51 protein-coding genes and 4 tRNA genes (1 of these 55 only partly in view) are annotated in these 55,836 nt (G+C 68.9%); 18 read left to right on the forward strand and 37 right to left on the reverse strand.

The features are described from left to right. Positions 1 to 133: 133 nt before the first annotated feature. From ACRDNQ_RS13000 to ACRDNQ_RS13010, 3 genes are all read right to left on the reverse strand, one after another. Positions 134 to 1,276 (reverse strand): deoxyguanosinetriphosphate triphosphohydrolase, encoded by a 1,143-nt coding sequence (locus ACRDNQ_RS13000; protein ID WP_431829125.1) that lies wholly within the window; start codon positions 1,274 to 1,276, stop codon positions 134 to 136. Positions 1,277 to 1,375: 99 nt separating this feature from the next. After that, positions 1,376 to 2,647, reverse strand: a complete 1,272-nt coding sequence (locus ACRDNQ_RS13005) for an MFS transporter (RefSeq protein ID WP_431829126.1) — start codon at positions 2,645 to 2,647, stop codon at positions 1,376 to 1,378. 65 nt (positions 2,648 to 2,712) lie between these two features. Then, positions 2,713 to 4,356: an alpha-glucosidase gene (locus ACRDNQ_RS13010; protein ID WP_431829127.1), complete on the reverse strand. Its 1,644-nt coding sequence runs from the start codon at positions 4,354 to 4,356 to the stop codon at positions 2,713 to 2,715. Positions 4,357 to 4,498: 142 nt separating this feature from the next. Here ACRDNQ_RS13010 and ACRDNQ_RS13015 point away from each other — a divergent pair, with 142 nt between their 5' ends. Further along, a complete protein-coding gene (locus ACRDNQ_RS13015) occupies positions 4,499 to 4,831 on the forward strand; it encodes a HesB/IscA family protein (protein ID WP_431829128.1) in 333 nt (110 codons plus the stop codon). A 4-nt stretch (positions 4,832 to 4,835) separates the two neighbouring features. On the opposite strand, the gene ACRDNQ_RS13020 is transcribed toward ACRDNQ_RS13015, so the two are convergent. Beyond that, positions 4,836 to 5,441: a CDP-alcohol phosphatidyltransferase family protein gene (locus ACRDNQ_RS13020; protein WP_431829788.1), complete on the reverse strand. Its 606-nt coding sequence runs from the start codon at positions 5,439 to 5,441 to the stop codon at positions 4,836 to 4,838. A 156-nt stretch (positions 5,442 to 5,597) separates the two neighbouring features. Here ACRDNQ_RS13020 and xth point away from each other — a divergent pair, with 156 nt between their 5' ends. Both xth and ACRDNQ_RS13030 read left to right on the forward strand, forming a co-directional pair. Next, positions 5,598 to 6,377 (forward strand): exodeoxyribonuclease III, encoded by a 780-nt coding sequence (xth, locus tag ACRDNQ_RS13025; RefSeq protein ID WP_431829129.1) that lies wholly within the window; start codon positions 5,598 to 5,600, stop codon positions 6,375 to 6,377. A gap of 245 nt (positions 6,378 to 6,622) precedes the next feature. Then, the gene (locus ACRDNQ_RS13030; RefSeq protein ID WP_431829130.1) at positions 6,623 to 6,796 is read left to right on the forward strand and encodes a hypothetical protein; all 174 of its coding nucleotides are present in this window, start codon (positions 6,623 to 6,625) and stop codon (positions 6,794 to 6,796) included. A 54-nt stretch (positions 6,797 to 6,850) separates the two neighbouring features. Here the strand turns inward: ACRDNQ_RS13030 and uvrA are convergent, their stop codons facing one another. Both uvrA and ACRDNQ_RS13040 read right to left on the reverse strand, forming a co-directional pair. Further along, positions 6,851 to 9,733, reverse strand: a complete 2,883-nt coding sequence (gene uvrA, locus ACRDNQ_RS13035; RefSeq protein WP_431829131.1) for an excinuclease ABC subunit UvrA — start codon at positions 9,731 to 9,733, stop codon at positions 6,851 to 6,853. Between the two features lie 89 nt (positions 9,734 to 9,822). Next, complete coding sequence (locus ACRDNQ_RS13040) at positions 9,823 to 11,001, reverse strand: MFS transporter (protein WP_431829132.1); 1,179 nt, start codon at positions 10,999 to 11,001, stop codon at positions 9,823 to 9,825. Between the two features lie 107 nt (positions 11,002 to 11,108). On the opposite strand from ACRDNQ_RS13040, the gene ACRDNQ_RS13045 reads away from it, so the two are divergent. Both ACRDNQ_RS13045 and ACRDNQ_RS13050 read left to right on the forward strand, forming a co-directional pair. Beyond that, complete coding sequence (locus ACRDNQ_RS13045) at positions 11,109 to 11,489, forward strand: DUF6152 family protein (protein ID WP_431829133.1); 381 nt, start codon at positions 11,109 to 11,111, stop codon at positions 11,487 to 11,489. Next, positions 11,486 to 11,914: a hypothetical protein gene (locus tag ACRDNQ_RS13050; protein WP_431829134.1), complete on the forward strand. Its 429-nt coding sequence runs from the start codon at positions 11,486 to 11,488 to the stop codon at positions 11,912 to 11,914. Before ACRDNQ_RS13045 ends, ACRDNQ_RS13050 begins: the two co-directional genes overlap by 4 nt. Before the next feature lie 4 nt (positions 11,915 to 11,918). Here the strand turns inward: ACRDNQ_RS13050 and lpdA are convergent, their stop codons facing one another. The 12 genes from lpdA to ACRDNQ_RS13110 form a co-directional block, all read right to left on the reverse strand. Beyond that, positions 11,919 to 13,316 carry a dihydrolipoyl dehydrogenase gene (gene lpdA / locus ACRDNQ_RS13055; RefSeq protein WP_431829135.1) on the reverse strand — a complete coding sequence of 466 codons (1,398 nt, stop codon included), beginning with the start codon at positions 13,314 to 13,316 and terminating at the stop codon, positions 11,919 to 11,921. 165 nt (positions 13,317 to 13,481) lie between these two features. Beyond that, a complete protein-coding gene (locus ACRDNQ_RS13060) occupies positions 13,482 to 14,147 on the reverse strand; it encodes a CvpA family protein (protein ID WP_431829136.1) in 666 nt (221 codons plus the stop codon). Between the two features lie 18 nt (positions 14,148 to 14,165). Then, positions 14,166 to 15,530 (reverse strand): DNA repair protein RadA, encoded by a 1,365-nt coding sequence (gene radA, locus ACRDNQ_RS13065; RefSeq protein ID WP_431829137.1) that lies wholly within the window; start codon positions 15,528 to 15,530, stop codon positions 14,166 to 14,168. A 43-nt stretch (positions 15,531 to 15,573) separates the two neighbouring features. Further along, positions 15,574 to 16,020, reverse strand: coding sequence for a paraquat-inducible protein A (locus tag ACRDNQ_RS13070; protein WP_431829138.1), 447 nt, complete (start codon positions 16,018 to 16,020; stop codon positions 15,574 to 15,576). Then, positions 15,984 to 16,574 carry a hypothetical protein gene (locus tag ACRDNQ_RS13075; protein ID WP_431829139.1) on the reverse strand — a complete coding sequence of 197 codons (591 nt, stop codon included), beginning with the start codon at positions 16,572 to 16,574 and terminating at the stop codon, positions 15,984 to 15,986. The genes ACRDNQ_RS13070 and ACRDNQ_RS13075 overlap by 37 nt, the downstream gene beginning before the upstream one ends. A gap of 96 nt (positions 16,575 to 16,670) precedes the next feature. After that, complete coding sequence (locus ACRDNQ_RS13080; RefSeq protein WP_431829140.1) at positions 16,671 to 17,417, reverse strand: ABC transporter ATP-binding protein; 747 nt, start codon at positions 17,415 to 17,417, stop codon at positions 16,671 to 16,673. After that, positions 17,414 to 18,187 carry an MlaE family ABC transporter permease gene (locus ACRDNQ_RS13085; RefSeq protein ID WP_431829141.1) on the reverse strand — a complete coding sequence of 258 codons (774 nt, stop codon included), beginning with the start codon at positions 18,185 to 18,187 and terminating at the stop codon, positions 17,414 to 17,416. The genes ACRDNQ_RS13080 and ACRDNQ_RS13085 overlap by 4 nt, the downstream gene beginning before the upstream one ends. Continuing rightward, a complete protein-coding gene (alr, locus tag ACRDNQ_RS13090) occupies positions 18,184 to 19,236 on the reverse strand; it encodes an alanine racemase (RefSeq protein ID WP_431829142.1) in 1,053 nt (350 codons plus the stop codon). Before alr ends, ACRDNQ_RS13085 begins: the two co-directional genes overlap by 4 nt. Before the next feature lie 73 nt (positions 19,237 to 19,309). Next, complete coding sequence (locus ACRDNQ_RS13095) at positions 19,310 to 19,891, reverse strand: DUF924 family protein (RefSeq protein WP_431829143.1); 582 nt, start codon at positions 19,889 to 19,891, stop codon at positions 19,310 to 19,312. Between the two features lie 66 nt (positions 19,892 to 19,957). After that, positions 19,958 to 21,259, reverse strand: a complete 1,302-nt coding sequence (locus ACRDNQ_RS13100; RefSeq protein WP_431829144.1) for an MFS transporter — start codon at positions 21,257 to 21,259, stop codon at positions 19,958 to 19,960. An 84-nt stretch (positions 21,260 to 21,343) separates the two neighbouring features. After that, positions 21,344 to 22,402, reverse strand: coding sequence for a tRNA preQ1(34) S-adenosylmethionine ribosyltransferase-isomerase QueA (queA, locus tag ACRDNQ_RS13105; RefSeq protein WP_431829145.1), 1,059 nt, complete (start codon positions 22,400 to 22,402; stop codon positions 21,344 to 21,346). Between the two features lie 5 nt (positions 22,403 to 22,407). Continuing rightward, positions 22,408 to 25,707 (reverse strand): AsmA-like C-terminal region-containing protein, encoded by a 3,300-nt coding sequence (locus ACRDNQ_RS13110; protein ID WP_431829146.1) that lies wholly within the window; start codon positions 25,705 to 25,707, stop codon positions 22,408 to 22,410. Between the two features lie 92 nt (positions 25,708 to 25,799). Here ACRDNQ_RS13110 and bcp point away from each other — a divergent pair, with 92 nt between their 5' ends. The 4 genes from bcp (at position 25,800) to ACRDNQ_RS13130 (ending at position 29,143) form a co-directional block, all read left to right on the forward strand. Beyond that, positions 25,800 to 26,261: a thioredoxin-dependent thiol peroxidase gene (gene bcp, locus ACRDNQ_RS13115; RefSeq protein WP_431829147.1), complete on the forward strand. Its 462-nt coding sequence runs from the start codon at positions 25,800 to 25,802 to the stop codon at positions 26,259 to 26,261. Positions 26,262 to 26,265: 4 nt separating this feature from the next. Next, complete coding sequence (locus ACRDNQ_RS13120; protein ID WP_431829148.1) at positions 26,266 to 27,090, forward strand: ferritin-like domain-containing protein; 825 nt, start codon at positions 26,266 to 26,268, stop codon at positions 27,088 to 27,090. 210 nt (positions 27,091 to 27,300) lie between these two features. Next, positions 27,301 to 28,623: a DUF5930 domain-containing protein gene (locus ACRDNQ_RS13125; RefSeq protein WP_431829149.1), complete on the forward strand. Its 1,323-nt coding sequence runs from the start codon at positions 27,301 to 27,303 to the stop codon at positions 28,621 to 28,623. After that, on the forward strand, positions 28,613 to 29,143 hold the full coding sequence (locus ACRDNQ_RS13130; RefSeq protein WP_431829150.1) for a bactofilin family protein: 531 nt from the start codon (positions 28,613 to 28,615) through the stop codon (positions 29,141 to 29,143). The genes ACRDNQ_RS13125 and ACRDNQ_RS13130 overlap by 11 nt, the downstream gene beginning before the upstream one ends. A gap of 84 nt (positions 29,144 to 29,227) precedes the next feature. Here the strand turns inward: ACRDNQ_RS13130 and ACRDNQ_RS13135 are convergent, their stop codons facing one another. From ACRDNQ_RS13135 to ACRDNQ_RS13155, 5 genes are all read right to left on the reverse strand, one after another. Continuing rightward, positions 29,228 to 30,004 carry a DUF2189 domain-containing protein gene (locus ACRDNQ_RS13135; RefSeq protein WP_431829151.1) on the reverse strand — a complete coding sequence of 259 codons (777 nt, stop codon included), beginning with the start codon at positions 30,002 to 30,004 and terminating at the stop codon, positions 29,228 to 29,230. A 65-nt stretch (positions 30,005 to 30,069) separates the two neighbouring features. Next, positions 30,070 to 31,197, reverse strand: a complete 1,128-nt coding sequence (gene prfB / locus ACRDNQ_RS13140; RefSeq protein WP_431829152.1) for a peptide chain release factor 2 — start codon at positions 31,195 to 31,197, stop codon at positions 30,070 to 30,072. 65 nt (positions 31,198 to 31,262) lie between these two features. Further along, positions 31,263 to 33,770, reverse strand: a complete 2,508-nt coding sequence (locus tag ACRDNQ_RS13145) for a penicillin-binding protein 1A (protein WP_431829153.1) — start codon at positions 33,768 to 33,770, stop codon at positions 31,263 to 31,265. 140 nt (positions 33,771 to 33,910) lie between these two features. Continuing rightward, on the reverse strand, positions 33,911 to 35,155 hold the full coding sequence (locus tag ACRDNQ_RS13150; protein WP_431829154.1) for an N-acetylmuramoyl-L-alanine amidase: 1,245 nt from the start codon (positions 35,153 to 35,155) through the stop codon (positions 33,911 to 33,913). 61 nt (positions 35,156 to 35,216) lie between these two features. Then, a complete protein-coding gene (locus ACRDNQ_RS13155) occupies positions 35,217 to 36,359 on the reverse strand; it encodes a pyridoxal phosphate-dependent aminotransferase (protein ID WP_431829155.1) in 1,143 nt (380 codons plus the stop codon). A 156-nt stretch (positions 36,360 to 36,515) separates the two neighbouring features. Here ACRDNQ_RS13155 and ACRDNQ_RS13160 point away from each other — a divergent pair, with 156 nt between their 5' ends. Then, entirely contained in the window at positions 36,516 to 37,271 is a 756-nt protein-coding gene (locus tag ACRDNQ_RS13160; RefSeq protein WP_431829156.1) for a DsbA family protein, read from the forward strand. Then, positions 37,258 to 38,007, forward strand: coding sequence for a thioredoxin domain-containing protein (locus tag ACRDNQ_RS13165; protein ID WP_431829157.1), 750 nt, complete (start codon positions 37,258 to 37,260; stop codon positions 38,005 to 38,007). Before ACRDNQ_RS13160 ends, ACRDNQ_RS13165 begins: the two co-directional genes overlap by 14 nt. Before the next feature lie 7 nt (positions 38,008 to 38,014). Here ACRDNQ_RS13165 and ispG read toward each other — a convergent pair whose 3' ends face one another. The 11 genes from ispG to ACRDNQ_RS13220 form a co-directional block, all read right to left on the reverse strand. Next, positions 38,015 to 39,148 (reverse strand): flavodoxin-dependent (E)-4-hydroxy-3-methylbut-2-enyl-diphosphate synthase, encoded by a 1,134-nt coding sequence (gene ispG / locus ACRDNQ_RS13170; protein ID WP_431829158.1) that lies wholly within the window; start codon positions 39,146 to 39,148, stop codon positions 38,015 to 38,017. Between the two features lie 105 nt (positions 39,149 to 39,253). Further along, entirely contained in the window at positions 39,254 to 40,501 is a 1,248-nt protein-coding gene (locus ACRDNQ_RS13175) for a helix-turn-helix domain-containing protein (protein WP_431829159.1), read from the reverse strand. 114 nt (positions 40,502 to 40,615) lie between these two features. Then, positions 40,616 to 41,839 carry a 5-aminolevulinate synthase gene (gene hemA / locus ACRDNQ_RS13180; RefSeq protein WP_431829160.1) on the reverse strand — a complete coding sequence of 408 codons (1,224 nt, stop codon included), beginning with the start codon at positions 41,837 to 41,839 and terminating at the stop codon, positions 40,616 to 40,618. Between the two features lie 85 nt (positions 41,840 to 41,924). Further along, positions 41,925 to 42,521 carry a 5-aminolevulic acid synthase gene (locus tag ACRDNQ_RS13185; protein ID WP_431829161.1) on the reverse strand — a complete coding sequence of 199 codons (597 nt, stop codon included), beginning with the start codon at positions 42,519 to 42,521 and terminating at the stop codon, positions 41,925 to 41,927. Between the two features lie 164 nt (positions 42,522 to 42,685). Then, entirely contained in the window at positions 42,686 to 43,570 is an 885-nt protein-coding gene (locus ACRDNQ_RS13190; RefSeq protein WP_431829162.1) for an alpha/beta fold hydrolase, read from the reverse strand. A 49-nt stretch (positions 43,571 to 43,619) separates the two neighbouring features. After that, positions 43,620 to 43,696, reverse strand: a tRNA-Asp gene (locus ACRDNQ_RS13195). Between the two features lie 32 nt (positions 43,697 to 43,728). Next, a tRNA-Asp gene (locus ACRDNQ_RS13200) sits at positions 43,729 to 43,805 on the reverse strand. 145 nt (positions 43,806 to 43,950) lie between these two features. Next, positions 43,951 to 44,889 carry a pirin family protein gene (locus tag ACRDNQ_RS13205; RefSeq protein WP_431829163.1) on the reverse strand — a complete coding sequence of 313 codons (939 nt, stop codon included), beginning with the start codon at positions 44,887 to 44,889 and terminating at the stop codon, positions 43,951 to 43,953. A gap of 343 nt (positions 44,890 to 45,232) precedes the next feature. Next, positions 45,233 to 46,036 carry a helix-turn-helix transcriptional regulator gene (locus ACRDNQ_RS13210; protein WP_431829164.1) on the reverse strand — a complete coding sequence of 268 codons (804 nt, stop codon included), beginning with the start codon at positions 46,034 to 46,036 and terminating at the stop codon, positions 45,233 to 45,235. A gap of 123 nt (positions 46,037 to 46,159) precedes the next feature. After that, positions 46,160 to 46,235 (reverse strand) — tRNA-Val (locus ACRDNQ_RS13215). Between the two features lie 218 nt (positions 46,236 to 46,453). Beyond that, positions 46,454 to 46,528, reverse strand: a tRNA-Val gene (locus ACRDNQ_RS13220). A gap of 324 nt (positions 46,529 to 46,852) precedes the next feature. Between ACRDNQ_RS13220 and ACRDNQ_RS13225 the strand changes: the two genes are divergently transcribed. Beyond that, positions 46,853 to 47,089 (forward strand): hypothetical protein, encoded by a 237-nt coding sequence (locus ACRDNQ_RS13225; protein ID WP_431829165.1) that lies wholly within the window; start codon positions 46,853 to 46,855, stop codon positions 47,087 to 47,089. Between the two features lie 83 nt (positions 47,090 to 47,172). Here the strand turns inward: ACRDNQ_RS13225 and lon are convergent, their stop codons facing one another. The 3 genes from lon to tgt form a co-directional block, all read right to left on the reverse strand. Then, entirely contained in the window at positions 47,173 to 49,593 is a 2,421-nt protein-coding gene (gene lon / locus ACRDNQ_RS13230; protein ID WP_431829166.1) for an endopeptidase La, read from the reverse strand. A 213-nt stretch (positions 49,594 to 49,806) separates the two neighbouring features. Then, positions 49,807 to 51,006 (reverse strand): exopolysaccharide biosynthesis GT4 family glycosyltransferase EpsE, encoded by a 1,200-nt coding sequence (gene epsE, locus ACRDNQ_RS13235; protein WP_431829167.1) that lies wholly within the window; start codon positions 51,004 to 51,006, stop codon positions 49,807 to 49,809. Between the two features lie 94 nt (positions 51,007 to 51,100). Next, a complete protein-coding gene (tgt, locus tag ACRDNQ_RS13240; protein WP_431829168.1) occupies positions 51,101 to 52,231 on the reverse strand; it encodes a tRNA guanosine(34) transglycosylase Tgt in 1,131 nt (376 codons plus the stop codon). Between the two features lie 128 nt (positions 52,232 to 52,359). Between tgt and ACRDNQ_RS13245 the strand changes: the two genes are divergently transcribed. The 6 genes from ACRDNQ_RS13245 to ACRDNQ_RS13270 form a co-directional block, all read left to right on the forward strand. Next, a complete protein-coding gene (locus ACRDNQ_RS13245; protein WP_431829169.1) occupies positions 52,360 to 52,725 on the forward strand; it encodes an SUF system Fe-S cluster assembly protein in 366 nt (121 codons plus the stop codon). Between the two features lie 205 nt (positions 52,726 to 52,930). Continuing rightward, a complete protein-coding gene (locus ACRDNQ_RS13250; RefSeq protein ID WP_431829170.1) occupies positions 52,931 to 53,344 on the forward strand; it encodes a hypothetical protein in 414 nt (137 codons plus the stop codon). Positions 53,345 to 53,370: 26 nt separating this feature from the next. After that, positions 53,371 to 53,907, forward strand: coding sequence for a sugar O-acetyltransferase (locus tag ACRDNQ_RS13255; RefSeq protein ID WP_431829789.1), 537 nt, complete (start codon positions 53,371 to 53,373; stop codon positions 53,905 to 53,907). Positions 53,908 to 54,013: 106 nt separating this feature from the next. Then, positions 54,014 to 54,391: a HesB/IscA family protein gene (locus ACRDNQ_RS13260; protein ID WP_431829171.1), complete on the forward strand. Its 378-nt coding sequence runs from the start codon at positions 54,014 to 54,016 to the stop codon at positions 54,389 to 54,391. Positions 54,392 to 54,454: 63 nt separating this feature from the next. Further along, positions 54,455 to 55,207 (forward strand): triose-phosphate isomerase, encoded by a 753-nt coding sequence (tpiA, locus tag ACRDNQ_RS13265; RefSeq protein WP_431829172.1) that lies wholly within the window; start codon positions 54,455 to 54,457, stop codon positions 55,205 to 55,207. 1 nt (position 55,208) lies between these two features. Beyond that, on the forward strand, positions 55,209 to 55,836 hold the 5' end (the start) of the coding sequence (locus tag ACRDNQ_RS13270; protein WP_431829790.1) for an ABC transporter permease. 1,055 nt of this gene lie beyond the right edge of the window; the window shows 628 of its 1,683 coding nt (coding positions 1-628); its start codon is at positions 55,209 to 55,211; its stop codon lies beyond the right edge, outside the window.

Consider the following 55,836-nt stretch of genomic DNA (forward strand, 5'->3'; position numbering starts at 1 on the left):
AGAGGTTAAGAAACACCCCTTTTGCGGCCCCGGGGTTCAGCATACCCCCCCTCGCCGTCAACGGGGAAGTGGGGTCCCTCCCCCCCCACCCCCGGAGTATTTGCCAAGAGAAGAAGCGCCGGAGGCGGGCCCATCAGGCGCCGCCGATCCAGCGGTCGTGGCACTGAAGCGCGAAGCGGTCGGTCATCCCGGCGATGTAGTCCGCCACGATCCGGGCAAGCGCGGTTTCGTCGGCCGCGTCCTCGACGTCCTTGCGCCATTGCTTCGGAAGACGATCGGGATGGGCCATGAGGAAGGGAAAGAGCGCGTCGATGACCGCCGTCACCTCGGCCCGCATGGCAACGACGCTGGGGGCGCGGTACATGCGGTCGAAGAGGAAGGCGCGCGTCACCTTCAGATCGTCGAAGAGCGGTTGCGAGAAGCGGATCACCGCACGGCCCGCGTGGCGCACGTCGGTGGCACTTTGCGGGTCGATCTCGGCCAGGCGGGTGCGCGCCACGGCGATCACGTCCTCGACCAGCACCCCGAAGAAGCGCCGCAGCGCCTCGTGCCGGCGGCGGTAGTAGTTCAGGCCGGGATAGCGGCGGTCGACCTCGGCGAAGCAGTCGCGCAGGATCGGCAATTCGGCCAGTTCGTCGGTCGAGAAAAGCTCGGCCCTGAGTCCGTCGTGCAGGTCGTGGTGGTTGTAGGCCACGTCGTCCGAGATCGCGGCCACCTGCGCCTCGGCGCTGGCGTAGGTCGCAAGCTCGAGGTCGTGGCGCGCGTTGTAGTCGGCCAACGCGTAGGGCAGCGCCCCGGTGACGGGGCCGTTGTGCTTGGCCAGCCCCTCGAGCGTTTCCCAGGTCAGGTTCAGCCCGTCGAACTCGGCGTAGTGCCGTTCGAGCGAGGTGACGATGCGGATCGCCTGCGCGTTGTGGTCAAAGCCGCCATAGGGCGCCATGAGCCGTTCCAGCGCATCCTCGCCCGTGTGGCCAAAGGGCGTATGGCCAAGGTCGTGGGCCAGCGCCACGGCCTCGGTCAGTTCGGTGTCGAGGCCTAGCGCCCCGGCGATGGTGCGGGCGACCTGCGCCACCTCGATCGAGTGGGTCAGCCGGGTGCGGAAATAGTCGCCCTCGTGTTCGATGAAGACCTGCGTCTTGTGCTTCAGGCGCCTAAAGGCCGAGGAATGGATGATCCGGTCGCGGTCGCGCTGAAAGCAGGTGCGGAACGTGCTTTCCTCTTCGGGGTAAAGCCGCCCGCGGCTTGTCGCGGGGTCCGATGCATAGGGCGCGCGCATGGCCTGACTTCCCCCTGTCCGTTTCAAATGCCGTCCGAAGTCCTGTCCCGGGATCTTCTATAGGGGGATTCCCCGCGGACCGCAGGGGGGAAAGCGCCTTCAACCGCCGCTCTTGCCGCGACCGGCCCTTGCCCTGCCGCCGGGGCCGCCGGGGCCGCCGGGTCCGCGCCGCCAAAGGCCGCGGGCCAGCAGACCCAGCGCGGTCGCGGCCGCCAGACCGGCCCCCGCGAGGAAGGTCGCCTCGGGACCGATCCCGTCCCAGAGCGCGCCGGCGATGGTGCTGGCCAGAAGCAGCGCCACACCGGTGACAAGGTTGAACAGGCCAAAGGCCGTGCCGCGCAGTTCGGCCGGCGCGGCGTCGGCGACGAGCGTGGCGAGAATGCCCTGCGTCAGGCCCATGTGCAGCCCCCAGAGCGCCACGCCCGCGAACACCGCCGCAAGGCCCGGGGCGAAGGCCAGCACGAGATCGGCCGCGATCAGCACGGCCAGCCCCACGATCAGCACCGAGGTCCGGTCGGCGCGATCCGACAGCGCGCCCGCGGGATAGGCCGACAGCGCGTAGGCAAGGTTCATCACCACAAGGATCGCCGGCACCAGTGCGGCGGTCAGGCCAAGGCTGTCGGCGCGCAGGATCAGGAAGGCCTCGCTGAAGCGCGCCAGCGTGAAGAGGAAGGCCAGCACCACCGTGAGCCAGTAGGCCGCCGGCAGAAGCGCAAGTTCCCGCCGCGCCAGCGGATTGGCGACGCGGCGCAGATCGGCCGGGCGGTCGGGTTCGCGCACCGCGACCAGCAACAGGCCCACCGCCAGCGCCGCCGGGATCACCGCGACCCAGAAGACCGCGATGAAATCGCCCGCGAAGGCCCACATCAGCGCGATCGCCAGAAGCGGGCCCAGAAACGCCCCCGCCGTGTCGAGCGACTGGCGCAGTCCGAAACTTGCGCCGCGCAGGCCGGGCGGGCTGAGGTCCGCGACCAGCGCGTCGCGCGGCGCGCCCCGGATGCCCTTTCCGATCCGGTCCACGACCCGGGCGCCGACGACCCAGCCGAGCGATCCGGCCAGCGCGAAGACCGGCTTCGTGACCGCCGCAAGGCCGTAGCCCGCCACCGCCAGCCCCTTTCGGCGTCCGATCCGGTCGCTCAGCACGCCTGAAAAGACCTTGGTGATCGACGCCGTTGCCTCGGCGATGCCTTCGATCAGCCCGACCGCCAGGACCGAGGCGCCCAGTCCCGCCACAAGGTAGACCGGCAGCAGTGCGTGGATCATCTCGGACGAGACGTCCATCAGAAGCGACACGAGGCCAAGCGCCCAGATGCCCGCGGGGAGCTGGCGCCAGACACGGGCGGTCTTCGGCGCGGGAACGGGCGTGCTCATCGGGTGCGGGCTCCGGCTTTGCCGCACCGGTCTGAACCGCCGCGCGACCCGGCGCAAGGGGCCCGTCAGTCCGACAGGATCGCGACGGCCTCCCACGGGGCAAGGACCAGGGGGCCGCGCGCCTCGGCCCGCGGCGCGCAGTTGGCGACGAGGCAACGCCCCGAGATCGCAAGCCCCTCGGGCACGTCGACCTGTGCGTCCTGCCCCGAGAGGTTCGCGATCACCGAAAGCCGCGTGGCGCCAAGCGTCCGGGCATAGGCCATGACCTGCGGGTGATCCTCGGCGAAGGGCGTATAGCGGCCGTGGACGATCACCCGATGGGCCTTTCGCGCCGCGATCAGCCCGCGGTAGTGGGCGAAGACGCCATCTGGGTCGGCGCGGTCGGCCGCGACGTTGATCGTGGCGTGGTTCGGGTTCACCTCGATCCAGGGCGTGCCGGTTGTGAAGCCGGCCTGCGGCCCGGCCGTCCACTGCATCGGCGTGCGCGCGTTGTCGCGCCCGTTGGCGTTCGCGCCGGCGATGAAGGTCGCCTCGTCAACGCCGGCCGCCGCCTGATCGGCGTACTGCCCCAGCGTCTCGACATCGCGGAACTGGTCGAGCCGGGTGAAGCGGGCGTTGGTCATGCCGATCTCTTCGCCCTGATAGACGAAGGGCGTGCCCTTCATCAGGTGCAGGACCGTGGCCAGCGCCTTGGCGGACCGCACGCGGTGTGCGCCGTCGCAGCCGTATTTCGACACCTGCCGGGGCAGGTCGTGGTTCGACAGGAACAGCGAATTCCAGCCGTCCTCGGCCAGGGCGGCCTGCCAGTCGGTCATCACCCGCTTGAGGGTGACAAGGTCGAAGGGCCGGGGTTTCCACTTGCCGTGGACCGGATCCCAGCCCGCCATGACATGGGCGAACTGGAACACCATGTCGAGTTCACCCCGGTCCCGCCCGCAGTAAAGCCGCGCCGTGCCGGTCGAGACCGACCAGCTTTCGCCCACCGTGACGACATCGCGCCCCGAAAGCGTCTCGCGGTGCATCTCTTGCAGGTATGGGTGAAGCCTGGGACCTTCCTCGTAGATGCGCGCGTCGACGTCCTTGCCGATCAGGCTGATGACGTCCATGCGGAAGCCCGCGATGCCCCGGTCGAACCACCAGTTCATCATCCGGTACACCTCGGCCCGGAGGGCCGGATTGCGCCAGTCGAGGTCGGGCTGATGGGCGCTGAAGAAGTGGAAGTAGTACTTGCCCACCCCGGGGACGAAGGTCCAGGCCGGGCCGCCGAAACAGGCGCGCTGGTCGTCGGGCGGCCCGCCGTCCGGGCCGGGGTCGCGCCAGATGTAGAAGGCGTGTTCGGGCGCGGCCGGATCGGCGCAGGCGGTGCGGAACCAGCGGTGCGCGGACGAGGTGTGGTTGACCACGAGGTCCATCACGATCCCGATGCCGCGCGCCCGCGCCTCGGCCACCAGGCGGTCGAAATCGGCCAGCGTGCCGAATTCGGGCGCGATGGCCTGGTAGTCGGCGATGTCATAGCCGTTGTCGGCCATGGGCGAGGCATAGACCGGCGACAGCCAGACGAAACCGATGCCAAGGTCGCGCAGGTGATCGAGACGCGAGATGATGCCGGGGATGTCGCCCACGCCATCCCCGTTCGAATCCATGAAGCTGCGGGGATAGATCTGGTATCCGGTGGCCTCTTGCCACCACCTGGGGCCGGTCGTCGCCATCGGGCCTTCCTTTCGCGCGGGGCCGAGTCGGCGGTCGGCCCGTCCACGCGGTGTTAGCGCGATCAGGGGCGCGCTCAAAGCCCCGCTTGCCCCCTGCCCCGCGCCTTCCTATCTTGAGACTAGACGACAGGAGCCCGCCGGTATGGACCTCACCCTGCCCCCGAAAGTCACGCCCCGCGCCTTCGCGCGCCTGGCCGAGATCAACGCCGCCTCGGGCGATGCCAAGGCGCTGCGCGTCGCGGTCGAAGGCGGCGGCTGTTCGGGCTTTCAGTACGAGATCAAGCTCGATGACCCCGCCGACGACGACCTGATCCTCGAAGGCGACGGGCAAAGGGTGGTGGTGGACAGCGTCTCGCTGCCGTTTCTTGCCAACGCGGTCATCGACTTCTCGGAAGAACTGATCGGCGCGCGCTTCGTGATCGACAATCCCAACGCCACCTCGTCCTGCGGCTGCGGCACGTCCTTCTCGATCTGACCGTTCAGCCGAAGACCTTGCGCGCCAGCAGCACGCGCGAGGCCGCCGTGACAAGGCAGAGCACGCCGAAGATCCACGCGAGGGGCCCGAACCACTGCGGCCAGAGGCAAAGCACCACGAAAAAGGCGATGGTCTCGGTCCCCTCGAGAAGGCCGCCGGTGAAGTAAAGCGACTTCGCCCCGCGCGCCTGCGTCGTCATGTTCCGTTTTTCGGCGAGGATCGCGTAGCCCAGGAAGCTTGCGCCGTTGACGTAGAAGCTGAACAGCAGGAACGCCCCGGCCACGCCGTTCGCGGCGGGATCGAGGATCACGAAGGCCAGCGGCACGGCGCCGTAGAACAGGAAGTCGGCGGTGATGTCGAGATAGCCGCCGACGTCGGTCATCCGGCTGGCCCGCGCCACGGCGCCGTCCAGACCGTCGGCCAGACGCCCCAGCAGAAGCGGCACCAGCGCAAGCAGCGTCGCCCCGCCCGCGATCAGGACCGCCGCGCCCAGCCCCAGCACCAGTCCCGCCAGCGTCACGCTGTCGGCGCCGACGCCCCGGCGCGCCAACGCGCGCCCCATCCGGTTCAGGGGCGGGTCGATCACCCGGCGCATCACCCGGTCGAGCATGTCCACCTCTTGCCTCGTTCGCCTTGGTCATGCCGCAGGGCCGGCCATCCCGCAACGGCCTGAAACGCCCGATGACGGGACCGTGTGCGGAGCGCGTCCGGCTTGTGTCCCCGCGCCCCCGCCCGTAAAGCTGGGGCCGGCCAAGGGGGAAAGCGCGTGAAGATCGCCACGTTCAACATCAACGGCATCAAGGCCCGGATCGAGCAGCTGACCGGCTGGCTTCAGGACCAGTCGCCCGACGTGGCCCTTCTGCAAGAGATCAAGTCCCAGGACGACGGCTTCCCGCGCGAGATCTTCGAGGACATGGGATACCGCGTGGAAACCCATGGCCAGAAATCGTTCAACGGCGTCGCGATCCTGTCGAAGCTGCCGCTTGAGGATGTGACGCGCGGCCTGCCCGGCGACGACGGCGACGAACAGGCGCGCTGGATCGAGGCCACGGTGATGGGCTCGCGCGCGGTGCGCGTCTGCGGGCTGTACCTGCCCAACGGAAACCCGGCGCCGGGCCCGAAATACGACTACAAGCTGGCCTGGATGGACCGCCTTCAGACCCGCGCCCGCGCACTTCTGAAGGCCGAAGAACCCGCCGTCATGGCCGGCGACTACAACGTCATCCCCCAGGACGAGGACGCCGCCCGCCCCGACGCCTGGCGCACCGATGCCCTGGCCCTGCCCGACAGCCGCGCGGCCTTCCGGCGCGTCCTGAACCTCGGCTTCACCGAGGCCTTCCGCGCCCGCACCCGCGCGCCGGGGCACTATTCGTTCTGGGACTACCAGGCCGGGGCCTGGAACCGGAACGACGGCATCCGCATCGACCATGTCCTGCTGACCCCGCAGGCCGCCGACCTGCTGCGCGACTGCTGGATCGAGCGCGAGATGCGCGGACAGGACAAGCCCTCGGACCACGTCCCGGTCTGGGTCGATCTCGACGCCTGACGACGGGTCCGGGACGACGTTCTGGCCGGGGACGGTTGCCGGTTTGATGACAAAGCTGTCAGAAGATCGCCATGATTCGCGCCCATTGGCCCGAATTCATGAACAATGCTTCACAAAGCATTGAAAATGGTCACGCATTCATGTTGCGTTCAACTTCTTTATGGCAGGAATTTGACAGGTTGTTTCCCTATGGCTCAGTCTGCATGGGTCGGAAACGCTGCTGAAACCACAGGGGGTGATGACGAATGCTGACGACCGTGATGATTCTGATCAGCCTTGGCTTCATGGCCTACCTGTCGCACCGCTGGCTTGGCATGACCGCCGAGATGCAGTCTTCGCTGCGCCAGAAGCGCATGCTCGAACATCTTGACTGGCAGAATGCCGCGCAGCCCGCACGCCGCAGGCTTAAGCGGCGCTGACGCCGCCCCTTTCACAGCCCTGACCGTTCACGCCGGAACTCCCGGCGGCGCGGCCTATTCGGCCGCCACCTTGGCGATCCCCAGCATCTGCGCCAGATAGCGCCCGGTGTGGCTGCGCTCGACGCGCGCCACGTCCTCGGGCGTGCCCACGGCCACGATCTCGCCCCCGCCGTCGCCGCCCTCGGGCCCGATGTCGATGATCCAGTCGGCGGTCTTGATGACGTCGAGGTTGTGTTCGATCACCACGACCGTGTTGCCCTGCTCGACCAGTTCGTGCAGCACCTCGAGAAGCTTGCGCACATCCTCGAAGTGCAGCCCCGTCGTGGGCTCGTCGAGGATATAGAGCGTCCGCCCGGTCGCGCGCTTCGACAACTCCTTGGCCAGCTTCACGCGCTGCGCCTCGCCGCCCGACAGGGTCGTGGCCTGCTGGCCCACCTTGATGTAGCCCAGCCCGACCTGCACCAGCGCGTCCATCTTCTCGCGGATCGCGGGCACCGCCTTGAAGAAGACCTGCGCGTCTTCGACCGTCATGTCGAGCACGTCTGCGATCGACTTGCCCTTGAACTTGATTTCCAGCGTCTCGCGGTTATAGCGCGCGCCCTTGCAGGTTTCGCAGGTGACATAGACGTCCGGCAGGAAGTGCATCTCGATCTTGATGACGCCGTCGCCCTGGCAGGCCTCGCAGCGGCCGCCCTTCACGTTGAAGCTGAACCGCCCGGCCTTGTAGCCGCGCGCCTTGGATTCGGGCAGGCCGGTGAACCAGTCGCGGATCGGCGTGAAGGCGCCGGTATAGGTTGCGGGGTTCGACCGGGGCGTGCGCCCGATCGGGCGCTGGTCGATGTCGATCACCTTGTCGAGGTGTTCGAACCCCTTGATCGTCTCGCAGGGCGCGGGCGTCTCACGCGCGCCGTTCAGCCGCATCGCCGCGTTCTTGTATAGCGTCTCGATCGTCAGCGTCGACTTGCCCCCGCCCGACACGCCGGTGACGCAGACGAAACGGCCCAGCGGATACTCGGCCGTCACGTTCTTGAGGTTGTTGCCCGTCGCGCCCACCACCGTCAGCGTCTTGCCGTTGCCCGCCCGCCGGTCGGCCGGAACCGCGATCTTGCGCGTGCCGTTCAGATACTGACCGGTGATCGAGGCCGGATCGGCCGCGATCTGGGAGGGCGTGCCATGGGACACCACCCGGCCGCCATGCACACCCGCGCCGGGACCGATGTCGAAGACGTAATCGGCCTCGCGGATCGCTTCCTCGTCATGCTCGACCACGATCACCGTGTTGCCCTGGTCGCGCAGGTTCTTCAGCGTCTGCAAAAGCCGCCCGTTGTCGCGCTGGTGCAACCCGATCGACGGCTCGTCAAGGACATACAGCACGCCGGTCAGCCCCGATCCGATCTGGCTGGCCAGCCGGATACGCTGGCTTTCGCCGCCCGACAGCGTGCCCGCATTGCGGCTGAGCGTCAGGTAGTCGAGGCCGACGTTCACGAGGAATCCCAGCCGTTCGCGGATTTCCTTCAGGATCGCGCGGGCGATCTCGTTCTTCTGGGCGGTCAGATGCTCGGGCACCGTGCGGCACCAGTCGTGCGCCTCGCGGATCGACATCTGCACGACCTGGCCCACATGCAACAGCGTGTCCGGCCCGCCCGTGGCGGGGCCGATCCTGACCGCAAGCGCTTCGGGGCGCAGGCGATAGCCGTGGCAGGTGCCGCAGGGGCGGTTGTTCTGGTAGCGCTCGAATTCCTCGCGGATCCAGCTTGAATCGGTCTCGCGATAGCGGCGTTCCATGTTCGGGATCACGCCCTCGAAGGGGCGCGTGACCTGATAGACGCGCCCGCCCTCGTCGAAGCGGAAGGGAATCTCTTCCTCGCCCGAGCCATAGAGGAAGACCTGGCGCACGGCTTCGGGCAGGTCCTTCCAGCGCGCGTTCTTGTTGAAGCCATAGTGCTTGGCCATCGCCTCGATCGTCTGAAGGAAGTAGGGCGACTTGCCCTTGCGCCAGGGCGCGATGGCGCCGTCGGCGATCTTCAGGTTCTGGTCGGGCACGACAAGGCGGTCGTCGAAGAACAATTCGACCCCCAAGCCGTCGCAATCGGGGCAGGCGCCGAAGGGCGCGTTGAAGCTGAACAGGCGCGGCTCGATCTCGGGGATGGTGAAGCCCGACTCCGGGCAGGCGAAGTTCTCCGAGAACGTGATGCGTTCGGGCTCGGCGTCCGTGGGCGCGGTTTCGAGGATGGCGATCCCCGAGGCGAGGTCGAGCGCCGTGCGGAACGAATCCGCCAGCCGCGTCTCGAGCCCCGGCTTGACCACGATGCGGTCCACGACGACGTCGATGTCGTGGCGGAACTTCTTGTCAAGCGTGGGCGGCGTGTCGAGTTCGTGGAACTCGCCGTTCACCTTCACCCGCTGGAAGCCCTGCTTGCGCAGCTCAAGGAATTCCTTGCGGTATTCGCCCTTCCGGTCGCGCACGATGGGCGCCAGAAGATAGGCGCGCGTGCCCTCTTCCATCGCCATCACGCGGTCGACCATGTCCTGCACCTGCTGCGCCTCGATCGGCAGGCCGGTCGCTGGGCTGTAGGGGGTGCCGACGCGGGCGAAGAGAAGCCGCATGTAGTCGTAGATTTCCGTCACCGTCCCCACGGTCGAGCGCGGGTTCTTCGAGGTCGTCTTCTGCTCGATCGAGATCGCCGGCGACAGGCCGCTGATATGGTCGACGTCGGGCTTTTCCATCATGTCGAGGAACTGCCGGGCATAGGCCGACAGGCTTTCGACATAGCGCCGCTGGCCCTCGGCATAGATCGTGTCGAAGGCAAGGCTCGACTTGCCCGAGCCCGAAAGCCCGGTGATCACCACAAGCTCGTCGCGCGGAATGTCGACGTCGATGTTCTTGAGGTTGTGTTCGCGCGCGCCGCGAACCTCGATCTTCTTCAATTCGGGCATCGGGGGACCACCCTGGAAACGGATTGGTAACACTTAGGCGCGCGTCGCGAAAACTCCAACCGAAAAATGAGAACGAAGCGGGAACGCGCCTAGAATCCCGCCGCCCGCCGCCGCGCCAGCCAGTGCTGGCCCAGGATGCCGGCCGCCAGGATCGCCGCCGCCACCAGCATCATCGCCGCATAGCCGCCAAGCGTTGCCACCGCAAGCAGCAGCGGCGGACCCAGCGTGTTGCCGATGTTGCCGGTCTGCGCCAGCGCGCCGTTGGCCGCCGCGCGGTCGGGAAGCGGCTGGTTGAGCTCGGGCACCGCGGCGAAGCCCGCGCCCTGCACCAGGCCAAGGGCCGCCGCCAGCAGAAGGCACAGCGCCGGATTGCCCGGCATAAAGGCCAGCGCCAGGGCCGCGACCCCGGCCCCGGCGAAGCCCGTCACGATCACCCGGACCGCCGGCATCCGCCGCAAGAGCGCCACCCCCAGCGTCAGCGAGGATGCGATGCTGACCAGCGGCATGCCCCCCACGATCAGCACCCGCCACTCGGGCGCGATGAAGGGCGGCAGCAGCGTCAGAAGGCTTACGTAGGTAAAGGTATAGGACAGCCAGGCCACCGCCGGCGCGCTGATCCGGGCCGAACGATAGATCGCCCCGTGCCTGCGCAGGATGCCGGCCACCGACAGATCGCCCTGCGCCTCGGCGGCCTGCACCCGGGGCAGGACCAGCGTCAGGATCACCGCGCAGACGGCCATGTAGGCGGCATGCGCCAGAAACAGGCCCGGCAGGCCCATACGGTCGGCGAAGGGGATGCCCGCCCAGACGAGGATGGTGAAGGCCACCCCGAAGAACGTGCCCCACAGCGTCAGCGAGACGCCCCGGTCCTCGGGCGCGGACAGTTGCGCGATCAGCGTCGGCGCGGCGACGACAAGCGCCAGATGCGACATCCCCTCGAGCACCCGGCTGGCAAGAAACAGCGGCAGCGGCGGCAGCGTCGCCTGGAAGGCCGAGATCGCCGCCCCCGCCCACAGCGCCCAGATCATCGCCCGGCGATAGCGCACCTTCGCCACGACGATCCCCGCCGTCACCCCCAGAAGGATGCCGACGAAGCCCACCAGCGACAGCGCGAACCCAAGCGTGGGACCCGCCCCGGGCCATAGCTCGGGCAGGCGATCGAAGACCACGCTGACCTTGCCGTATTGCGCCGCCGCCCCAAGACCCGCCGCATACAGCAGAAAGACCAGCAGCCAGCCGGTGCGGGGGGTGTCGGACGCGCGTTCCATCCTTCCGCTCTAGCCGTCCACCCCGCCTTCGTCCATGCCTCACGGCCTTGTGCGTGACCCCTCGGTCCGGCGCCCTATACTGCGGGCCGACGCACAAGGAAACACAGATGAGCCTTCAACGACGCCGCCTTCTTGCCGCCGGTCTTGCGACCCTCGCCCTCACCGCCCTGCCCCGTCTGGCGCTGGCCCACCATGGCTGGCGCTGGACCGACACCGGCGAGTTCGAGCTGTCGGGCATCATCACCGCCGCCGAGCTTGGCAACCCGCACGGTCTTCTGACCGTGCAGGCCGGCGACGAGGTCTGGACAGCCGAGGTCGGGCAGCCCTGGCGGAACGAGGCCGCCGGCCTGACCGACGCGATGCTTGCCCCCGGGACCGAGGTGATCCTGCGCGGCCATCGCGCCGCCGATGCCGCGCGGCTGGTGATGAAGGCCGAACGGGTGATCATCGCGGGCCGGCTTTACGACCTTTACCCCGACCGCTCGTGATCGAGGTCCTGGCCGCGCTGGAAGCCACGGGCCTTGCCCAGCACCTCAAGGCGTCGCGCTGGACCTATCCGCTGGTGAACGCGGGCCATGTGTTGGGGATCGCGCTTCTGGTGGGCGCGGTGATCCCGATGGACGTGGCGATCCTGCGCGGGCGCGCCGCGTCGGCGCAGGCGCTTCTGCGGCCCTTCGCGGTCGCGGGATTCGTGCTGACGCTGGCCTGCGGCGCGCTTCTGTTCGTCACGCAGGCCGGCGACTACATCGCGAACGGCTGGTTCCAGGCGAAGATGGCGCTTCTTGGCGCGGCGATTGTGAACGCGGCCCTGCACCTGCGCGCCAGCGGGCGCGGCCTGCGCCGCGCCGCGATCGCCTCGCTCGTGCTCTGGCCCGGCGTCCTTCTGGCCGGTCGGATGATCGCCTATTCCTGAGCGGTCAGATGTGGATCGCCCGCCCGTAGGCGTCGAGCACCGCTTCGTGCATCGCCTCCGAGATCGTGGGATGCGGGAAGACGGTGTTCATCAGGTCTTCCTCGGTCGTCTCGAGCGTGCGGCCCACGACGTAGCCCTGGATCATCTCGGTCACTTCGGCCCCGATCATGTGCGCGCCCAGAAGCTCGCCCGTCTTTGCGTCGAAGATCGTCTTGACCATCCCCTCGGGATCACCAAGCGCGATGGCCTTGCCGTTGCCGATGAAGGGGAAGCGGCCGACCTTGATCTCGTGGCCCTTCTCCTTCGCCTTCGCCTCGGTATAGCCGACGCTGGCCACCTGCGGGTGGCAATAGGTGCAGCCGGCGATGGCCTCGGGGCGCACGGGGTGGACATGGTTCTTGCCGGCGATGAGTTCGGCCACCATGACCCCTTCGTGGCTGGCCTTGTGCGCCAGCCAGGGCGCGCCGGCGATGTCGCCGATGGCGTACAGCCCCTCGACCCCGGTGCGGCAGAACTCGTCCACGACGACATGCGTGCGGTCGATCCTGACCCCAAGCGCCTCGAGCCCCAGCCCCTCGACGTTGCCGACGATGCCGACGGCCGAGATCACCGTGTCGAACTCGTGCGTCTCGGTCTTGCCGCCGGTCTCGATATGGGCCGTGACCGTGCCCTTGCCGCGGTCGAGCTTCTTCACCGTGGCCTTCTCGAGGATCTTCATGCCCTGCTTGACGAAGCTTTTCCTGGCGAAGGCGCTGATCTCGGCGTCCTCCACGGGCAGGATGCGGTCCATCACCTCGACCACCGTCGTGTCGGCGCCGAGCGTGTTGTAAAAGCTTGCGAATTCGATGCCGATCGCGCCCGAGCCGATGACAAGAAGCTTCTTCGGCATCCGCGGCGGCGTCAGCGCATGCTTGTAGGTCCAGACCAGATCGCCGTCGGCCTCGAGCCCCGGAAGCTCGCGCGCGCGCGCGCCGGTCGCCAGGATGATGTTCGCGGCCGTCAGCTCTTCGGTGCCCTTGTCGGTCTTGACCTGCACGCGGCCCTTCGCCGGGATCGTGGCCGCGCCCATCACGACCTCGACCTTGTTCTTCTTCATCAGGTGGCCCACGCCCGAGTTGAGCTGCTTGGCCACCGCGCGGCTGCGCTTGACAACGGCGTCAAGGTCATAGCCGATGCCCTCGGCGTTCAGCCCGAAGTCCTTGGCGCGGTGCATCAGGTGGAAGACCTCGGACGACCGCAGCATCGCCTTCGTGGGAATGCAGCCCCAGTTCAGGCAGATGCCGCCCATATGCTCGCGCTCGACGATGGCGACCTTCAGGCCCAGTTGGCTGGCGCGGATCGCGGCCACGTATCCCCCGGGGCCCGCCCCGATCACGACGACGTCGAATTGCTTGCCGGCCATCCCGCGCTTCTCCTCCCGCTTTGGTTTCGTGTCGATGTTCCTGACGACAAACCATGTGCCACAGACGACCCGTCCGTGTCACCCGGTCTTGCGAATTCCCGCGTTGAGCGGGGCGCATGGCTGGGGCTTCGGCGGCGGGCCTTTCGACCCGCGCCGATCCGGGCGTCAGTTGCCGGCGGGCGCCGCGTCGGTGCCGGGGGTCGATTCGGGGGCCGTCTCGGGGGCCGTCTCGGGCGCGGCGGGCGATGGGGCCACTTCGGGCGCGGGTGCGGTGGCGGGCCGGTCGCAGGCGCCGACCAGATCCTCGTAGCGCTGCACAAGCCAGCCCGGCGCCTCGTCGGGGATCTGCTCGTTCACCGAGGCCGAAACCTGGGCAAAGATCTTGGCGGTGCGGCTGTCGTCGATGACCGGGATCGGATCGGTGACGAGCAGGCGGTCATAGACGACAAGCGCCACGACGACCAGAAGCGCGCCGCGCACCACGCCGAAAAGGAACCCAAGCCCCTGGTCGATCCCGCTCAGCGCCGAGCGCTGGACGGCGCTGGAAAACAGCGGCGTGAAGATCGACACCACGATCAGCGCCACCGCAAAGACCGTGGCGAAGGCAGCGATCATCGACAATTCGCAGCTGTCGCCCAGAAACTCGCCCACCACGGGGATTTCGCGCATCAGCGGCTCGGCCGAGGGCGCGAACAGGAAGGCGACGACCGCCGCGGCGATCCAGCCGCCGATCGCGAGGATCTCGCGCACGAATCCGCGCGAATAGGCCAGCACGGCCGACACGACAATCAGAACGGCCACGATGCCGTCGACGAGCGTGAAACCTTCCATCATCCACTCCCCGGCGCGTCAGCCCGCGCCGAATATGTCCCCTGCCAGCGTCGGAAGGTCCGGTATCGCCTGCACCGGTTCGCCGTCCGAGGCACCCGTCTTGCTTCCCTCCGGAAGAATGGCGCGCGCGAAGCCAAGCTTGCGCGCTTCCTTCAGCCGGGTTTCCGTCTGTCCGACCGGGCGCACCGCCCCTGATAGGCTGATTTCGCCGAAAACGACAGTATCAAGAGGCAGTTCCGTATCTTCGCGCGCCGAAAGTAGCGCTGCGGCCACAGCCAGATCGGCCGCGGGTTCGGTGACGCGCAGCCCGCCCGCGACGTTGAGATAGACATCGAGGCCCGTGAAGGGCACGCCGCAGCGCGCCTCGAGCACGGCCAGGATCATCGCCAGCCGCCCACCGTCGAGGCCCACCGCCGATCGGCGCGGCTGGGCGTGTGGCGTGGGGGCGACAAGGGCCTGGATCTCGCACAGGACAGGGCGCGTGCCCTCGATCCCGGCGAAGACGACCGAGCCCGGCGTCGGCGTCTCGCGTCCCGACAGGAACAGCGCCGAGGGGTTCGCGACCTCGGTCAGGCCGTCGCCCGTCATCTCGAAGACGCCGATCTCGTCGGCCGGGCCGAAGCGGTTCTTGACCGCGCGCAGGATGCGGAACTGGTGGCCGCGCTCGCCCTCGAAGTAAAGCACGGTGTCGACCATGTGCTCGACCACGCGGGGGCCGGCGATCTGCCCGTCCTTGGTGACGTGGCCCACCATGATCACGCTGATGCCGCGCCGCTTGGCGAAGGTGGTCAGCTCGTGCGCCGCCGCGCGCACCTGCGCCACCGACCCCGGCGCGCTTTCGACGGTGTCCAGCCACATGGTCTGGATCGAATCGATGATCGCCAGCCGCGGGCGTTCGGCATCCAGCGTCGTCAGGATGTCGCGCAGGTTCGTTTCGGCCGCCAGCCGCACCGGCGCCGCGCCAAGGCCAAGACGCCGGGCGCGCATGCGGATCTGCGCCGCCGCCTCTTCGCCCGAGACATAGACGGTGGGCAGGCCCGCCTGCGCCAGCTTCGCCGCCGCCTGCAGAAGCAGCGTGGACTTGCCGATGCCGGGGTCGCCGCCCACGAGGATGGCCGAGCCGTCGACAAGCCCACCGCCCAGCACGCGGTCGAACTCGGCCAGGCCCGAGACGGTGCGCGGCGGCGGCGCCTCGGCCGAGGCAAGGTCGCTCAGCGCCACGCGCGCGCCCCGCGCGCCGCCCAGCCCCTTCGACGCAGGTCCGGCGGACAGCGGCGCCTCTTCGACGATCGCGTTCCAGGCGCCGCAGGCCTCGCAGCGGCCCGACCACTTGCTGTGCGTGGCGCCGCAGGCGGTGCAGCTGTATCTTTGCTGTTTGCCCATCAGCGCCCTAAATGGCCTGCCGCGGCGGTCGCGGCAAGCGCGATCAGGGCCGCACCGCGAGGCGGCGCTCGGTCAGGTGCGCCACGGCCAGCGAGGCAAGCACCGCGACGGTGAAGAGATAAAGGCCCCAGGCGGGTTCGACCCGCCCGACGCCCACACCCTTCGCGATCACGATGTAAAGTGCGATCAGGAAGACATCCGCCATCGCCAGCCGCCCGAGCCAGCGCAGCGGCGAAAGCCAGCGCGCGGGCGCGCGCCCAAGTTGCACCGCCAGAAGCGCCAGCGTCTTGGCGTAGGGGGCCACAAGCGCGAACAGCGCCACCAGAACCGCAAGCGCGCGGTCGCTGTCCCAGAGCGACGCGATGCCCGACAGCACCGTGATCTCGGACAGGCCGAACAGCGGCAGAAGGCCCGCCCGCACCAGCGGCGCCGACCAGGCGATGGGGAACAGGATCAGAAGGCCAAGATTGGCCGCGACGAGGGCGCGCATGCCCCCTCGTGCCATCGCCGTCCGGGCATTGCAATTGCCGGCGGGGCGATCGCCGGCGCACGGCGCAGGAAGGCAAGGTCGAACGCCTCGGGCGACACCGCCCCCTCCGCGCCCTGCGCCACCGGCCGCCGCGCGCCCAGGCCGGGATCCTGCCGCGCCTCACTGGGGGCGACAGGCGGCGCGGACCGGAGCGGGGCTGGCCACATCACCGCGCCGGCGGGCCTGCGGTGGCGAAAGACGACCTCGGCCGCTTCCGCGTCCCGGTAGCCGCCCCCACCGCGCCGCAGGACCCGGCCAAGGATCGGCCAAAGCGCCATCGAGATCAGGCACAGAGCGAACCCCGCGCCGTTCACCGCCTCGAGGTGCATCGCCCAGGGCAGAAGGCTGACGCCCGAGACCGCGGCGAAGCCCGCATAAGCCATCCAGATCGGGGCCGCCCGCCCGGTGCCCGCCGAAACCGAGGCAAAGGCGCGCTCGGCCGCGAAGATCGCCAGCAGAAGCGGCAGCCCCGCGATGACGAAGCGCAGCGAGATCCAGACAAGCGCGGTGCTCATGGTCAGGCCATCCGATTGGGGCGCAGGGTCGCGCCGGACGGGGGCAGAAGACCAGATCATCCCTAACGGCGGGTTAACGCCGGCGCGGGCGACGGCTTAGCGCACGGCCTCGATCGGCCCCTCGGCCCGACCGTGAATGAACTGCTGCAGATAAGGGTCTGCTGCCGCGTCCATTTCCGCGACCGGCCCCTGCCACTGGATGACGCCCGCGTGCAGCATCGCCACCCGGTCGGCGATGGCGCGGACCGAGCTCATGTCATGGGTGATGGTGATCGCGGTCACGCCCATCTCGACCACGATCTCGCGGATCAGGTCGTTGATGACACCGGCCATGATCGGGTCAAGACCGGTCGTCGGTTCGTCGAAGAAGATGATCTCGGGTTCGGCCGCGATGGCGCGGGCCAGACCCACGCGCTTCTGCATGCCCCCCGACAGCTCGGCCGGAAAGAGATCGGCGACCGAGGATTTCAGGCCCACGCGCCGCAGCTTGTCGATCGCAATCTCGCGCGCCTCGGCCCTGGGTCGCTTGAGCGAACCGCGCAGCAGACGGAAGGCCACGTTCTGCCAGACGCTCAGGCTGTCGAACAGCGCGCCGCCCTGAAACAGCATTCCAAAGCGGGCGAGGAAGGCATCGCGGTCCTCGTCCTTGACGTTGCGGCCATCGATGAGGATGTCGCCGGCATCCGGCCGGACCAGTCCCAGGATGCACTTCAGCAGGACGGACTTCCCCGTGCCCGATCCGCCGATGACGACCATGCTTTCGCCGCTGTCGACCGAAAGGTTCACGCCGCTCAGCACCTGGTTGGGGCCAAAGGATTTTCTGAGATCCCGAAGCTCGATCATTCGGTGAAGAAGACCTCTGTCAGGACGAAGTTCGCCGCCAGGATCAGGACGGACGCCGACACCACAGCGTTCGTGGTGGCCCGGCCCACGCCCTGAGCGCCGCGGCCCGAATTCATGCCGTGATAGCAGCCCATCACAGCCACGATGACCCCGAAGACGCTGGCCTTGATCAACCCCGAGATCACGTCCCAGGCTTCAAGAAAGTCAATGGTATTATTCATGTAGGCGGCGGGGTTGAAGCCAAGGCGGTAGACCCCCACCAGGTATCCGCCCATGATCCCGATGGCGTCTCCGATGAAGACCAGCACCGGCAGGACCAGCGCCGCGGCGATGATGCGCGGCACGGCCAGGTATTTCATCGGGTTGGTCGACAGCGTCACCAGCGCGTCGATCTGCTCGGTCACCTTCATCGTGCCAAGCTCGGCCGCGATCGACGCCGCGACACGCCCCGCCACCATCAGCCCGCCCAGAACCGGCCCAAGCTCGCGCACGATGCCGATCGCCACGATCGAGGGCACCACCGTCTCGGCGTTGAAGCGCGCGCCCCCGGCATAGATCTGAAGCGCCAGTGCGCCGCCTGTGAACAGCGCCGTCAGCCCGACGACCGGAAGGCTGAAATAGCCAATGAATAGAAGTGCCTGCCCGAATTCCTTCAGGTAGAACGGCGGGCGCAGCATGTGGCTGGCGGCGACGCCGGCAAACAGGCTGACCCGGCCAATGCTGGCCAGAAGCGCGATCACCGACCGGCCGATGGCGGCAAGGACGTTCACGCGCCGGTCTCGCGGTAGCGGCGGTGATAGCGCTGGCCGAGCGCGGTCAGCACCTCGTAGCCGATGGTGCCCGCCGCGGCGGCAAGGTCGTCGACGGTCTGTTCGGCGCAGAGCAGGTCAAGGCTGTCAGGCTCGTGGTCCAGTCCGCCGACCTCGACGGTGATGAGGTCCATCGAGATGCGCCCGACGATCGGGCAGGCCTGGCCCCGGCTGAAGGCCAGTGCCCCGCCGCGGCTAGCCGCCCGGATGAGGCCATCGGCGTAACCCGCTGCGATCGTGGCAAGTTTCACGTCGCGCGGCGCCGTCCAGCCATTGCCGTAGCCGACCGTCTCGCCCTCCTGAACCTCGCGGATCTGGATCACCGGCACGCTCAGCCAGGCGACGGGATCGGCCTCAAGGAAGGGCTCGCCGCCGTAAAGGCCCACGCCGGGGCGCGTCAGGTCGAAGTGATAGGCGTCGCCCAGCAGGATGCCCCCCGTGGCCGACAGCGACCGGGGCGCGTCGATGCCGTCGGTCAGGTCGCGAAACAGCGCAAGCTGCGCGGCGTTCATCGGATGCTCGGGGTCGTCCGCGCAGGCAAGATGGCTCATCACCAGGCGCGGGGCCCGCGGCAGCGCGATCTCGCGCACGGCGGCCCATTCTGCGGGCTCTAGGCCCAGCCGGTTCATGCCGGTGTCAAGCTGGACGCCGAAGGCATGGCCCGGCAGCGCCTCGAAATGGCGGGTGAGCTGGTCGATCGAGTTGAGCATCGGCACAAGGTCGAGGTCGGCGATCATGTCGGTGTCGCCGCGCATGTGCCCGCCCAGGACAAGGATCTCGGGCCCCGGCCCCAGCGCCTGCCGCAGCGTGGCCCCTTCTTCGGCCACGGCGACGAAGAAGCGCCGCACGCCTTCCTGCGCCAGGCGGCGGGCCACGCGCCCGGCCCCCAGGCCATAGGCGTCGGCCTTCACGACCGCGCCGGTTTCGGTCTGCGCGCCCGAGGCGCTGTCGAGCGCGCGCCAGTTCCGCGCCAGCGCGTCAAGATCGATGGTTAGGGTGCCGGTTGCCATGGCGTCGTTCTGACAGGCGCGCGGGCGAGGTCAAGACCTCTTGGCCACGCGCGCCCGCACGTTCCGACTGCTGTCAGGCCGCCGCGTCCTGAAGCGCGCGCACCGTCGCGCCATAGCCGCCATCGCTGAGAAAGGCCGCCTCGGCCGGCTGGGTATCGCGCGACAGGGCCGCGTTGCGGTAGGGGAAGCGGCCGAACCGGCGGATCACCTCGCGGTGCGCCTTGGCGTGAAGAAGGCTGCTGGCCCCCGACTGCGGCAGGCGCGTCATCATCAGGCGCACGCAGCGGTCCTGATCGGCCAGGCATTCGGAATGCATCAACGGCAGGTAGAAGAACTGCCGGGCCGGTTCGTCGATCCGCAGGTCCCAGCCCTTGTCGATCGCGGTCTTGGCCGCCGAGCGGGCCGCCTTGTCCAGCGCGAAGGCCTCGGGCCGGTCGCGGAACATGTTGCGCGGAAACTGGTCGGTCAGGATGATGTAGGCCAGCGTTCCGTTGGGATAGGTCAGCCAGAGCGACAGGGCGCCATCGCGCGCCCGGGTCCAGTCGGACAGGAAGGTTTCCCGGATCTCGGCATCGAGCGCGTCTCCGCCCTTGTACCATCCCTCGGGTCCGACCTTGTCCAGCCAATAGGTCAGAATGTCATCAGGGTTTGCCATGCACTGCTCCTGCACCTCTCGCATTCCCCCCGATGTGGGGAAGCGTTGCAAAACTTTCAAACCGAATCAAGCCGCGCCATCTTGGCGGGCTGCGTCTGTATCCTTTTCCGTTGCGGTTTCGCCAAGGGCTTCCTGCGCCTCGGCGTAGAGTTCCTGCGCGACTTCCAGCGCAACGGGCGTGGCCGTCGGCCCGATCGGGGCGAAGCGCGAGGTCTCGTCCGGGGTGGGCACCACGGGGCGGCGCAGCATCCGCCAGCCGGCATAGCCGCCCGAAGCCAGCATGAGCGCGCCGATGAACAGCCAGAAGCCCGAAGGCCCCACCTGCCCCAGCGCCCAGCCGGTGACGATGGGCCCGGCGATGGCGCCCACGCCGTTGAGGAAGATGAGCCCGCCGGACGCCGCCGCCATGTCGTCGCCTTCCAGGAAATCGTTGGTATAGGCGATCAGCAGCCCGTAAAGCGGGTTCGACAGCCCGCCCACAAGGAAGGCCACCGCAAGAAGCGCGGGGAAGAAGCTGCCAAGGGCGACCCCGGCCATGGCCGAGAGGCCGCCCAGGATCGACACCGCCATGATCAGCCGGCGACGGTCCATCCGGTCGGACAGCCACCCCAGAGGGTATTGAAAGACCAGCGCGCCGGTCATGATCGCGGCGACGAAGACCGGGATCTGCGTCAGCGTCATGCCCGCGGCGCTGCCATAGACCGCCGGCATCCCGTAAAGCGCGCCGTAGACCCCACCCAGGATCAGCACCCCCACGCAGCCCAGCGGCGAGATTCGGTAAAGCGCCACAAGGCTCAGCGGTTTCGCCGTCTGGAACGACGGGGTCGGGTTGATCGACAGAAGAATCGGCAGGAACGACAGCGACACCAGCACCGAGGGGATCACGAAGACGATGAAGCCCGAGGCGTCGCCGAACAGCAGCAAGCCCTGCGCCATGACCATCCCGCCCATCTGGACGATGAGGTAAAGCGACAGCGCCTTGCCGCGATTCTCGTTCGCGACCGAGTTGTTGAGCCAGCTTTCGGCGGTGACGTAGACGCCCGAGAAGCAGAACCCGAAGGCCACGCGCAGGATCACCCAGGCCCAGGGCGCGGTAATCGAGGGGTAAAGGATCAGGATCGCCGAGACCATCGACGCGAGCGCCGCGAAGACGCGCACATGCCCCACCCGCCGGATCATCGTGGGCGTCAGCCGCGAGCCCAGAAGGAAGCCCGCGAAATAGCCCGACATCACGATCGACAGTTCGAGCGTCGTGAACCCCTCGATCCCGCCGCGGATGCCGATCAGCGTCGCCTGCATGCCGTTGCCCAGCATGAGAAGCAGCATTCCAAGCAGAAGGGCCCAGACGCTGAATAGCACTTGTAGCACGGCGTTCGCCTCCGTCGTCTGGCCTGTCGGTCCTATCCTGCCCCGACGCGACCCCTCGCGTCAAAACACGACCTGCGGCGGCGCTTAACCGGCGTCGGGGATCAGAAGCGAGGAATCGCCGTAGGAAAAGAAGCGATACTGCGCGGCGATGGCGTGGGCATAGATCCCGCGGATGCGCGCGACCCCCATCAGCGCCGAGACCAGCATCATCAGCGTCGACTTCGGCAGGTGGAAGTTCGTCATCAGCCCGTCGGCGATGCGGAACCGGAACCCCGGCGTGATGAAGATGTCCGTGGGCCCTTCCCACGGCGCGAGCGTGCCGTCCGCGCGCACGGCGCTTTCGATCAGCCGCAGCGCGGTCGTGCCCACGGGAAGGATGCGCCCGCCGGCGGCCTTCGCGGCGTTGATCGCCGCCGCGGCCTCGGGCGTGATCTGGCCCCATTCGGCGTGCATCCGGTGCTGGGTCACGTCGTCGACCTTGACCGGCAGGAAGGTGCCCGCGCCCACGTGCAGCGTGACATGGGTCATGCCGACCCCGCGCGCAGCCAGCGCGGCCAGAAGCGGCTGGTCGAAATGAAGCGAGGCCGTGGGCGCGGCCACCGCGCCCGCGCGGCGCGCCCAGACCGTCTGGTAGTCGGTCTTGTCACGCTCGTCCGCGGGGCGCTTGCCGGCGATGTAGGGCGGCAGGGGCATCGCGCCCGCTTCGGCCAGGGCCGCGTCGAAATCCTCGCCCCGCAGGTTGAAGGCCAGCACCCCTGCCCCGTCCTCGCGCGCCACCAGCGTGGCCGACAGCGCGTCGGAAAACCGCACCTCTTCGCCCTCGCGCAGCTTGCGCAGCGGCCGGATCAGCGCGCGCCAGTGGCCTTCGGGGGTGGGCTCCATCAGCGTGGCCTCGATCCGCGCCTCGGCCGGCCCCTCGGGGCCGGCGCGGCGGCGCGTGCCGAAAAGCCGTGCCGGGATCACCTTGGTGTCGTTCAGAACCAGGTGGTCGCCGGGCCGCAGGATCTGCGGCAGGTCGAAGACGTGGCGGTCCGCGATCGTGCCGCCTTCGGCATGCAGAAGCCGCGCGGACGAGCGCGGCTGCGCCGGGCGCGTGGCGATCAGACCTTCGGGAAGGTCGAAGTCGAAATCGGAAAGCTTCATGGGCGCTACTGCGTTGACGAGACTTCGGGCGGGCGGCGGAAGACGTCGCGCAGCATCCCGGGAGCGAGGATGGACAGGGGATTGACCGTGATCGTCGGCGCGGCGGCGGGACCGGCCATGCGGAAGCTCACGCCGAAGACGCCTTCGCCGCGGCGCGTGAACAGCGATCCGATACCGTTGATGACGTAAATCGGTGACACGACGCCCTGCAGGTCCATACGTTTGCCGCGCAGGTCATAAAGCCCGTCCAGCGAGATGCCAAGCGACCCGCCGACCGCCGCGGCCTCGTCGATCCTGAGAAGGCCGTTTCCGATGCGGAAGCGCGCGTCGAGGGTGTCGAAATGGATGCCCTGGGTCTCGAGGTCCTCGATCAGGCCGACGACGCTGATCGAATCGAGAAGCTTGGCCGCCGTGGGCACGTCGCGCAGGACGGTGTCGGTCAGCGAAAGCTGCCCCCGCTGCGCGCCGTTCGCGCCGTCGGGAACCAGGGTCAGGGACAGCCGCCCCCCGGCGGCCCCGGGCAGGATGCGCGCATCGCTCAGCACCGCGCCGCCGTCGTCGGACCGCGCACGGATCGCAAGGCCCCCCTCCTGCGGCACCAGATCGCCGGAGATCTCGGCGCGGCCGTTCACCCGGGCGTCGAAGCGCCCCGCGCCGGCCGCGGGCAAGAGGGCGTTGAAGGGCCGCAGGCTGATCGCGTCCGAAAGCACCAGTTCCTGAAGCGCCAGCGACAGCGATGCGCGGCGCGGGGCGGCGCCCTGCGTCTGGGGCCGGGCCCGCAGGTCGATGCGCCCGCCCAGCACGGCGATCTCGGACCCCGTGCCGCGGGGCCGGATCGCGACCGGCGCGTCAAGCCAGCCGCCCAGACGCACGCGCGAGAAGTCGGCGCCGGCGAAGGCTCCGCCTTCGGCCAGCCGCACGCTGCCCTCGGCCTGTAGGCCCGGCGCCTCGAGGCTGAGCCGGTCGATGCGCGGGGCCGGGCCCAGCACGCCCGCGATCTCGAGCGTGCCGGCTGTCGCGGCCGCCTTCGACCAGCCCACCCCGGGCAGGCCCATGGCCGCGCCCGACAGCGTCGAGGAAAGCGTGAATTCGGGCGGCGCGCCGCGCGCCAGCGCCAGCGACACCTGCCCCTCGGCCGCGCCCGACAGCGTCAGCCCGTCGATACGGATGTTCAGCGCGGCCAGGCTTTCGGCCGACACCGGCAGCGTCGCCTCGACCCGGCTGCGGCCCGCGGCCTCTTTCTTCAGCGGCTGGGTCCACCGCCCGGTGACCGGCACCCCCGCGACCGTCAGCGCGCCCGACACCTCGAGCCGGTCGCGGGTGACCGAAAGCGCAAGGCTGTCGGCCGCAATCGGCGAGGGCGCCCCCTTCAGGCCGGCGAGGGTGACGCCGGACAGCGTTCCGGTCGTCTCGAAGTCGACGCTTTCCTTGGGGACGTTCTTCACGAGGTCGAAGGAAATGCGCGACAGCGCCACGCCGCGGGCGTCGATGACCGATGGATCGAACCCGGACTTGTCAAGGATTTCAAAGGGCTTGTTGTTCAGAAGTTCAAGTGCGGCGCGAACCGGACCTTCGGTGCGAAGGTCGATCTCGGCGCGATCGGGCTTGCGCGTGACATCGCCGATCCGGAACACCGACCCGCCAAGCGCGATGCTGTCGCCGCCGGGCGCGGTCACGCGGCCCTCGTTCAGCACCATCGTATAGCTGCGGTCGGCGAAGACCGCCCGTCCCTGCCCGCCGGTGATCGGCGGAAAGAACCGCAGGAACCGCACCTCGGCACCGCGAAAATCGTAGCTGACCGAAGCGCGCGGCGGTGCGCCGGGCTCAATCCGAAGCGCGCCGACGATGCCGGTGGCCTCGCCGCCCTGCACGTTCTCGACGATCCAGCGCCGCGTGTTCGGGATCGCCCCCAGCGGCCAGAGCGCCAGCACTTCGTCAGGGGTCAGCCGGTCGGCCGAGGCGTCAAGCGCGACGTGCCAGCCCTCGGGCGCGACCGCGATCCGGCCACGGGCGCGCAGGTCCCGCCGCCCGGGTCCGGTGCCGCGGGTCAGCACGACCTGCCCGATCTCGACCTCGAAGGGATCAAGGCGCAGGTTGACGTCGGCGGCGCCGCCGTCGAAGCGCACGGGCTCTTCCAGCAGGTCGCCACGCCGGATCTCGGCCCGGTCCAGCCGAAGCTGCCCCACAAGCCGCCGCGGCCAGCCGTCCTGCAGGTCGCGCAGGTAGGCGTAGCCCTCGCCGGCAAGCGTCAGGTCTTCGGAGGCGAGGCTGATCTCGCCGAAGTTGATGCGGCGTGCGACGGGGTCGTAGGTGAGATAGGCGCGCCCGCCCGACAGCGCGAAGGCGGCGTTGTCGGCCGGCTGGATCGCCCCGGCCCCGATCTCGAGCGCGGCGGCGAACTGACCCAGGCGGCCGTCCTCGTCGAAGGTCGCGCGCAGCGATCCGTCGATCGGGGCCGCGACCAGGTGCAGAAAGCTCAGCGCGGGGGACTGAAGCGCGATGTCGCCAGCCGGCATGCCCTCGATCTGCGCGCCGATGCTGGCGCCGCCGCCGGGCTCGGCGCGGAACGACAGTTGCACATCGGCCAGATCCTCGGTCCCGTTGAAGAGCTCGGAAATCACCGTCACCGTGATCTCGCCATCGCCGCGGCGCAGCTCGATCGCGGCGTTCGAGGCCTGCCAGATCCGCCCGGTCCGCGCATCCTCGAGCGTGATCGTCAGGTCGCGCGCCTCGACCGTCTCGATCCCGGCAAGGGGGCCGGCGGCCAGCCCGGTCTCGATCGCGGCCAGAACGTCGCCCACCGACCCGGCCGGATTCTGCCCGCCGCCCGAGCCGCCAAAGGACAGCGCGAAGCGGCCGTCGACCGCCCGGCGCACGGTGATCTGCGCGCCCGACAGGCTGATGCCCGCCGGCAGGGTCCGTCCCGCGACCAGCGCGGCCGGCGACAGGCGCGCCCGCAGGTCGTTGAGCCGCGCCACCTCGGCCCCGCCGCCGTCGCGCAGGGTCAGGTCGCGCAGAAGCACGCTTGGCAGGCCGTCGCGACCGACCAGCAGTTCGACCCGGCCGATCTCGACCGATCCGGGCGCGATGCCCGCGCCAAGGCGCAGGGCCACCGCGTCGGCCACGCGGCCGGGCAAGGGAATCGGCCGCGCGGTCAGCGACAGGACGCCATAGACCAGAAACAGGAAGATCAGCAGGTTTGCGGCGAAGACCCAGACGCCAAGCCGCCCCCGCCGCCGCTCGACAGGCGGGGCGGATGCTGCGGAGGGGCGCTCTTGCGGCACTTCGGCCGGTGTTTCGGTCATGCGGTCTTTCGCGTCGCGGGCGCCTTTATCTTCCCGCGATTTGCCCTAGAACGAAACAACAATCCTGACCACCGACAAGAGGACGAACCGCCATGGCCACCGACGGCTCCGCCGCCCCCGACTTCACCCTGCCCCGCGACGGCGGCGGCGAGGTTTCGCTGTCCGATCTGCGCGGCAAGAAGGTCGTGCTTTACTTCTATCCCAAGGACGACACCTCGGGCTGCACGAAGGAGGCGGTCGACTTCACCACGCACCTGGCCGCCTTCGAGGCCGCCGGCGCGGTGATCCTGGGCGTGTCGAAGGACAGTGTCGCCGCCCATGACAAGTTCCGCGCCAAGCATGGCCTTGGCGTGACGCTTCTGTCGGACGCCGACAGCGACGTCTGCGAACGCTACGGAGTCTGGGCCGAGAAAAGCATGTACGGCAAGAAATACATGGGCATCGAACGCTCGACCTTCCTGATCGACGGGAACGGCACGCTTGCGCGCGCCTGGCGCAAGGTGAAGGTCCCCGGCCATGCCGAAGCGGTGCTCGAGGCCGTCAAGGCGCTCTGAGAGCATGGCCGAGACGCCGGACCAGACGCTGGCCGGTCTTGCCGTCGAGGTGCTGACCACGGCGGATGGGCGCGCCAAGACCGCGCGCGCCCGACAGGCGGCCGTGCTGTGGCGGGACGCCCGTGCCGCGGGCGATCCGCTGCCGGTGGGGCGCGCCACGCCGCCGCTGCGCCCGGCCCGCCCCGACCGGCCCGAGCTTCTGTCGCCGCGCGACGTGCCGCGCCGGCGCCCGGGCACGCCCGAGGGGCGGATCGCGCTGCTGCATGCGGTGGCGCATATCGAACTCAACGCCGTCGACCTGCACTGGGACATCGTCGCGCGGTTCACCGACACGCCGATGCCCATCGGATTCTACGACGACTGGGTCAAGGCCGCAGACGAGGAAGCCAAGCATTTCAACCTTGTCTGCGACTGTCTTGAGGCGATGGGCAGCCACTATGGCGCCCTGCCCGCCCATGCCGGGATGTGGCGCGCCGCCGAGGACACGGCGGACGATCTGCCGGGGCGGCTTGCCGTGGTGCCCATGGTGCTCGAGGCGCGCGGCCTGGACGTGACGCCGGGCATGATCGAGGTCTTCCGCAAGTCCGATGACAGCGGCGCGGTCGCCGCGCTTGAAACCATCTATGCCGAAGAGGTGGGGCACGTCGCCTATGGCGCGAAATGGTTCCACTATCTGTGCGGACGCGCGGGCAGCGACCCCGAAGAGGTCTTTCAGACGCTGGTGCGCCGGTATTTCCACGGCGCGCTGAAGCCCCCGTTCAACGAGGAAAAGCGCGCCGAAGCCGGGATTCCGCCGACCTACTACTGGCCTCTGGCCGAAGGGATCTGAGGCCGGCCCGGATTCCCGGCGGGGGATCGGCCGGGCATCGGCGGGTGTCGGCAGAGATCGGCGGGAATCCGCCGAAACCGCCAGGATTTCGGCAACAATTCCCAACTCTTGCCCAAAACCGTTGCTAGGCGTCCGGTCGGTGGCTAACACCATGCCCAAGCGCCGGTTGGGGAGCCGTGCGCGCATCCAGGGGCAGAACGGGACGGGACATTGAGACGCTCGCTACGCACGAAGCTTGGCGCCGCGCTTGAGCGGCGGTTTCCGGAAAAACGGCTTTTCCTGAGATCGGACACGCAGACGCGGTTCGTCCGCCTCAGCCCGGCGACGCAGATTACGGCGATCCTGGGAAGCGCGCTGATCGTCGGCTGGGCGATCATGGCCTCGGCGATCATCCTGATGGACAGCCTTTCCGCGGGCAGCATCCGGGAACAGGCCGAACGCGAACAGCGGCTTTACGAAGAACGCCTGAACACCCTGTCGGAAGAGCGCGACAAGCGCCTTGCCGAAGCCGTGGCGGCGCAGGAGCGGTTCACCGTGGCGCTGGACCAGGTGTCCGAGATGCAGATGCGCCTGCTGGCCTCGGACGAGCGTCGGCGGGAATACGAAACCGGCATCGAGGCCATTCAGGCCACGCTGCGGCGCACGATCCAGGAACGCGACGAGGCCCGCGCCGAGGCCGAGCTTCTTCAGGCCCGCCTCGAGCAGAACGCAAGCGAGGACGAGCGCGAGCGGATTCGCGGCGCCGACGCGATGGGCGCGCTGGACCTTCTGGCGGATGCGCTGGAAGATACCGCCGAGCAGCGCGACGAGATGCACGAATTCGCCCGCGCCGCGGCCGAGCAGGTCGAGACGATGGAATACGAGGCGCAGCTTGCGCAGGAACGCAACGAGCGCATCTTCAGCCAGATCGAAGAGGCGGTCGCCGTCTCGCTCGAGCCGCTCGACGACATGTTCTCGAGCGCGGGCCTGCCCACCGACAGAATCATCGGCCAGCTGCGCAGCGCCTATTCCGGCCAGGGTGGGCCGCTGACGCCGCTGACCTTCTCGACCAAGGGCGAGATGCCGCATCCCGACAGCCTGCGCGCCAACGAGGTGCTGGGCAAGCTTGACGAACTCAATCTCTACCGGATCGCGGCGCAGAAGACGCCCTTCGCGGTGCCGGTGAAGTCGGCCTATCGCTTTACCAGCGGCTTCGGTCCGCGCTGGGGCCGGATGCACAACGGCACCGACTTCGCCTCGTCCTACGGCACGCCGATCTACGCCACCGCAGACGGCGTCGTGGTCCACGCCGGGTGGGAGGGCGGCTACGGCCGGCTGATCCGCATTCGCCACGAGTTCGGCATCGAAACCTACTATGCGCATCTGTCGAAAATCGGCGTCGAGGTCGGCCAAAGGGTCTCGCGCGGGGACAGGATCGGTGATATGGGGAACTCTGGACGCTCAACCGGCACTCATCTCCACTATGAAGTGCGGCAAAGCGGCAAGCCCGTAAACCCGATGACCTATATCAAGGCAGCGCGAGATGTTTTCTAAGAGCAAGATCAACGAGCCGGGCCCGAAGGCGCCCGAAGCGGACACCACGAAAGCAGCGGACATGAACCAGCCCAAGACCACGACGGACTTCGCCCCGACCGCACCGAAAGCGAAGCCGCCGGCATCGGTCCTGTCGCCAGACCTGACCATCGTGGGCAACCTCAAGACCACCGGCGACATCCAGATCGAAGGCACGGTCGAAGGCGATATCCGCGCCCATCTGCTGACCGTGGGCGAAGGCGCCACCGTCAAGGGCGAGATCGTGGCCGACGACGTGGTGATCAACGGCCGCATCGTGGGCCGCGTGCGCGGCCTGAAGGTGCGCCTGACGTCGACCGCGCGGGTCGAGGGCGACATCATCCACAAGACGATCGCGATCGAATCCGGCGCCCATTTCGAAGGCTCGGTGCAGCGTCAGGAAGACCCGCTGACGAACTCCGGCTCGAAGCCGGTGCCGAAGCCTGCCAGCGCCACGACCTCGGCCCCTGCTGCCAGCGCGGCGGCGAGCGGCGCGAACTGACGCCAACCGAACGAACGTTCGACCTGATTTCGGGGCGTCGCGCACTGCGCGGCGCCCTTTTCCATGGCCCCATGGGTCGGCGGGTCAGTCGGCGTCGGGCAGCACCCGGCGATAGATGTGCCAGGTCGCGTGGCCAAGGACCGGCAGGGCGACGAAAAGACCCAGGAACCAGGGCAACATGCCCAGGAACAGACATCCGGCGATCACCCCGGCCCAGACCAGCATCACGGCAAAGTTCTCCCGCACGGCCCGGATCGATTGCAGCATCGCGGTGACGAAATCGACCTCGCGGTCCAGAAGCAGCGGCATCCCCACCACCGTGATGGCGAAAACGAAGAAGGCGGCCGCGCCGCCGATCAGCACCTCGACCGCGATCATGCTCAGGCCGTTGGGCGTGAGCAGCACCTCGTAGGAGCTGGAAATGTTCGTCATGGTCGAAAGCCCCATGAACAGCGCGAAGATCATGTGGGCAAGAAAGCTCCAGAACAGGAAGACGATCACCAGGATCGCGCCCAGCCAGGGCAACTGGCGCTTGCGTTCCTGGGCGACGACGCCCAGCACCTCGGACCAGACCAGCGGCAGCCCGGCCTCGAGCCGGCGGCTGACCTCGTAAAGGCCCACGGCGGCGAAGGGCGCCACCAGCGGAAAGCCCAGCGACAGCGCCAGCGACCAGACGAAGGTCGATGCGCCGACCCACCACAGCCCAAGGCCCACCAGGACGTAGAACCCCGAGAAGAAGATCCCGAAGGCCGGGGCGCGTCGGAAATCGGCGGCGCCACGGCGCAGCGCCAGCGACAGGTCGGCCAGGGAAATGCGCGCCACCTCGGGCAACGGCGACGCCTGCAGGGTTTCGTCGGCCATGATCCCTCCCATGCCCGGCATATCCCGGGTCTTGCATGGATCATGGGGCCGTCAGTGGCGGCGCGTCAATCCTCGGCGCGGGCTTCGGCGCGGCTCTTGCCGGCCACGTCAAGCGCCAGCGTCGCCGACATGAAGCCGTCGAGGTCGCCGTCGAGCACGCCCTGGGTGTCCGACGTCTCGTGGCCCGTGCGCAGGTCCTTCACCATCTGGTAGGGCTGAAGCACATAGGACCGGATCTGGTTGCCCCAGCCGGCCTCGCCCTTGGCTTCGTGCGCCTCGTTGATGGCGGCGTTCCGACGGTCGAGTTCCATCTGGTAAAGCCGCGATTTCAACGCCTTCATGGCGATGTCGCGGTTCTGGTGCTGCGACTTCTCGGAGCTTGTGACCACGATGCCGGTGGGAATGTGGGTGATCCGCACCGCCGAGTCGGTGGTGTTCACGTGCTGGCCGCCCGCGCCCGACGACCGGTAGGTGTCGATCCGGATGTCCGAGGGGCTGACCTCGATCTCGATGTTGTCGTCCACCACCGGATAGACCCAGACCGACGAGAACGAGGTGTGCCGGCGCGCCGAACTGTCGTAGGGCGAGATCCGCACAAGCCGGTGCACGCCCGACTCGGACTTGAGCCAGCCATAGGCGTTCGGTCCGCTGATCTTGTAGGCGGCCGACTTGATGCCGGCCTCTTCGCCCGCGCTTTCGGACTGAAGCTCGACCTTGTAGCCGTGCTTTTCGGCCCAGCGGACGTACATTCGCGCCAGCATCGCCGCCCAGTCGCAGGATTCGGTGCCGCCCGCGCCGGCGTTGATTTCAAGGAAGGTGTCGTTGCCGTCGGCCTCGCCATCGAGAAGCGCCTCGATCTCGGCCTGGGCGGCGCGGTCCTTGAGCGCCTTCAGCGCGGTCTCGGCCTCGCGCACGATGTCCTGGTCGCCCTCGGCCTCGCCCAGGCCGATCAGTTCGACGTTGTCCGACAGCTCTTGCGCCATGCCGCGCAGCCGGCCGATGGAGTCCGACAGCGTCTGGCGATCGCGCATCAGCTTCTGCGCCCGCGCCGGATCGTTCCACAGCGCGGGATCCTCGATCATCGCGTTGAACTCTTCCAGGCGGTGCTCGGCCGTCTCCCAGTCGAGACGCTGCCGCAGAAGGGTCAGCGACTTCTCGATGGCTTCGACGGTGTTCTGGGCCTCGGCGCGCATGGGCGTCCTTCGCGTGAGCTTCGTTCAGGCGCGGGTATTAGCAACGCCCGGACGGGCGGGCAAGTTCAGTAAAGCCCGCCCGAGGACAGCGTCCCGAAATCGGCCTGATCGGGCACAACGACGGTGTCGCCGCTCGAGGTGGTGATCGTCCGGTCCGAACCGTTGCCAAGTTCTTCTGGCGTGTAAAGCGGCAGGTTCGACGCCATGGCGAAGCCGCCGTCGTAGGTCAGGCCGAAGGTCGGTTCCCCGCCGTCGCGGAAGTATTCGGCGACCACGCTGGGCCCCGAGGCGTCAGGCGGCAACGGCATCCCGGTGAACCGGTCGATCTTGATGAAGCGGCCGCCCGGCGGCACCTCGAACGGGCCGCCGCCGTAGCGCGCCACGGCTTCCTCCATGAATTCCTGGAAGACCGGCGCGCACAGCGTGCCGCCATAGGCGCTGGGGCCAAGGCTGCGCGGCTGGTCGAAGCCCATGTAGCAGCCCGCCGCGATGTTCGAGGTGAAGCCCACGAACCACACATCGCGCGCATCGTTGGTGGTGCCGGTCTTGCCGGCGGTCGGCACCGGCAGGTTCACGCGGCTTGCCGCCGTCCCGCGCTGGACCACGCCCTCCATCATCGAGGTGATCTGGTAGGCGGTGACCGCGTTCATCACGCGCTGGCGCTCGGACGTGATCAGCGGCCCGTACCCGGGCTGCAGCGACGCGACCTGGCAATCCTCGCAGGTGCGCTGGTCGTGGCGATAGACGGTGGTTCCCCAACGATCCTGCACGCGGTCGACCAGCGTGGGTTCGACCCGCTCGCCGCCGTTGGCGAACATCGCATAGGCCGCGACCATGCGGTAGAGCGTCGTCTCTTCCGACCCCAGCGAGTTGGCAAGGAACTGGCCCATGTTGTCGTAGACGCCGAAGCGTTCGGCATAGGTCGCCACGACGTCCATGCCGACCTCCTGCGCAAGACGCACCGTCATCAGGTTGCGGCTTTGCTCGATCCCGGTGCGCAGCGGCGTGGGCCCGTAGAACTTGTTCGACGAGTTGCGCGGCCGCCAGATGCCCGCGCCGGTGTCGATGGCGATCGGTGCATCGATGATGATCGAGGCCGGCGTGAAGCCGTTGTCGAGGGCCGCGGCATAGACGAAGGGCTTGAACGCCGAACCCGGTTGCCGCGTGGCCTGCGTCACCCGGTTGAAGACGCTGTCCTGATAGGAAAAGCCGCCCTGCATGGCGATCACGCGGCCGGTGTTCACGTCCATCGCCATGAAGCCGCCCTGGACTTCGGGGATCTGGTGCAGGCTCCAGCCTTCCGCGCCCTCGTCGCGGCTGACATGCACGACGTCGCCGACGCTCAGGACATCGCCCGCCCCGCGCGCGCCGCGGATCCAGCGCACCGACTCGGCCGGGATCCAGTGACCGTCGGCGTCCTCGTCGATGCCTTCGATCCCGATGCGGGCCGAGCTTTCGCCCAGCGACAGGACCACGGCCGGATACCAGCCGGGCACGTCGCGCGGCACCTCGGTCGCGGCAAGCGCCGCGCGCCAGGCGGCCTCGTCGTCCAGCGCAGCGGCGTCCAGCGTCTTGCCGGTGCCGCGCCACTGGCCCTGCGACCGGTCATAGGCCTCAAGCGCGCGCCGCATGGCGCGGGCGGCGATGGCCTGCATCTCGGGGTCGGCGGTGGCGCGGACGGTATAGCCCCCGCCCATGAACTCGTCCTCGCCGAAGTCGCGGCTGAGCTGGCGGCGGATCTCGTCAGTGAAGTAGTCGCGCGGCGGAAGCTGGTCGCGGAACCCTTCGATCTCGCCGCCCTGGACGGTGCGAAGCGGCGTGGCCACGGCTTCGTCGTGCTGCTCCTTCGTGATGTAGCCGTTCTCGTACATCTCGCGCAGCACGAAGTCCCGCCGCGCAACCGCGCGCTCGCGGTCGCGGACGGGATGGAAGTTCGACGGCGCCTGCGGCAGCGCGGCCAGATAGGCCGCCTCGGCCGGGGTCAGTTGCGACAGCGTCTTGTTGAAATAGGTCTGCGCGGCGGCGGTGACGCCATAGCTGTTCTGGCCGAGGAAGATCTCGTTGAGGTAAAGCTCGAGGATTTGGTCCTTGCTCAGCGTGTGCTCAAGCCGGACCGACAGGATCAGTTCCTTCAGCTTGCGCTCGGCCGACCGGTCCGAGGACAGCAGGAAGTTCTTGACCACCTGCTGCGGGATGGTCGAGGCGCCGCGCACACGCTCGCCCCGGGTCTGCACGGCCTCGACCGCGGCGGCGGCGATGCCGCGCAGGTCATAGCCCTGGTGCTGGTAGAAGTTCTTGTCCTCGGCCGAGATGAAGGCGCCCTTCACGATCTCGGGCACGTCGCCGATCGGGGCGTAAAGCCGGCGTTCCTGGGCGAACTCGTCGATGATGCGGCCTTCGACCGAATAGATCCGGCTGATCGTGGCGGGGCGGTAATTGGCCAGTTGCTGGTGATCGGGCAGATCGCGGCTGTAGAAATACAAGACCGCGCCAAGCGCGATCGCGCCCATGAAAAGGCCGATGGTCACCCAACTGAAGATCGCCCCGAAGACGGACAGAATGAACCTGGTCACGCGCAGCCCTTTCACCGTTGCGGGCAGTCTATACGATTCCCCGGCCCCGCGGTCAAAACATGGGCGACCCGCGCCGGCCGGAATCGGCCGGTCGCGACGTCACGTTCCCGCGAGGCGGCAAGGCGACGCGTCGGCGCGGGCTATTGCCGCAGCAGCCGCGCCTGGGCGGCGTCCTCGGCCGCCCAGTCCACCAGCGCCGCGGCAAGGCCCTGCGCGGCCTTCGCGCGCCAGTCGGGATCGGCCAGACGCTTGCGGTCGCGCGCGCTTGACAGAAAGCCGATCTCGATCAGGAGCGAGGGGAAGTCGGGGCTTTTCAGGACCGAGAACGCGGCCGAGCGCAGCGGGCGGCTGTTCACCTTAACGCCCGCCTCGCGGAAGCCTTCGACGACGGTCTCGGCCAGCCGCGCCGCGCGCGGCGCGGTTTCGGTGCGGGCAAGGTCCATCAGGATCAGCGCGATCTCGTCGCTGTGGTTCGACAGGTCGAGCCCGGCCAGAAGATCGTCGCGGTTGTGGCGTTCGGCCAGCGCCAGCGAGGCCTCGTCGGTGGCCTCGTCCGACAGGGTATAGACCGTGGCCCCCGACGCGCTGCCCGCGCCTTCGGCCAGCGCATCGGCATGCAGCGACAGGAACACCGACGCCCCAGCCTGCCGCGCCAGCGTGATCCGCGTCTCGAGCGGGACGAAGACGTCGGCGTCGCGGGTCAGAGCCACGTCGAAGGACCCGGTGCGCAGGATCGCCTCCTTCAGTTCGATGGCGAAGGTCAGCATCAGATGCGCCTCGGTCAGCCCGTCGGCCTGCGCGCCCGGATCGATCCCGCCATGCCCGGGATCGAGCACGATCACCGGCCGGTCGGCCCGGCGCGGGGCCGCGGGCGTGCGGGCCTCGGCCCGGCGCGGCGCGGGGCGGAACAGTGCGCTTTCAGGTTCGCCCGCGCTGGCGGCGAAGACATCGGCCGGGATCGGCACCATGCGCAGCGCCAGTTCGGCCCGGCCATCCTCGAACCGGGTATCCAGTGCCGCGTCCGCGATCGCCAGAGGTCCGGCAAGGTCCAGCACGATGCGCGACCAGCCCGGTTCGACCACACCCAGCCGCGCTGCGGCAACCTGCGCGCTGTCGTTCGTGACCGGGACACCGGCCCAGTCGACCTCGGCGAAGTCGAGGACGACGCGCTGCGGGGCGTCAAGCGTGAAGACGCGCCAGGGCACCGGCTGGCTGAGGGTCAGGCGCAGCTCGGTCGCGCCGTCGGCGGCCTGCGTCAGACTCAGCCCGCCGGGGCCGGTTACACGCGCCAGCGCACGCAGATCGCCCTGTGCGGCTGCGGGAAGCGCCGGAAACAGCGACAGAAAGAGAAAGGCCAGTGCGGCCAGGAGACGAAGACTGCCCATGGGTTGCCTGTTTTCTTTTGACTATAGCGGCAAGCGCGTGACCGCGAAACGGGTTTTGCGCCTAGCCGCGCGCCGCCATGAAGCGTGCCAGCCGGTCAAGTCCTTCGGCGATGTCGGCAGTCGCGCGGGCATAGGAAAAACGCAACGTGCCCCGGCCCCGGAGCGGGTCGAAATCAAGCCCCGGCGTGACCGCCACACCGGCGCTCTCAAGGATCTCGGCCGCGAAGGCGCGGCTGTCGTCCGTCAGGTGCGACACGTCGGCATAGATGTAAAAGGCCCCGTCGGGCGGCGCGATGCGGTCGAAGCCCGCGCGCGGCAGACCGTCGAGCATCAGGCGCCGGTTCGCGGCATAGACGGCAAGGTTCGCGTCAAGCTCGTCGCGGCAGTCCATCGCCGCCAGCGCCGCGACCTGGCCCGCGTGAGGGGCGCAGATGAACATGTTCTGCGCCAGCCGTTCGACCGGCCGCACCATGGCCGCGGGCACGACCATCCAGCCGACGCGCCAGCCGGTCATCGAGAAGTACTTGGAGAACGAGTTGATCACCACAACTTCGTCGGTGATCTCGAGCGCGCTGACGGCCGGCTGGTCGTATTCGATGCCGTGATAGATCTCGTCCGACACCACCGCGGCCCCCTGCCCGGCCGCCGCCCCGATCAGCCCGGCCAGCGCCGCGCGGTCCAGCATGGTGCCCGAAGGGTTCGCGGGCGAGGCCAGGATCAGCCCGGCGATGTCGCGCGGCAGATTGTCGGGCCTGGGCTGGAAGCGGTCCTCTGCCCGCGTCGGGATGCCCACCGGCCGCAGGCTGAGCGCCTTCAGGATCTGGCGATAGGACGGATAGCCGGGGTCGCCAAGCGCCACGGCCTCGCCCGCGTCGAACAGCGCCGTGAAGGCCAGCAGGAACGCCCCCGACGACCCCGCGGTGACGATCACCCGCGCGGGATCAAGGTCGACGCCATGGCGGTCGCCATAGTGCCGCGCGATGCGGGCGCGCAGCGCCGGCAGGCCAAGCGAGACGGTATAGCCAAGCGCGTCCTGCGCCATCGCGCGCGCCAGAGCGGCCCGGGCGCCGGCGGGCGCGGGGGTGCCGGGCTGGCCCACCTCCATGTGGATGATGTGGCGCCCGGCGTCTTCGGCGGCGCGCGCGGCCTCCATCACGTCCATGACGATGAAGGGGTCGACCTCGGATCGGCGGGACAATCGCATGGGGGGCCTTTCGCTGACGCGCCCACAGACCTGCCGCGCCACCGCCGCAAGGTCAATGCCGCCCCTGGCGGCGGGAGAGCGCTCAACTTTTCGCGGGGTCCCCTTGCCTCGGGCGGGTCATCTGTCATTCTGCCGCCCGACCAACAGGAGACATCCATGATCCGCAGTCTGATCGCCGCCGCGGCGACCGCAACCGTTCTGTCCGCCCTGCCCGCCGCGGCCTTCGACATGACCGACATGTCCGACGCCGAGCGCGCGGCCTTCCGCGCCGAGGTGCGGGCCTACCTGCTTGAGAACCCCGAGGTGCTGATGGAGGCGATCGCCGTGCTTGAACAGCGCGAGGCGATGGCTCAGGCGCAGGCCGACGTGAACCTGATCGCGGAAAACGCGCCGGCGATCTTCGAGGACGGTCATTCCTGGATCGGCGGCAACCCCGAGGGCGACGTGACCCTGGTCGAGTTCATGGATTATCGCTGCGGCTTCTGCCGCCGCGCCCACCCCGAGGTCGAGGCCCTGCTTGCCGGCGACGGCAACATCCGCCTGATCGTGAAGGAATTCCCGATCCTGGGCGAGGAATCGCTTCTGGCCTCGCGCTTTGCGATCGCGACCAAGCTTGAAATGGGCGACGACGCCTACAAGACCGTTCACGACGCGCTGATCGAGATGCGCGGCGAGGTCACGCTGGCCTCGCTCGAGCGGCTGGCGGGCGAGCTTGACCTGGACGTCGACGCGGTGCTGACCGGGATGGTCGACCCCGAAGTCGACCGGATCATCGCCGAGAACCGCGCGCTGGCGCAGACGCTGGGCATCACCGGCACGCCGACCTTCATCCTGCCCGGCCAGATGCTGCGCGGCTATCTGCCGCTTGACGGCATGCAGGCCGTGGTGGCCGAGGAACGTGGCGAAGGCTGACGCGTCGGCGCGGGCGCCCCGACTGGGCCTTGCACTTGCGCTTTGCGCAACGGCCGCAGACGCCGCACACGCCGGGGGGCTGGAGTTGTCGTCCGCGGACCGTGCCGCCTTTCGCGCCGAGGTCCGGGCGCTGCTGCTTGACGAGCCGCAAATCGTCGGGCGCGCGCTTGGCACCCTGCCGGTCGACCCCTTTGCCGGCTATTCCGACGAGGCCGCGCGCGATGCCGCGCTTCTGGCGCAGCGCGCCGCCGCGCTGACGGACGATCCCGGCGACTGGCGCGAGGGGCCGGCGAATGGCGTGACGCTTGTGGCCTTCCTTCCGCCCGCCTGCGCCGATTGCGCCGATCTTCTGGCCGACCTGCGCGCGACCGCGGCCGGCGCCGGGGCGAGGCTGGTCGTCAAGGACGCAGCCACCCCCGAGGCGGCGGCGCGCTTCCTGACCGCCGTTCATGCCGAACTTGGCGCCGAGGCCTGGACCGAGGCCCGCGTGGCCCTGGCCGGGTTCCCGCAGGCCGACGATCCCGAGGCCCTTCTGCGGCTGGCCGCAACGCGGGCCTGGCCCGTCGGCCGGCTGCGCGACGCCATGGCGGCCGACCCCACGCAGGCACGGCTGGACCGGGTAAAGGGGCTGGCGGCCGAGCTTGGCTTCGACCTGGCCCCGTCCTACGTGGCGGGCGGCATCCTTGTGCGCGGCCACGTGCCGCCGGCGGTGCTGGCGCGCTATCTCGGGCGCTAAAGGCCGCCTATTCGGCGGCCTGTTCGGCGGCGGCCTGCGCAGCCTCGATCTCGGCCGCCTTGCGTTCGACCTGTTCGACGATGTGGTCGATCATCCGGTCGTTCGACAGCTTGTGGCTTTGCTTGCCCGCCAGATAGACCATGCCCGACCCCGCGCCGCCCCCGGTGAAGCCGACGTCGGTCATCAAGGCCTCACCCGGGCCGTTCACCACGCAGCCGATGATCGACAGGCTCATCGGCGTCTTGATGTGTTCCAGCCGCTTTTCAAGGGCTTCCACGGTCTTTATCACGTCGAAGCCCTGCCGCGCGCAGGACGGGCACGAGATGATGTTGACGCCCCTGTGGCGCAGGCCAAGGGCCTTCAGGATCTCGTAGCCGACCTTGACCTCTTCCACCGGATCGGCCGACAGCGACACGCGGATCGTGTCGCCGATGCCCATCCACAGAAGGTTGCCAAGCCCGATCGCGCTTTTGATCGTGCCGGTCATCAGGCCGCCGGCCTCGGTGATGCCAAGATGCAGCGGCGCGTCGGTGGCCTCGGCGATCGCCTGATAGGCGGCGGCCGCCAGGAACACGTCCGAGGCCTTCACGCTGATCTTGAACTCGTGAAAATCGTTGTCCTGAAGGATCTTGATATGGTCGAGCCCGCTTTCGACCATCGCCTCGGGGCAGGGTTCGCCATACTTGTCGAGAAGGTCCTTCTCGAGGCTGCCGGCGTTCACGCCGATGCGGATCGCGCAGGCGTGGTCCTTGGAGGCCTTGATGACCTCGCGCACGCGCTTTTCGTCGCCGATGTTGCCCGGGTTGATGCGCAGACAGGCCGCGCCCGCCTCGGCGGCTTCGATGGCGCGCTTGTAGTGAAAATGGATGTCGGCCACGATCGGCACCGGGCTTTCGCGCACGATCTCGCGCAGGGCGCGGGTCGAGGCCTCGTCCGGGGTCGAGACGCGCACGATGTCGGCGCCCGCCTCGGCCGCGCGCAGCACCTGCGCGACGGTCGCGGCCACGTCGGTCGTGTCGGTGTTGGTCATGGTCTGCACCGAGATCGGCGCATCCCCGCCCACGGCGACGCTGCCCACCTGGATCTGGCGCGACTTGCGCCGGTAGATGTTGCGCCACGGACGGATGTGGTTGAGCGACATCGCGCCTCTCCCGGTGTTCGGCTTGCGTTGGCGAAAGAATAGGGCGGCGGAGCGGGCGTTACAACGGGCGTTCAGCCAGCGGCACGCCCCTGCGGCCCGGCGTCCTTAGTCCGAGACGACCGGCGCCGCGTCCGGGGCGGTCTGCGCCTCGGCCACGGCGACGAAGCGCGCAAGATCGGCGTCCCGGCTCAGGTCGGCCACGGCGAACCGTTCCGACAGCGCCTCGGGCGCCAGCGCCACGTCGCGCACCACCGACGCGCCTTCCCCGGCGGGGCCGAAGGTCCGGCCGTTCACCCGGAAATAGACCGACCCGGCGTTTCCGGCCCGCAGCCTGGCGGGCTCTTCGGTCGCGGGGATGACGAATTCCTCGCCCGAGTCGAGGATCTTCTCGAAGATCACGGTGCCATCGGCGGCGCGCACCCGCACCCAGGACGGGCGGACCGCGAACATCACGACGCCCGGCGCGGCCTCGGCCACGACCTGCACCGGCGCGCCCCCGGACTGGGGTGCGGGCAACAGTGACGGGGTCGCCTCGTCGGGAATATCCCCCAGCGCCGCGAAGTTGTCGGTGCCCGGCAAGGTCGAGCGCAGCGCGCCCACCGACCGGGGATCGAGGGTCGAGATCGGCCCGTCGCGCGCCACAAGCACAGGCACGTCCAGCGCCTCGGGGCGGTAAAGCCGGTCAAGCGCCTCCATGCTGGGGGGTGTCACGGCCTCGGCCGTCGTCACCTCGCCGTCGACGGGGGTCTGGGGCGTGGCGATCGGGTCAAGCTCGGACAGGACGCGCGGCGTCTGGTCGACGGGCGCGAAGCGGACCTTCTGGACCTCCTGCAGGACCGCCCAGCCGCCATAGCCGATGCCCGCGATCAGCGCGACCAGCACCGCCATCGAGCCGATGGCGCCGGGTTCGATCGTGGCCAGCTTGCGCTCGCCGCGGGGAATGTAGGAGACGTTGGGCTCGATGAAGGGATCGCGGGCGCCACCCTTGGAGGCGCGCTGAACCTTGACCGGGCGCGCGCCCGAGGCTTCGGCCGACATGCCATGGGCGACCGAAAAGCCGCTTTCCTCGCAGAAGGTGCGGAAGGCCCATTCGGGATCGAGGTCGAGATAGCGCGCATAGGACCGCACGTAGCCCGCGACGAATCCGGGCGTCTCGAACGCCGTGGGGTCGGTATTCTCGATCGCGGCGATATAGGTCGCCTTGATCTTGAGTTCGCGCTGCACGTCAAGCAGCGACTTGCCCATCGTCGCGCGTTCGCCGCGCATGATGTCGCCCAGCCTGAGACGAAAGTCGTCGAACCCAAGGGGGCGCGACGATTGCCCTTCTTCTGCCGGCCCGATCCGCCCGCTCATCACACCGCCTGCCCCAGTCGCGCCCAAGTGTCCCGTCCGGCACCGCGAGAATCGCCGCCTGCCGGTTGGCTTCAACGTTAACACACCCTGCAGGGGCGTGCATGAAGGAACTCTTTAGGCGGAAAGCTCGGCGCGATTAAGCGCACAATGCGACCAAAGTTGGTCCATGGCGCTGACAAGGGCGTCGATCTCCTTCGGGCCATGCACCGGCGAAGGCGTGAACCGCAGCCGCTCGGTGCCGCGCGGCACCGTGGGATAGTTGATCGGCTGGACATAGATGCCGAAGCCTTCCAGCAGCATGTCCGACAGCTTCTTCGTGTGCACCGGATCGCCCACGATCACCGGCACGATGTGACTGCCATGGTCGATGATCGGCAGGCCAAGGCCCTTCAGCCGCAGCTTGAGGATCTTTGCCTGGGTCTGGTGTGCCGCGCGCAGGGCCGTGTCGGTCTTCAGATGCCGCACGCTCGCCGCCGCGCCTGCCGCGACCGCGGGCGGCAGCGAGGTGGTGAAGATGAAGCCCGGCGCATAGGACCGGATCGCGTCGCACATCTTCGCGCTCGACGCGATGTAGCCGCCCATCACGCCATAGGCCTTGGCGAGCGTGCCGTTGACGATGTCGATGCGGTGCAGCAGCCTGTCGCGTTCGGCCACGCCGCCGCCGCGGGGGCCGTACATGCCCACCGCGTGCACCTCGTCGATATAGGTCAGCGCACCGAATTCCTCGGCCAGGTCGCAGATCGCCGCGATCGGCCCGAAGTCGCCGTCCATCGAATAGACGGATTCGAAGGCGATGAGCTTCGGCGCCTCGGGGTCGTCGGCCTCAAGCAGCGCGCGCAGATGCGCCACGTCGTTGTGGCGGAAGACGCGCTTCTGCCCGCCGTTGCGGCGGATGCCCTCGATCATCGAGGCATGGTTGAGCGCGTCGGAATAGATGATCAGCCCGGGAAAGATCCGCGGCAGCGTCGACAGCGTCGCGTCGTTGGCGATGTAGGCCGAGGTGAAGAGAAGCGCCGCTTCCTTGCCGTGCAGGTCGGCCAGCTCGGCCTCGAGCGCCTTGTGATAGACGGTCGTGCCGCTGATGTTGCGCGTGCCGCCCGACCCCGCGCCGGCGGCGTCCAGCGCCTCGTGCATGGCCGCCAGCACCACCGGATGCTGGCCCATGCCCAGATAGTCGTTGCCGCACCACACCGTGACAGGACGGTCGGTCCCGTCGGCACGCCGCCAGGTCGCATGCGGGAAATGCCCGCGATGACGCTCGATGTCGATGAAGGTCCGGTAGCGTCCCTCGTCATGCAGGCGCTGCAACGCCGCGTCGATCCTGGCTTGGTACTCCAACTGGAATCCCCCTCACATCTGGTCCTGGCTATGTATCTTCACCGGCCAGAAAACAAAACCCGTCAATTTGCCGCTCTGATCCAGATCAATCCACCACCACGACCCGGCAATCCCCGGCGCCCGGGCGATCGGCCTGGCAGGCCGCCAGCGCCGCCTCCGGGCCCGTGCCGATGGCATAGGCGCCCGTGACCTCGGAAATCGCGAAGGCCTTGGGGGACTTGGCGCGGCGATAGGCCTTCGAGAAGGCGGCGCTCGCATCGTAGGACAGCGACAGAGGCCGCGCCTCGTAGCCCCGCGGCAGCACCCGCGCCGCGACCTGGCAGGGCGCCGTCCCGGACCCGCGCACCGCGTTGCAGGCCGCGATGGCCGCCGCGTCGGCGCTGGCGACGCTGTGATAGTTCATCGCGCTCTGCAACGCTTCGGTCAGGATCCCCTCGTCCGGGGAATAGGCGATGGCGGCATAGTATTTCACCGGCCCGTTGATCTGCTGCTCGAGCAGGTCGATCGTCTTCTTCATGATTGCCTGGTCGGTGGCGTCAAGCGCGCCCGACACCGCGACGGTGCTGCCCCGGGTGCCGAACAGTACCGCCTCGGCCTCTTTCGAGGTCAGCGTCTGCGCCGCAGCGGCGGTGGCGGTGGCGAAGGCCAGGGCAGCGGCGGTGCCAAGCGTCGGATATCGCACGTCGGTCTCTCCTTGCGCGGTCGGGTCGTCGCGGACGTTGCCCCGAACCTAGCGCCCCGGCCACCGGGTTTCCAGAGCGACAGGGTGACCCGGCCCCGGGCGTCTTCTGGCGCGAAATACCTCGGGGGTGAATTGGCCGCCCGGCCAAGAGGGGGCAGCGCCCCCTACCCTTTGCCTGCCACGCGCGCCGCCTCGACCGTGTCAAGAAAGCCGCCAAGCGCCGCCGCCGTCTCGTCGGGGTAGAGATCGACGAAGAAATGCCCGCCCGGGCAGGCCGCCGCGCGCATGTCCTCAAGCCGCCCGGCCCAGGTCGCGGCGATGTCGAAGCGGCGTGCCATCACCCCCTCGGCGCCCCACAGGACCAGTGCCGGGCAGGCCACACGCCGCTCCAGGTCGGCCGCATCGTCGGCGAAATCCACGGTCAGCGCGGCGCGGTAGTCGGCGCACATCCCCGCGATCGTCGCCGGATCGCGCCAGGCCGCGCGGTAGGCCGCCAGCGCCCCCGCGTCGAAATCGCCAAGCCGCGCGCCGCCCCAGCCCAGAAGGCAGGCCTCGAAGAAGTGGTCCGGGTCGTGGCCGATGACCGTCTCGGGGAACGGCGCGGGCTGGGCCAGGAAGGTCCAGTGCCAGTAATCTGCGGCAAGGGTGGCGTTCCAGTCCGAGAGCAGCCGGTGGGTGGGCACGATGTCCATCACCGTCAGCGAGGCGACCGCCCCGGGATGGTCCAGCGCAAGGCGATGCGCCACCCGCCCGCCCCGGTCGTGCCCGACAAGGTGAAAGCGCTCGAAGCCCAGGCCCCGCATCAGCGTCACCTGGTCGCGCGCCATCGCCCGGAAGCCGTAGGCCGCCAGGTTGGCCGCATCGGGCTTTGACGAGGCGCCGTAGCCACGCAGGTCGGCCGTCACAACGGTGAAGCGGCGCGCCAGTCGGGGCGCCACGCGATGCCAAAGCGCGCGGGTCTGCGGAAAGCCGTGCAACAGAAGAACCGGCGGCCCCTCGCCGATCAGATCATAGGCGATCTCGGCCTCGTCGGTGCGCATCAGCGGCATGGCGTTCTCCCTTTCGGGAAGAACAGCACGCGCGGCCTCGGAGGGGAAGTGGCGCGGTTGACGGGGCTCGAACCCGCGACCCCCGGCGTGACAGGCCGGTACTCTAACCGACTGAGCTACAACCGCGCATTGGGGCGGTCCGGGCGGCGGGAGGGCAGTGGCGCGGTTGACGGGGCTCGAACCCGCGACCCCCGGCGTGACAGGCCGGTACTCTAACCGACTGAGCTACAACCGCGCGTCTGCCTGCCCGGGCCAGGCCCGAACGTGTGGGGCGTTCTATGGCCCGCTCTCCGCCTCGTCAAGCGGCGATGGACGCCCCGCATGAAGAAAAGCGCGGCGTGCCCGCAGTTCAAGGGGCGCGCTGCGATCCGTTCGGCGCCTTACCTGTCGGGCAGCGGAATGAACTCGGCGTTGTCGCCCGGCGGAAGCTGGAACCGGCCGCTTTCCCACTCGCCCGCGCGCCAGGCCTCTTTCGCCTCTTCGATGCGCTCCTTCGAGGAGGCGACGAAGTTCCACCACAGATAGCGCGGCCCTTCCAGCGTCTCGCCGCCCAGCAGCACAAGGCGCGCGCCCTGCGGCCCGGCGGTGACGTTGAGGCGGTCGCCCGGACGCAAGACCATCATCCGGCCGGCGGGATAGATGTCGCCCGCGACCGAGATCTCGCCCTCGACGACGTAGATGCCGCGATCCTCGTGGTCGTCGGGCAGCGGCAGGGCCGCCCCGGGCGCCAGAACCGCGTCGGCATAGAACATCTCGGACAGGGTCCTGACCGGGGCCTTCGCCCCGTAGGCGGTGCCCAGAAGCAGGCGCACCGTCTTGCCCTCGGCCTCGAGCACCGGAAGCGTGTCGGCCGGCGCATGTTCGAAGGCCGCGGGGCGGTCCTCGTGGTCCTTGGGCAGGGCCACCCAGGTCTGCAGCCCCGACATCGTCATCGGCCCCTCTGCCGTGGCGTCGTCGGTGCGCTCGGAATGGGTGATCCCGTGACCCGAAACCATCCAGTTGACGGCACCGGGCTCGATCCAGGCGTCGGTGCCCAGCGAATCCCGGTGATGCATCCGGCCCTGGTAGATGTAGGTCACCGTCGCCAGGCCGATATGCGGATGGGGGCGGACGTCGATGCTGTCGCCCTTCAGGATCTCGGCGGGGCCGAACTGGTCGAAGAAGATGAACGGCCCGACCATCTGCCGTTGCGGTGCGGGCAGCGCGCGGCGCACCTCGAACCCGCCAAGGTCGCGGGCGCGGGGGATGATCACCGTCTCGATGGCGTCGACGGCGTCGCCGGTGGGCGTATGCGGATCAAGCGCGGGGTTCCAGCTCATCGCGGGCCTCCTTGACGGTCTGCAGATGGCCTGACTGTGGACTTCTGCGCGCCGAAGCACCACCCCGAATTCCGGGTCAGGCCATGTGCAGTCACGCACAATTCCGCGAGATCGGAAAGGAAAGGTGGCCCGGCGCTGTCCTCCCCAGAACGCGCCGGGCCAGGCACGACCGGGGGCGGAGCCCCCGGCCGGCACCGCGGTTCTTGCACGATCGAGTGCGGCCACGGCTGCCCGCCCGGTCACGTGAGTGATGGACTTGGGCGCTGGCCGCAGGGCCGCGCCGCGAACGCACGAGCGGTGGCTTCACCTAGCGGAAACCGGCCTTGTGGCGTGAGTCACGCGCCTACGTGACATCGGCCGACATCGCGGGAATGAAGCCGCAATTCACGGCCTTCATCACCGCCGAGGTGCGATCGGACACGCCGAGCTTGCGGAAGATGCGCCGCACGGTGGTGTCGACGGTGTGCACCGAAATATGAAGGATCTCGGCGGTGACCGACTTGCTCTTGCCGCGCGCGAGCCAGGTCAGCACCTCGCGTTCGCGCGGCGACAGGTCGGCGTCGGTGCGGTTGCGCTCTTCGATCAGGGTGCAGGCGCGCAGGTGCAGAAGCTGCGCGACGATCTGGAACTCGGCCAGTTGCGCGGCGCTCAGCTTGCGCGGGGTCTTGCCGAAGCCGAAGCCGACATAGCCGTGGCGCATGTTCGGCCCGAAGACCTGGATGGCCACGCCATCGCCCATGTCCGACCCTTCCAGCGACTCGAGATAGGCCGCCTGGTCCTCGGCCAGGCGCGTCAGGGCGGCGGTGTCGCTCCACAGGAACGGATCGGCGGTACGGCGCGCGAGCGCGGGGATCGGGTCGATCTCGTAAAGCCGGTCGCCCACGTAGGTTTCGACCCAGTCACGCGGAAACCCGTGGGCGACGATGTGGAAGCCGGAATGCGGGCTCATCGCGACGTCGTCCATGACCTCGCGCAATGCCTCCGGGTCCGCATAGTTGACCGCCGATCCCCAGTGCCGGTCGACGCCATGGTGGTGATAGCTGACGCGATCGATGCCCTGGGTGGCGCAATAGCGCAGCAGAAGCTGCCACAGTTCGAGCCCCGTGGTCGCAGCGGTCGCGCCTTCGAGAAGTTCGTCCTTCGTCATCGCGGTCCCCTGGGCGGCCGGTAGACCGAACCATAGACCCGGCAGACGCGCTGGCGAAGCGGGAATTCGGGGCAGGAACTCGGATCAGGACGCGGGACGGCGGGCCGACAGGGACACGGACGCTGGTGGGTGGTGAGGGACTCGAACCCCCGACATCTTCGGTGTAAACGAAGCGCTCTACCAACTGAGCTAACCACCCGACGCCCGCCCCTTAGCCGAATGCCCCCGTTGCCCGCAAGACCGATGGCCGGGGTGCCGCAGCAATCTGCCCGCGGGATCGCGTCGGGCGGCGAAACCGCGCCTGCGCCCCGGACCGGTCCATCCCTGCGGGAATGCGCGGCGGCCTTGGCCGCGGTGCGAACGATGATGGCCCATGGCACTCAGGCACTGCCGGAGGTCGAGTATCGAAGGGAAAGATGGTGGGTGATGAGGGATTTGAACCCCCGACATCTTCGATGTGAACGAAGCGCTCTACCACTGAGCTAATCACCCGACGGGGGCGGGGAATAGCGCCCCGGCCGGCATTGCGCAAGCGGAAAGAGGGCGCCCGCCAAGCGGTGCGGCGGGGCCGCCCGCCGGCGGGGGCAAAACGGGGGCAGATCGGGGCTGAACGGGGCCAGCACGGGGCCAGGACGGGGCCAGCACGGGCCCGGCGCCACTGTTACCCAATCGCACGCTCCTTTCGAAATCCGGAGCCGACCCGCCTTTCTTCTTGACGCGAGGGCATCGCGAGGCGCCAGATTTGCGGGCGGCCGGCCCGAAGACGTGGCGCCTTCGGACATGTCGCGCCGCAGGGACAGTCTGGAGAGAATGACCATGAAGAAGTTTGTTGCCGCGGCGGCGCTGTCCGCCCTAGTCGCGCAACCCGCGCTGGCCGGCGGTATGGCCGAACCGGTGATGGAACCCGAGGTCATCGCCGAGGAAAGCGTCGGCACCGGCGGTGGCTGGGTCGTACCCTTGATCCTGATCGCGCTTGTCGCGGCCGTCGCCTCGGCCAGCGGGTCGTCGGACACGCCGATGACGCCGGAAGTGCCGATGCCGTCGCTTCAGTAACATCACCGGGTCCACCCGACCCGAACGGAAACGGCCCCGGAGCGCACTCCGGGGCCGTTCCTGTTTCTGGCCGGACGCGCGGCTTAGTGCGCCGTGGCGCTGGCGGCGTCGGTGTCGCTGCCCGGGGCCGCCTTGGCCGCGGCGGCTGCCGCCGCCTCTTCGGCCTGCTCGTCCCATTCGATGGGCTCGGGCTGGCGCACAAGGGCCAGCTTCAGCACCTCCGACACGTGGGACACCGGAACGATGTCGAGGCCCGACTTCACGTTGTCGGGTATCTCGGTCAGGTCCTTGGCGTTCTCCTCGGGGATGAACACCGTCCGGATGCCGCCGCGAAGGGCCGCCAGCAGCTTTTCCTTCAGCCCGCCGATGGCCAGCACGTTGCCGCGCAGCGTGACCTCGCCGGTCATGGCGATGTCCTTGCGCACCGGGATCTGCGTCAGCACCGACACGATCGAGGTCACCATCGCCACGCCTGCGCTGGGCCCGTCCTTGGGCGTCGCGCCCTCGGGGACGTGGACGTGAATGTCCCAGTGGTCCAGCCGGGGCGGCTTCACGCCGATCCGGGGCGCGATCGAGCGGACATAGCTGGCCGCCGCGTCGATCGATTCCTTCATCACGTCGCCCAGCTTGCCGGTGGTCTTCATCCGGCCCTTGCCGGGCAGGCGCAACGCCTCGATCGACAGCAGATCGCCGCCGACGCTGGTCCAGGCGAGGCCGGTGACGACGCCCACCTGATCCTCCTTCTCGGCCAGGCCATAGCGGAACCGCTTGACGCCAAGGAACTCTTCAAGGTTCTCGGGCGTCACCACGACCTTGGCGGTCTCGCCCTTGATGATCTTGGTCACGGCCTTCCGGGTCAGCTTGGCGATCTCGCGCTCGAGGTTCCGCACCCCGGCCTCGCGGGTATAGGTGCGGATGATCTCGGTCAGCGCGGCGTCGGTCAGCTCGAACTCGCGGGCGCGCAGGCCATGGTTCTTCATCTGCTTGGCGATGAGGTGGTGCTTGGCGATCTCGCGCTTTTCGTCCTCGGTGTAGCCCGCCAGCGGAATGATCTCCATCCGGTCGAGCAGCGGCCCCGGCATGTTGTAGCTGTTGGCCGTGGTCAGGAAGAGAACGTCCGACAGGTCGTATTCCACCTCGAGGTAGTGATCGACGAAGGTCCCGTTCTGTTCGGGGTCGAGCACCTCGAGCATGGCCGAGGCCGGGTCGCCGCGGAAGTCGTGACCCATCTTGTCGATCTCGTCGAGAAGGATCAGCGGGTTCGTGGTCTTCGCCTTCTTCAGCGCCTGGATGATCTTGCCCGGCATCGAGCCGATGTAGGTCCGGCGGTGTCCGCGGATCTCGGATTCGTCGCGCACGCCGCCAAGGCTGATGCGGATGAACTCGCGCCCCGTGGCCTTCGCCACCGACTTGCCAAGGCTGGTCTTGCCGACGCCCGGAGGGCCGACAAGGCACAGGATCGGGCCCTTCAGCTTCTTCGAGCGCTGCTGGACCGCCAGATACTCGACGATCCGTTCCTTGACCTTCTCGAGCCCGTAGTGATCGTCATCGAGGATCTTCTCGGCGCGGCCGAGGTCCTTCTTGACGCGCGAGCGCACGCCCCACGGGATCGACAGCATCCAGTCGAGGTAGTTGCGCACCACCGTCGCCTCGGCGCTCATCGGGGCCATGGACTTGAGCTTGCGGATTTCGGCTTCGGCCTTCTCGCGCGCTTCCTTCGACAGTTTCGTGGCGGCGACACGCTCTTCCAGCTCGGCGATCTCGTTCGAGCCGTCCTCGCCGTCGCCCAGCTCGCGCTGGATCGCCTTCATCTGTTCGTTGAGGTAGTACTCGCGCTGCGTCCGCTCCATCTGCGACTTGACGCGGGTCTTGATCTTCTTCTCGACCTGAAGGACCGACATCTCGCCCTGCATCAGGCCATAGACCTTCTCAAGCCGCTCGGCGATCGAGAGGGTTTCGAGAAGCTCCTGCTTCTGGTGCACGTCAACGCCCAGATGCCCGGCCACGAGGTCGGCAAGCTTGGCGGGTTCGCGCGTCTCGGCGACGGCGGCCAGCGCCTCTTCGGGGATGTTCTTCTTGATCTTTGCGTAGCGTTCGAACTCTTCGCCGACCGAACGCAGCAGCGCCTGAACGCTGGCCGCATCGCCGGTCTCTTCGTCCAGACGCTCGGCCCGGGCTTCGAAGAAGCGGTCGTTGGTCAGGTAGTCGAGGATGCGCACGCGGCTCTTGCCCTCGACCAGCACCTTCACGGTGCCGTCGGGCAGCTTGAGCAGTTGCAGCACGTTGGCCAGAACGCCGATGCGGAAGATGCCTTCGGTCGTGGGATCGTCGACCGAGGGGTCGATCTGGCTGGACAGCAGGATCTGCTTGTCGTCCTGCATCACCTCTTCCAGCGCGCGGACCGATTTCTCGCGGCCCACGAACAGCGGCACGATCATGTGGGGAAAGACCACGATGTCGCGCAGCGGAAGAACGGGATAGGACGTTTCGATGTGCTCGTTCATCTGTTTTCCTTCTTGGCGAGAAGGCACTGGCCCCGTCAGCGGCAGCCCCCGGCCTTCTCCGGTATCGGGCACGACATGTGGGGGTCGCGGCCCCGCAGGTCAACCATGGCTTCCTGTCGGGCGCAGCTTGCCCCGTGTCCGCGCGCGGGGCAAGCGGTCTTCGCAGAAAGGGTGAAGGGCGGTCCCGCCGGGGGCGGACCTGCGGCGCGCCGTTCAGCGGCCATCCGAAGTGATCTCGTGCCACAGCTTCGCGGCGTTCGCGCGATAGTCGAACCTTGCGATCGCGGCCTGGCGCGCCGCCTGCCGCATCGCCGCCGCGGCCGCCGGATCGGTGGCAAGGAACTCGATCGCGCCGGCGATCGCGCCCACGTCCTCCTGCGGCACCAGAAGGCCATCCACGCGATCCACGATCATGTCGGGCGTCCCGCCGATCCGCGAGACGATGACCGGAAGGCCCATCGCCATGGCCTCCATCACGGCGACGGGGGCCGCCTCGCCCTGCCCCACGCTGGTCAGCGCCAGCGCGTCGGCCGTGCCGAGGATCGCGCGCACCTCGTCCTCGGACTTGCTTCCGTCAAGCCGCGCCGTCGCGGTCAGGCCCAGCGCCGCGATCTCGGCGGCGATCTGGTCGCGCGCCGGACCTTCGCCGACGATCCGGTATTCGATCGCAAGCTGCGGGGCGCGCGCGGCCAGCTCGGCCATGGCCCGCAGAAGGAAGCGATGCCCCTTCGTCATGTTGAGCCGCGCGATGCTGACGATCCGGAACGGCGCGCCCACCGGCCGTTCGGCTGCATGTTCGGGCGGCCGGAACTCGTCGGTGTCGACCCCCATCATGATCACGGGGGCGCGCAGCGCAGGGGCGACCGCCGCGATTTCGGCGGCAAGGGGGCGGGTGACGGCGCTGACGAAGCTGGCGCCGGCGAACTTCATCGCGTGGTCCGAGCCATAGACGCTCAGCCCGCCATGCAGGGTCAGGCTGTAGGACGGACCGCCCATCAGGCGCGCCATCGCCCCGATGTTGGCCGAGTTCGCGCAGGAATGAATGTGGACATGGTCCAGCCCGGCCCGTGCGGCCAGGCTTCGCAGCGTCGCGGCGACGGCGACAAGGCCCAGGTTCTTCGCGACCTCGCGGGGTCCGCTCGCGGACAGGCGCGCGGCATAGCGCAGCGCCCGCACCACGCCCTGCGGGCTGCGCGCGATCGCAGACGCCATGGCGCCTGGCTCCGGCGGGAAAAGATAGGTCGTCCGGGCGACGGCCGCCTCGCGGAACGCGTGCGGGCAGGCGTCGGCCGGTGGCTTGCGCGTCGAGATCAGCCGGATCTCTGCCCCAAGCTCTTCCAGCGCGCGGATCTCCCGCCAGAAGAACGCGTGGGTCTGACCGGGAAACTCCGGAACGAGATAACCGACCTTCATGTTCCCTGCCTCCGCTCGCGGGTGGGGTCAGATGCCTGCAGGGTCAGGACGATGTCAAGGATGGCTGCCCCCGGCCCTGCGGGACCGCGCGGCGTCACAGCGGTGCGATGTCGCCCTCGGCCCGCAGGCCATGGAAGGCCGCCTCCCAGGCGGCGAAGCGCCCGTCGGCGATGGCCTCGCGCATCCCCTGCATCAGCTCCTGATAGTAATGCAGGTTGTGCCAGGTCAGCAGCATCCCCGAGATCATCTCGCCCGCCCGGAAGACGTGGTGCAGGTAGGCGCGGGAATAGCCCCGGCAGGCGGGACAGGCGCAGGCCTCGTCCAGCGGGCGCGGGTCGTCCTGGTGGCGGGCGTTCTTGATGTTGACGACGCCGCGCCGGGTGAAGGCCTGCCCTGTCCGTCCCGACCGCGAGGGCAGCACGCAGTCCATCATGTCGATGCCGCGTTTGACCGCGCCCACGATGTCATCGGGTTTGCCCACGCCCATCAGGTAACGCGGCTTGTCCGCGGGCAGCATGCCCGGCGCGTGGTCGAGGACGCCGAACATCGCCTCCTGCCCCTCGCCCACGGCAAGGCCGCCCACGGCATAGCCATCGAAGCCGATCGCGGTCAGCGCCTCGGCGCTTTCGGCGCGCAGGTCGATCTCGAGCCCGCCCTGCTGGATCCCGAACAGCGCGTGTCCGGGTCGGTCGCCGAAGGCCTCGCGCGAGCGCGTCGCCCACCGCATCGACAGCCGCATGCTGTCCTCGATCCGCTTGCGGTCGGCGGGCAGCGCGGGGCATTCGTCGAAGGCCATCACGATGTCCGAGCCCAGAAGGCGCTGGATCTCCATCGAGCGTTCGGGGGTCAGGAAATGCTCCGACCCGTCGATGTGGCTGCGAAAGCGCACGCCCTCTTCGCCCAGCTTGCGCAGCCCCGACAGGCTCATGACCTGGAACCCGCCCGAGTCGGTCAGGATCGGCCGGTCCCAGTTCATGAAGCGATGCAGCCCGCCCAGCCGCGCCACCCGTTCGGCCGTGGGACGCAGCATCAGGTGATAGGTGTTGCCCAGCAGGATGTCGGCCCCCGTGGCACGCACGCTTTCGGGCAGCATCGCCTTGACCGTGCCGGCGGTGCCCACGGGCATGAAGGCGGGCGTGCGCACGTCGCCCCGGGGCGTGCGGATCAGCCCGGTCCGGGCGGTGCCGTCGGTGGCGTGCAGCGTGAACTGGAAGCGGTCGGTCATGGCGCCTCCCGATAGTGGCTTTCCGGCCCGATGCAAAGCCCGCCCGTGCCGCCCGCCGCCCCCGGCCTTTACGCCCCGGCCCCGAAACCTTATATCTTCGCTCAACTACTCATCGCCGAAGGTGACAGATGTCCGTCCAGCCGCAGGAGCACCTTGAGGGAACGCCCCTCATCCGGCCGTCAAGCACGGACCACCCGCTGTACGACAGCGTGGTCGAGGCCTGCCGCACGGTCTTCGATCCCGAGATCCCGGTGAACATCTACGACCTTGGCCTTGTCTACACGATCGACATCACCGACGACGGCGAAGTGACGGTGGTGATGACGCTGACCGCGCCGGGCTGCCCGGTGGCGGGCGAGATGCCGGGCTGGGTCGCCGATGCGGTCGGGCCGATTCCGGGCGTCAAGCAGGTCGATGTCGAACTCAGCTGGAACCCGCCCTGGGGCATGGACATGATGTCCGACGAGGCACGGCTCGAGCTGGGGTTCATGTAAGCGTCACGCCACGGATATCCTGGCGTCACGGACCTGCGGCATTCTGCGACACACGCCGATGCGCGCTGCGCGCCGGCCTGGGCTTTGCCAGTGACCTTGGGTGTGGGTGGGCGGGCGGTCGGTATGGCCGCCCGATCCCGCGGACGACGCCCTTGACGCATCTGAGAGATTGTGCCCGGCCCGGACCTGCGGCATCTTCCGCCCCATGATGAAGTCCCTGCCACCCTTTCTCCTGGCCGTTGCCCTTGCCGTCGCGCTGGCCGCCTGCACGTCCACAAGTCCCTTCGAGCCGCGCATCGACACCTCGTCGATGCCGCCCGACCTGCCGCGCAGCGCCATCGCCGACCTCGACCCCGAGGTGCAGAAGCGGATCGAACGCGGCCTGACCACGATCCAGCGCCGCCTCGCCCCGGTCTGCCCGCCCCAGGACATCCGCCTGATGCAGGAAGCGCTGGTGCTGTTCGGCTGGGCCACGACCGCCGAGGTGCCAAGCCCGTCGATGCAGGCCTATGTCGACCGCCGCGCACCCGAACTGCGCGCCGCGCGCGACCGCCTGGCCCCTGCCTGCCGGGCACAGGTCGACGCGCTGGTGACCGAAATCCGCGGAACCGCCCGGTGACCGACGCCCGCAGCGAATGGGAGAAGATGGTCGCGGGCGACCTCTACCGCCCGGGCGACCCCGAGCTTGCCGCGGCCCGGGCGCGGGCGCAGGCGCTGATGCGCGACTACAACCGCACCATCGTGGGCGAGGACGACATCCGCGGTCCGATCCTTGACCGGCTTCTGGGCGGGCGCGGCCCAGGCTGCGCGATCCGCACGCCCTTCCACGTGGATTACGGCGTCAACATCTTCCTTGGGCGCGACGTGTTCTTCAACTACGGCTGCACGGTGCTCGACGTCTGCCGCGTGACGATCGGCGACATGACGCAGATCGGCCCCGGGGTGCAGATCGTCGCCGCCGACCACCCGCGCGAGGCCGAGCATCGCGACGCGGGCCTCGAGAACGGCAAGCCGGTGACGATCGGGCGCAACGTCTGGATCGGGGCCCTTGCGGTGATCTTGCCCGGGGTGACCGTGGGCGACGACGCGATCATCGGCGCGGGCGCGATCGTCACCCGCGACGTGGCGCCCGGAACCACGGTGGTGGGAAACCCCGCGCGCCCCCTGCCCCGCAAGGGCTGACCCGCAGGGCCTGACACCATGAACCTGACACCATGGGCCTGACCCCATGGGCTTGAGGGGACGGCCGCGAAAGCCTATCTTGTCTCCAGGACTGAAGGAGCCCCCCATGTTCGGCATCCCCGGCAAGCAGGCCGTGACCATGACCCCCGCCGCCAAGGCGCAGATCGCGCGCCTGATGGCCCGCGATGGCCACAAGGGCCTGCGCATCGGCGTCAAGAAGGGCGGCTGCGCGGGCATGGAATACACCATGGACTACGCCGCCCAGATCGACCCCCTGGACGAGGTGGTGGAAGAGGACGGCGCGCGCGTGATGATCGCGCCGATGGCGCAGATGTTCCTGTTCGGCACGGTCATCGACTACGAGACCGGCCTGCTCGAATCGGGCTTCAAGTTCCGCAACCCCAACGTGGTCGACGCCTGCGGCTGCGGGGAATCGATCAAGTTCAAGGACGTGGACGAGCTTGCCGCCGAACGCGGCGCTTGACCTTCCGCCCCTGCCCTGCAAGGTCCGGGCGGTAAGCTGGACTGAACGCGAAGGGGTCACGTCATGCGCAAGCTCGCCGCCGGAAACTGGAAGATGAACGGCACGACCGGCAGCCTGGCCGAGGCCATGGCTGTGGCCGCGGCCCACCCCGATGCCGCGGTCGAACTGCTGATCTGCCCGCCCGCGACGCTGATCACGGCGATGGCGACGGCTGCGACCGGCACCCCGCTTGAGGTCGGCGGCCAGGACTGCCACGCCGCCGCGTCGGGCGCGCACACCGGCGACATCTCGGCCGCGATGCTTTCCGACGCCGGCGCGTCCTACGTCATCCTTGGACATTCCGAGCGCCGCACCGACCACGGCGAGACCGACGCGCTTGTCCGCGCCAAGACCGAAGCCGCCTGGGCCGCCGGCCTGACCGCCATTGTCTGCGTGGGCGAGACCCTGGCCGAGCGCGACGCCGGCCGGACGCTCGAGGTGGTGGGCCGGCAGCTTGACGGCTCGGTTCCCAACGGCGCGTCGGGCGCGCGGCTGGTCATCGCCTACGAACCGGTCTGGGCGATCGGCACCGGCAAGGTGCCCACGACCGGCCAGATCGCCGAAGTGCACGACTTTCTCCGCGCGCGCCTCGACGCGCGCTTCGGCGAAGGCGTGGGCCGGCTTGTGCGCCTGCTCTACGGCGGGTCGGTGAAGCCCTCGAATGCCGCCGAGATCTTTGCCATCCGGAACGTCGACGGCGCGCTTGTGGGCGGGGCCTCGCTGAAGGCCGCAGAGTTCTCGGGCATCATCGCCGCGCTTGAGGACAGCGTTGGCTGACATCGCCCAGGGCACCGCCGCCCGGCTGGGGCGCGCGGGGCGCAGCGGCCGGATCGCGACCGGGCTGCGCCTGGCCGCGCTGCTGGCCGCCGCCGCCTGCCTTCTGCCGATGCTCGCCGTGGCCGTCGCCGCGCTTATGGGCGGGACCGACACGGTCGCCCACCTGGCCCAGACGGTGCTCTGGCGCTACACGGGCAACACGCTGCTTCTTGTCGCGCTGGTCGCCGCCGGCACCACCGCGATCGGGACCGGCGCGGCCTGGCTTGTGACCATGACGCGCTTTCCCGGCGTCCGTCTCTTCGAGGTGGCTCTGGCGCTGCCGCTGGCCTTCCCGGCCTATGTGCTGGCCTATGCCTATACCGACTTTCTCGACCATCCCGGCGCGGTCCAGACCGCCCTGCGCGCGCTGACCGGCTGGGGGCCGCGCGACTACTGGTTCCCCGAGGTGCGCAGCCTGCCCGGCGCGGCGGCGATGCTGACGCTGGTGCTTTACCCCTATGTCTACCTGCTGGCCCGCGCGGCCTTCCTGCAGCAGTCGGCCACGACCTATCTGGCCGCCCGCGCGCTGGGCCAGACGCCCTGGGGGGCCTTCCGCCGCGTGTCGCTGCCGCTGGCGCGCCCGGCGATCG

The organism is Saliniferula longa, from assembly GCF_050789285.1.
Taxonomy (GTDB): domain Bacteria; phylum Pseudomonadota; class Alphaproteobacteria; order Rhodobacterales; family Rhodobacteraceae; genus CAVPWP01.

What these genes read in the sequence shown, in the direction of transcription:
- radA (WP_431829137.1), bottom strand. Translation starts at nt 15,530, where the DNA reads ATGGGCAAACAGCAAAGATACAGCTGCACCGCCTGCGGCGCCACGCAC.
- ACRDNQ_RS13190 (WP_431829162.1), bottom strand. Translation starts at nt 43,570, where the DNA reads ATGCCGCTGATGCGCACCGACGAGGCCGAGATCGCCTATGATCTGATC.
- ACRDNQ_RS13080 (WP_431829140.1), bottom strand. Translation starts at nt 17,417, where the DNA reads ATGATCGAGCTTCGGGATCTCAGAAAATCCTTTGGCCCCAACCAGGTG.
- alr (WP_431829142.1), bottom strand. Translation starts at nt 19,236, where the DNA reads ATGGCAACCGGCACCCTAACCATCGATCTTGACGCGCTGGCGCGGAAC.
- ACRDNQ_RS13005 (WP_431829126.1), bottom strand. Translation starts at nt 2,647, where the DNA reads ATGAGCACGCCCGTTCCCGCGCCGAAGACCGCCCGTGTCTGGCGCCAG.
- ACRDNQ_RS13130 (WP_431829150.1), top strand. Translation starts at nt 28,613, where the DNA reads ATGTTTTCTAAGAGCAAGATCAACGAGCCGGGCCCGAAGGCGCCCGAA.
- ACRDNQ_RS13070 (WP_431829138.1), bottom strand. Translation starts at nt 16,020, where the DNA reads ATGCGCGCCCTCGTCGCGGCCAATCTTGGCCTTCTGATCCTGTTCCCC.
- ACRDNQ_RS13120 (WP_431829148.1), top strand. Translation starts at nt 26,266, where the DNA reads ATGGCCGAGACGCCGGACCAGACGCTGGCCGGTCTTGCCGTCGAGGTG.
- ACRDNQ_RS13175 (WP_431829159.1), bottom strand. Translation starts at nt 40,501, where the DNA reads ATGAGCGGGCGGATCGGGCCGGCAGAAGAAGGGCAATCGTCGCGCCCC.
- ACRDNQ_RS13075 (WP_431829139.1), bottom strand. Translation starts at nt 16,574, where the DNA reads ATGAGCACCGCGCTTGTCTGGATCTCGCTGCGCTTCGTCATCGCGGGG.
- ACRDNQ_RS13250 (WP_431829170.1), top strand. Translation starts at nt 52,931, where the DNA reads ATGATGAAGTCCCTGCCACCCTTTCTCCTGGCCGTTGCCCTTGCCGTC.
- ACRDNQ_RS13160 (WP_431829156.1), top strand. Translation starts at nt 36,516, where the DNA reads ATGATCCGCAGTCTGATCGCCGCCGCGGCGACCGCAACCGTTCTGTCC.
- ispG (WP_431829158.1), bottom strand. Translation starts at nt 39,148, where the DNA reads ATGTCGCTCAACCACATCCGTCCGTGGCGCAACATCTACCGGCGCAAG.
- ACRDNQ_RS13135 (WP_431829151.1), bottom strand. Translation starts at nt 30,004, where the DNA reads ATGGCCGACGAAACCCTGCAGGCGTCGCCGTTGCCCGAGGTGGCGCGC.
- tpiA (WP_431829172.1), top strand. Translation starts at nt 54,455, where the DNA reads ATGCGCAAGCTCGCCGCCGGAAACTGGAAGATGAACGGCACGACCGGC.
- epsE (WP_431829167.1), bottom strand. Translation starts at nt 51,006, where the DNA reads ATGAAGGTCGGTTATCTCGTTCCGGAGTTTCCCGGTCAGACCCACGCG.
- ACRDNQ_RS13010 (WP_431829127.1), bottom strand. Translation starts at nt 4,356, where the DNA reads ATGGCGACGACCGGCCCCAGGTGGTGGCAAGAGGCCACCGGATACCAG.
- lon (WP_431829166.1), bottom strand. Translation starts at nt 49,593, where the DNA reads ATGAACGAGCACATCGAAACGTCCTATCCCGTTCTTCCGCTGCGCGAC.
- ACRDNQ_RS13210 (WP_431829164.1), bottom strand. Translation starts at nt 46,036, where the DNA reads ATGACGAAGGACGAACTTCTCGAAGGCGCGACCGCTGCGACCACGGGG.
- ACRDNQ_RS13150 (WP_431829154.1), bottom strand. Translation starts at nt 35,155, where the DNA reads ATGGGCAGTCTTCGTCTCCTGGCCGCACTGGCCTTTCTCTTTCTGTCG.
- uvrA (WP_431829131.1), bottom strand. Translation starts at nt 9,733, where the DNA reads ATGCCCGAATTGAAGAAGATCGAGGTTCGCGGCGCGCGCGAACACAAC.
- ACRDNQ_RS13020 (WP_431829788.1), bottom strand. Translation starts at nt 5,441, where the DNA reads ATGCTCGACCGGGTGATGCGCCGGGTGATCGACCCGCCCCTGAACCGG.
- ACRDNQ_RS13110 (WP_431829146.1), bottom strand. Translation starts at nt 25,707, where the DNA reads ATGACCGAAACACCGGCCGAAGTGCCGCAAGAGCGCCCCTCCGCAGCA.
- lpdA (WP_431829135.1), bottom strand. Translation starts at nt 13,316, where the DNA reads ATGGCCGGCAAGCAATTCGACGTCGTCGTGATCGGGGCGGGCCCCGGG.
- ACRDNQ_RS13260 (WP_431829171.1), top strand. Translation starts at nt 54,014, where the DNA reads ATGTTCGGCATCCCCGGCAAGCAGGCCGTGACCATGACCCCCGCCGCC.
- ACRDNQ_RS13225 (WP_431829165.1), top strand. Translation starts at nt 46,853, where the DNA reads ATGAAGAAGTTTGTTGCCGCGGCGGCGCTGTCCGCCCTAGTCGCGCAA.
- ACRDNQ_RS13095 (WP_431829143.1), bottom strand. Translation starts at nt 19,891, where the DNA reads ATGGCAAACCCTGATGACATTCTGACCTATTGGCTGGACAAGGTCGGA.
- ACRDNQ_RS13040 (WP_431829132.1), bottom strand. Translation starts at nt 11,001, where the DNA reads ATGGAACGCGCGTCCGACACCCCCCGCACCGGCTGGCTGCTGGTCTTT.
- ACRDNQ_RS13245 (WP_431829169.1), top strand. Translation starts at nt 52,360, where the DNA reads ATGTCCGTCCAGCCGCAGGAGCACCTTGAGGGAACGCCCCTCATCCGG.
- tgt (WP_431829168.1), bottom strand. Translation starts at nt 52,231, where the DNA reads ATGACCGACCGCTTCCAGTTCACGCTGCACGCCACCGACGGCACCGCC.
- bcp (WP_431829147.1), top strand. Translation starts at nt 25,800, where the DNA reads ATGGCCACCGACGGCTCCGCCGCCCCCGACTTCACCCTGCCCCGCGAC.
- ACRDNQ_RS13255 (WP_431829789.1), top strand. Translation starts at nt 53,371, where the DNA reads ATGGTCGCGGGCGACCTCTACCGCCCGGGCGACCCCGAGCTTGCCGCG.
- queA (WP_431829145.1), bottom strand. Translation starts at nt 22,402, where the DNA reads ATGAAGCTTTCCGATTTCGACTTCGACCTTCCCGAAGGTCTGATCGCC.
- ACRDNQ_RS13015 (WP_431829128.1), top strand. Translation starts at nt 4,499, where the DNA reads ATGGACCTCACCCTGCCCCCGAAAGTCACGCCCCGCGCCTTCGCGCGC.
- ACRDNQ_RS13045 (WP_431829133.1), top strand. Translation starts at nt 11,109, where the DNA reads ATGAGCCTTCAACGACGCCGCCTTCTTGCCGCCGGTCTTGCGACCCTC.
- ACRDNQ_RS13205 (WP_431829163.1), bottom strand. Translation starts at nt 44,889, where the DNA reads ATGAGCTGGAACCCCGCGCTTGATCCGCATACGCCCACCGGCGACGCC.
- ACRDNQ_RS13000 (WP_431829125.1), bottom strand. Translation starts at nt 1,276, where the DNA reads ATGCGCGCGCCCTATGCATCGGACCCCGCGACAAGCCGCGGGCGGCTT.
- prfB (WP_431829152.1), bottom strand. Translation starts at nt 31,197, where the DNA reads ATGCGCGCCGAGGCCCAGAACACCGTCGAAGCCATCGAGAAGTCGCTG.
- ACRDNQ_RS13060 (WP_431829136.1), bottom strand. Translation starts at nt 14,147, where the DNA reads ATGGAAGGTTTCACGCTCGTCGACGGCATCGTGGCCGTTCTGATTGTC.
- ACRDNQ_RS13030 (WP_431829130.1), top strand. Translation starts at nt 6,623, where the DNA reads ATGCTGACGACCGTGATGATTCTGATCAGCCTTGGCTTCATGGCCTAC.
- ACRDNQ_RS13155 (WP_431829155.1), bottom strand. Translation starts at nt 36,359, where the DNA reads ATGCGATTGTCCCGCCGATCCGAGGTCGACCCCTTCATCGTCATGGAC.